Annotated in this window: 51 protein-coding genes (2 of these 51 cut by a window edge); 38 read left to right on the plus strand and 13 right to left on the minus strand. The window is 42.3% G+C overall.

The genetic code is table 11. The features are described from left to right. The 6 genes from ACESZG_RS09760 to ACESZG_RS09785 form a co-directional block, all read left to right on the plus strand. Nucleotides 1-1,154: the 3' portion of an NRAMP family divalent metal transporter gene (locus tag ACESZG_RS09760; protein WP_008707553.1), read on the plus strand. The gene continues 49 nt to the left of window position 1, outside the view; only the last 1,154 of its 1,203 coding nucleotides appear in the window; its start codon lies beyond the left edge, outside the window; the stop codon is at nucleotides 1,152-1,154. 153 nt (nucleotides 1,155-1,307) lie between these two features. Next, the gene (gene pxpB, locus ACESZG_RS09765) at nucleotides 1,308-2,033 is read left to right on the plus strand and encodes a 5-oxoprolinase subunit PxpB (protein WP_020993687.1); all 726 of its coding nucleotides are present in this window, start codon (nucleotides 1,308-1,310) and stop codon (nucleotides 2,031-2,033) included. Between the two features lies 1 nt (nucleotide 2,034). Beyond that, nucleotides 2,035-3,042 (plus strand): biotin-dependent carboxyltransferase family protein, encoded by a 1,008-nt coding sequence (locus ACESZG_RS09770; protein WP_020993688.1) that lies wholly within the window; start codon nucleotides 2,035-2,037, stop codon nucleotides 3,040-3,042. A 42-nt stretch (nucleotides 3,043-3,084) separates the two neighbouring features. Continuing rightward, entirely contained in the window at nucleotides 3,085-3,522 is a 438-nt protein-coding gene (gene accB, locus ACESZG_RS09775) for an acetyl-CoA carboxylase biotin carboxyl carrier protein (protein WP_022380575.1), read from the plus strand. A gap of 18 nt (nucleotides 3,523-3,540) precedes the next feature. Continuing rightward, nucleotides 3,541-4,890, plus strand: coding sequence for an acetyl-CoA carboxylase biotin carboxylase subunit (gene accC, locus ACESZG_RS09780; RefSeq protein ID WP_008707547.1), 1,350 nt, complete (start codon nucleotides 3,541-3,543; stop codon nucleotides 4,888-4,890). Between the two features lie 86 nt (nucleotides 4,891-4,976). Then, nucleotides 4,977-5,747, plus strand: coding sequence for a LamB/YcsF family protein (locus ACESZG_RS09785; RefSeq protein ID WP_373218055.1), 771 nt, complete (start codon nucleotides 4,977-4,979; stop codon nucleotides 5,745-5,747). Between the two features lie 106 nt (nucleotides 5,748-5,853). On the opposite strand, the gene ACESZG_RS09790 is transcribed toward ACESZG_RS09785, so the two are convergent. Next, on the minus strand, nucleotides 5,854-6,480 hold the full coding sequence (locus tag ACESZG_RS09790; protein ID WP_008707544.1) for an AAA family ATPase: 627 nt from the start codon (nucleotides 6,478-6,480) through the stop codon (nucleotides 5,854-5,856). Nucleotides 6,481-6,631: 151 nt separating this feature from the next. On the opposite strand from ACESZG_RS09790, the gene ACESZG_RS09795 reads away from it, so the two are divergent. Further along, on the plus strand, nucleotides 6,632-7,633 hold the full coding sequence (locus ACESZG_RS09795) for a TAXI family TRAP transporter solute-binding subunit (RefSeq protein WP_008707541.1): 1,002 nt from the start codon (nucleotides 6,632-6,634) through the stop codon (nucleotides 7,631-7,633). A gap of 5 nt (nucleotides 7,634-7,638) precedes the next feature. Then, nucleotides 7,639-9,606, plus strand: coding sequence for a TRAP transporter permease (locus ACESZG_RS09800; RefSeq protein ID WP_008707539.1), 1,968 nt, complete (start codon nucleotides 7,639-7,641; stop codon nucleotides 9,604-9,606). Between the two features lie 60 nt (nucleotides 9,607-9,666). On the opposite strand, the gene rfbD is transcribed toward ACESZG_RS09800, so the two are convergent. The 4 genes from rfbD to ACESZG_RS09820 form a co-directional block, all read right to left on the minus strand. Further along, nucleotides 9,667-10,608 carry a dTDP-4-dehydrorhamnose reductase gene (rfbD, locus tag ACESZG_RS09805; RefSeq protein ID WP_025577224.1) on the minus strand — a complete coding sequence of 314 codons (942 nt, stop codon included), beginning with the start codon at nucleotides 10,606-10,608 and terminating at the stop codon, nucleotides 9,667-9,669. 3 nt (nucleotides 10,609-10,611) lie between these two features. Beyond that, nucleotides 10,612-11,640: a dTDP-glucose 4,6-dehydratase gene (gene rfbB / locus ACESZG_RS09810; RefSeq protein WP_025577226.1), complete on the minus strand. Its 1,029-nt coding sequence runs from the start codon at nucleotides 11,638-11,640 to the stop codon at nucleotides 10,612-10,614. Nucleotides 11,641-11,816: 176 nt separating this feature from the next. Then, complete coding sequence (gene rfbA / locus ACESZG_RS09815) at nucleotides 11,817-12,713, minus strand: glucose-1-phosphate thymidylyltransferase RfbA (protein ID WP_022380581.1); 897 nt, start codon at nucleotides 12,711-12,713, stop codon at nucleotides 11,817-11,819. 231 nt (nucleotides 12,714-12,944) lie between these two features. After that, nucleotides 12,945-14,126 (minus strand): methyltransferase domain-containing protein, encoded by a 1,182-nt coding sequence (locus ACESZG_RS09820; protein WP_161276217.1) that lies wholly within the window; start codon nucleotides 14,124-14,126, stop codon nucleotides 12,945-12,947. A gap of 509 nt (nucleotides 14,127-14,635) precedes the next feature. Here ACESZG_RS09820 and ACESZG_RS09825 point away from each other — a divergent pair. The 4 genes from ACESZG_RS09825 to ACESZG_RS09840 all read left to right on the plus strand — a co-directional run bounded on the left by ACESZG_RS09825 (nucleotide 14,636) and on the right by ACESZG_RS09840 (nucleotide 19,021). Further along, nucleotides 14,636-15,391, plus strand: a complete 756-nt coding sequence (locus tag ACESZG_RS09825; RefSeq protein WP_020993689.1) for a DUF3825 domain-containing protein — start codon at nucleotides 14,636-14,638, stop codon at nucleotides 15,389-15,391. Nucleotides 15,392-15,538: 147 nt separating this feature from the next. Next, complete coding sequence (locus ACESZG_RS09830; RefSeq protein ID WP_373218059.1) at nucleotides 15,539-16,561, plus strand: acyltransferase; 1,023 nt, start codon at nucleotides 15,539-15,541, stop codon at nucleotides 16,559-16,561. Nucleotides 16,562-16,792: 231 nt separating this feature from the next. Continuing rightward, entirely contained in the window at nucleotides 16,793-17,533 is a 741-nt protein-coding gene (locus ACESZG_RS09835; protein ID WP_008707524.1) for a hypothetical protein, read from the plus strand. A 150-nt stretch (nucleotides 17,534-17,683) separates the two neighbouring features. Beyond that, nucleotides 17,684-19,021, plus strand: coding sequence for an MATE family efflux transporter (locus ACESZG_RS09840; protein WP_373218061.1), 1,338 nt, complete (start codon nucleotides 17,684-17,686; stop codon nucleotides 19,019-19,021). A gap of 23 nt (nucleotides 19,022-19,044) precedes the next feature. Here ACESZG_RS09840 and ACESZG_RS09845 read toward each other — a convergent pair whose 3' ends face one another. Then, the gene (locus ACESZG_RS09845; protein ID WP_173697829.1) at nucleotides 19,045-20,745 is read right to left on the minus strand and encodes a hypothetical protein; all 1,701 of its coding nucleotides are present in this window, start codon (nucleotides 20,743-20,745) and stop codon (nucleotides 19,045-19,047) included. 459 nt (nucleotides 20,746-21,204) lie between these two features. Between ACESZG_RS09845 and ACESZG_RS09850 the strand changes: the two genes are divergently transcribed. Beyond that, on the plus strand, nucleotides 21,205-22,440 hold the full coding sequence (locus tag ACESZG_RS09850; protein ID WP_173697830.1) for an O-acetylhomoserine aminocarboxypropyltransferase/cysteine synthase family protein: 1,236 nt from the start codon (nucleotides 21,205-21,207) through the stop codon (nucleotides 22,438-22,440). 245 nt (nucleotides 22,441-22,685) lie between these two features. On the opposite strand, the gene ACESZG_RS09855 is transcribed toward ACESZG_RS09850, so the two are convergent. Then, a complete protein-coding gene (locus ACESZG_RS09855; RefSeq protein WP_020993690.1) occupies nucleotides 22,686-23,477 on the minus strand; it encodes an ABC transporter permease in 792 nt (263 codons plus the stop codon). Nucleotides 23,478-23,493: 16 nt separating this feature from the next. After that, nucleotides 23,494-24,237, minus strand: coding sequence for an ABC transporter ATP-binding protein (locus tag ACESZG_RS09860; protein ID WP_373218064.1), 744 nt, complete (start codon nucleotides 24,235-24,237; stop codon nucleotides 23,494-23,496). Between the two features lie 263 nt (nucleotides 24,238-24,500). Between ACESZG_RS09860 and ACESZG_RS09865 the strand changes: the two genes are divergently transcribed. The 11 genes from ACESZG_RS09865 to ACESZG_RS09915 all read left to right on the plus strand — a co-directional run bounded on the left by ACESZG_RS09865 (nucleotide 24,501) and on the right by ACESZG_RS09915 (nucleotide 36,785). Continuing rightward, complete coding sequence (locus tag ACESZG_RS09865; RefSeq protein ID WP_008707518.1) at nucleotides 24,501-25,532, plus strand: lysylphosphatidylglycerol synthase transmembrane domain-containing protein; 1,032 nt, start codon at nucleotides 24,501-24,503, stop codon at nucleotides 25,530-25,532. An 11-nt stretch (nucleotides 25,533-25,543) separates the two neighbouring features. Then, a complete protein-coding gene (locus ACESZG_RS09870) occupies nucleotides 25,544-26,164 on the plus strand; it encodes a phosphatidylcholine/phosphatidylserine synthase (RefSeq protein WP_118341815.1) in 621 nt (206 codons plus the stop codon). 546 nt (nucleotides 26,165-26,710) lie between these two features. Beyond that, the gene (locus ACESZG_RS09875; protein ID WP_119251515.1) at nucleotides 26,711-27,625 is read left to right on the plus strand and encodes a phosphatidylserine decarboxylase; all 915 of its coding nucleotides are present in this window, start codon (nucleotides 26,711-26,713) and stop codon (nucleotides 27,623-27,625) included. Nucleotides 27,626-27,694: 69 nt separating this feature from the next. After that, the gene (locus ACESZG_RS09880; protein WP_118330344.1) at nucleotides 27,695-28,324 is read left to right on the plus strand and encodes an epoxyqueuosine reductase QueH; all 630 of its coding nucleotides are present in this window, start codon (nucleotides 27,695-27,697) and stop codon (nucleotides 28,322-28,324) included. Nucleotides 28,325-28,689: 365 nt separating this feature from the next. Further along, the gene (gene argH / locus ACESZG_RS09885; protein ID WP_008707514.1) at nucleotides 28,690-30,069 is read left to right on the plus strand and encodes an argininosuccinate lyase; all 1,380 of its coding nucleotides are present in this window, start codon (nucleotides 28,690-28,692) and stop codon (nucleotides 30,067-30,069) included. A 136-nt stretch (nucleotides 30,070-30,205) separates the two neighbouring features. Further along, a complete protein-coding gene (asd, locus tag ACESZG_RS09890) occupies nucleotides 30,206-31,291 on the plus strand; it encodes an aspartate-semialdehyde dehydrogenase (protein ID WP_008707510.1) in 1,086 nt (361 codons plus the stop codon). Between the two features lie 64 nt (nucleotides 31,292-31,355). After that, nucleotides 31,356-31,592: a DUF3343 domain-containing protein gene (locus ACESZG_RS09895; protein ID WP_008707504.1), complete on the plus strand. Its 237-nt coding sequence runs from the start codon at nucleotides 31,356-31,358 to the stop codon at nucleotides 31,590-31,592. Between the two features lie 246 nt (nucleotides 31,593-31,838). Then, entirely contained in the window at nucleotides 31,839-32,876 is a 1,038-nt protein-coding gene (gene selD, locus ACESZG_RS09900; protein ID WP_173683707.1) for a selenide, water dikinase SelD, read from the plus strand. A gap of 240 nt (nucleotides 32,877-33,116) precedes the next feature. Further along, nucleotides 33,117-33,872 carry a formate/nitrite transporter family protein gene (locus tag ACESZG_RS09905; protein WP_373218067.1) on the plus strand — a complete coding sequence of 252 codons (756 nt, stop codon included), beginning with the start codon at nucleotides 33,117-33,119 and terminating at the stop codon, nucleotides 33,870-33,872. 1 nt (nucleotide 33,873) lies between these two features. Beyond that, nucleotides 33,874-36,054, plus strand: a complete 2,181-nt coding sequence (locus ACESZG_RS09910) for a DNA topoisomerase (RefSeq protein WP_373218069.1) — start codon at nucleotides 33,874-33,876, stop codon at nucleotides 36,052-36,054. Nucleotides 36,055-36,116: 62 nt separating this feature from the next. Next, nucleotides 36,117-36,785, plus strand: a complete 669-nt coding sequence (locus ACESZG_RS09915) for a UDP-N-acetylglucosamine pyrophosphorylase (RefSeq protein WP_025577253.1) — start codon at nucleotides 36,117-36,119, stop codon at nucleotides 36,783-36,785. A gap of 177 nt (nucleotides 36,786-36,962) precedes the next feature. Here the strand turns inward: ACESZG_RS09915 and ACESZG_RS09920 are convergent, their stop codons facing one another. Then, a complete protein-coding gene (locus tag ACESZG_RS09920; RefSeq protein WP_373218071.1) occupies nucleotides 36,963-37,703 on the minus strand; it encodes a TraX family protein in 741 nt (246 codons plus the stop codon). 252 nt (nucleotides 37,704-37,955) lie between these two features. On the opposite strand from ACESZG_RS09920, the gene ACESZG_RS09925 reads away from it, so the two are divergent. The 6 genes from ACESZG_RS09925 (at nucleotide 37,956) to ACESZG_RS09950 (ending at nucleotide 46,361) form a co-directional block, all read left to right on the plus strand. After that, complete coding sequence (locus tag ACESZG_RS09925) at nucleotides 37,956-38,648, plus strand: iron-sulfur cluster assembly scaffold protein (protein ID WP_008707498.1); 693 nt, start codon at nucleotides 37,956-37,958, stop codon at nucleotides 38,646-38,648. Between the two features lie 18 nt (nucleotides 38,649-38,666). Continuing rightward, complete coding sequence (locus tag ACESZG_RS09930) at nucleotides 38,667-39,677, plus strand: GGGtGRT protein (RefSeq protein ID WP_008707497.1); 1,011 nt, start codon at nucleotides 38,667-38,669, stop codon at nucleotides 39,675-39,677. 366 nt (nucleotides 39,678-40,043) lie between these two features. Beyond that, nucleotides 40,044-40,358 (plus strand): BhlA/UviB family holin-like peptide, encoded by a 315-nt coding sequence (locus ACESZG_RS09935; protein ID WP_081703169.1) that lies wholly within the window; start codon nucleotides 40,044-40,046, stop codon nucleotides 40,356-40,358. A gap of 110 nt (nucleotides 40,359-40,468) precedes the next feature. Further along, nucleotides 40,469-42,259, plus strand: coding sequence for a hypothetical protein (locus ACESZG_RS09940; protein WP_025577261.1), 1,791 nt, complete (start codon nucleotides 40,469-40,471; stop codon nucleotides 42,257-42,259). Nucleotides 42,260-42,450: 191 nt separating this feature from the next. Beyond that, on the plus strand, nucleotides 42,451-43,959 hold the full coding sequence (locus tag ACESZG_RS09945) for a hypothetical protein (RefSeq protein ID WP_343099858.1): 1,509 nt from the start codon (nucleotides 42,451-42,453) through the stop codon (nucleotides 43,957-43,959). Between the two features lie 896 nt (nucleotides 43,960-44,855). After that, the gene (locus ACESZG_RS09950) at nucleotides 44,856-46,361 is read left to right on the plus strand and encodes a hypothetical protein (RefSeq protein WP_019161169.1); all 1,506 of its coding nucleotides are present in this window, start codon (nucleotides 44,856-44,858) and stop codon (nucleotides 46,359-46,361) included. Between the two features lie 403 nt (nucleotides 46,362-46,764). Here ACESZG_RS09950 and ACESZG_RS09955 read toward each other — a convergent pair whose 3' ends face one another. Beyond that, nucleotides 46,765-46,974 (minus strand): hypothetical protein, encoded by a 210-nt coding sequence (locus tag ACESZG_RS09955; RefSeq protein WP_019161171.1) that lies wholly within the window; start codon nucleotides 46,972-46,974, stop codon nucleotides 46,765-46,767. 170 nt (nucleotides 46,975-47,144) lie between these two features. Here ACESZG_RS09955 and ACESZG_RS09960 point away from each other — a divergent pair, with 170 nt between their 5' ends. Further along, complete coding sequence (locus ACESZG_RS09960) at nucleotides 47,145-47,282, plus strand: hypothetical protein (RefSeq protein ID WP_019161172.1); 138 nt, start codon at nucleotides 47,145-47,147, stop codon at nucleotides 47,280-47,282. Nucleotides 47,283-47,376: 94 nt separating this feature from the next. Beyond that, nucleotides 47,377-47,817 carry an RNA polymerase sigma factor gene (locus ACESZG_RS09965; protein ID WP_227567412.1) on the plus strand — a complete coding sequence of 147 codons (441 nt, stop codon included), beginning with the start codon at nucleotides 47,377-47,379 and terminating at the stop codon, nucleotides 47,815-47,817. A gap of 340 nt (nucleotides 47,818-48,157) precedes the next feature. Here the strand turns inward: ACESZG_RS09965 and ACESZG_RS09970 are convergent, their stop codons facing one another. Continuing rightward, the gene (locus ACESZG_RS09970) at nucleotides 48,158-49,465 is read right to left on the minus strand and encodes an IS4 family transposase (protein ID WP_118136687.1); all 1,308 of its coding nucleotides are present in this window, start codon (nucleotides 49,463-49,465) and stop codon (nucleotides 48,158-48,160) included. A gap of 115 nt (nucleotides 49,466-49,580) precedes the next feature. Here ACESZG_RS09970 and ACESZG_RS09975 point away from each other — a divergent pair, with 115 nt between their 5' ends. The 5 genes from ACESZG_RS09975 (at nucleotide 49,581) to ACESZG_RS09995 (ending at nucleotide 53,052) form a co-directional block, all read left to right on the plus strand. After that, nucleotides 49,581-50,177 carry a hypothetical protein gene (locus tag ACESZG_RS09975; protein ID WP_019161174.1) on the plus strand — a complete coding sequence of 199 codons (597 nt, stop codon included), beginning with the start codon at nucleotides 49,581-49,583 and terminating at the stop codon, nucleotides 50,175-50,177. 45 nt (nucleotides 50,178-50,222) lie between these two features. Beyond that, complete coding sequence (locus ACESZG_RS09980; RefSeq protein WP_019161175.1) at nucleotides 50,223-50,882, plus strand: hypothetical protein; 660 nt, start codon at nucleotides 50,223-50,225, stop codon at nucleotides 50,880-50,882. Nucleotides 50,883-51,219: 337 nt separating this feature from the next. Continuing rightward, a complete protein-coding gene (locus ACESZG_RS09985) occupies nucleotides 51,220-52,032 on the plus strand; it encodes a PD-(D/E)XK nuclease family transposase (RefSeq protein WP_019161176.1) in 813 nt (270 codons plus the stop codon). 15 nt (nucleotides 52,033-52,047) lie between these two features. After that, nucleotides 52,048-52,305 carry a substrate-binding domain-containing protein gene (locus tag ACESZG_RS09990; RefSeq protein WP_226839487.1) on the plus strand — a complete coding sequence of 86 codons (258 nt, stop codon included), beginning with the start codon at nucleotides 52,048-52,050 and terminating at the stop codon, nucleotides 52,303-52,305. 87 nt (nucleotides 52,306-52,392) lie between these two features. Further along, nucleotides 52,393-53,052, plus strand: a complete 660-nt coding sequence (locus tag ACESZG_RS09995; RefSeq protein ID WP_118569735.1) for a trimeric intracellular cation channel family protein — start codon at nucleotides 52,393-52,395, stop codon at nucleotides 53,050-53,052. A gap of 62 nt (nucleotides 53,053-53,114) precedes the next feature. Here the strand turns inward: ACESZG_RS09995 and ACESZG_RS10000 are convergent, their stop codons facing one another. Beyond that, the gene (locus ACESZG_RS10000; protein ID WP_373218076.1) at nucleotides 53,115-54,827 is read right to left on the minus strand and encodes an ammonium transporter; all 1,713 of its coding nucleotides are present in this window, start codon (nucleotides 54,825-54,827) and stop codon (nucleotides 53,115-53,117) included. A gap of 298 nt (nucleotides 54,828-55,125) precedes the next feature. Further along, a complete protein-coding gene (locus tag ACESZG_RS10005; RefSeq protein WP_195982052.1) occupies nucleotides 55,126-57,225 on the minus strand; it encodes a glutamine synthetase III in 2,100 nt (699 codons plus the stop codon). A 405-nt stretch (nucleotides 57,226-57,630) separates the two neighbouring features. On the opposite strand from ACESZG_RS10005, the gene purF reads away from it, so the two are divergent. After that, nucleotides 57,631-57,671, plus strand: the start of a protein-coding gene (purF, locus tag ACESZG_RS10010) for an amidophosphoribosyltransferase (RefSeq protein WP_022381205.1). It continues 1,381 nt past the right edge of the window; the window shows 41 of its 1,422 coding nt (coding positions 1-41); it begins with the start codon at nucleotides 57,631-57,633; the stop codon falls past the right edge of the window.

A 57,671-nucleotide genomic window follows, 5' to 3' on the forward strand; every position in this document is an offset into this window, starting at 1 on the left:
TGATGGCCACATCTGCAATCGGACCAGGATTCCTGACACAGACAGCAACCTTTACCGGACAGTATCAGGAAAGTTTTGGATTTGTTATCCTGGTTTCCGTAATCCTTGCAGCCATTGCACAGCTGAATATCTGGCGTGTGCTTTGTGTGACCGGACTTCGTGGTCAGGATGTTTCCAATAAGGTACTTCCGGGACTGGGATATCTGGTATCGATACTGATCGTATTCGGTGGTCTGGTATTTAATATCGGAAACGTAGGTGGCGGAGCACTTGGTTTTAACACATTGCTTGGAATACCTACCAAAGTTGGTTACATACTGGCAGGTCTTTTGGCAATCCTGGTATTTGTGCTGAAAAATGCCAAAAGTGCCATGGATACTATTACCAAGGTACTGGGTGCCATTATGATTATCGTAATCTTTGTTGTGATCATTGTGGTAAAACCACCGGTAGGAAGTGCATTGAAGAATACATTTGTACCGGAAGCCGGTGCCACAAATCTGATTCCTGCAATCCTTACACTTTTGGGAGGTACTGTTGGAGGATATATCACTTTCTCCGGCGCACATCGTCTGATTGATGCAGGAATTACAGGCGAGAAGAACCTGAAAGAGATCAACAAGAGTTCTGTTATGGGTATGATCATTGCTACGATTGTTCGTATTTTCCTGTTTCTGGCTGTTCTGGGCGTTGTTGTCAAGGGCGTAACACTGGATGCTGCAAATCCTGCAGCAGACGCCTTCAAGCAGGGGGCTGGTGAAATCGGATACCGTTTTGCAGGTCTGGTTCTTCTGTGCGCAGCAATCACATCCATTATCGGTGCAGCTTATACTTCAGTTTCCTTCCTGAAGACTTTCAGCAAGTCTATCGAGGAAAATGAAAATAAAGTGATCATCGGATTTATCATTATTTCTACAGCCATTATGTTTATCCTTGGAAATCCGGCAGTACTTCTTGTACTTGCAGGTGCTGTGAATGGTCTGATCCTTCCGATCACCCTGGCAATCTGTCTGATCGCTGCACATAAGAAATCTATTATGGGAGAGAATTATCATCATCCGGTAGTACTTACCATTCTTGGAGTGATCGTGGTAATTCTTACAGCATACCTCGGTGTGACTACATTTGTATCTAAGATCGGTACATTGTTATAATTGAGGAAAATGTATCCGGTTTTCAGACTGGAGAGTATGTCAAAAAGGTGTGATCGTCCAGGTTACACCTTTTTGGTTCATTAACAGCCATGTGATGCAGAAAGAAGCAGATAAAAAGACATGGCGAAAAGATTAAGAAAAGAGGAGCAGATTATGCCGGACATTAGAATTTTAACAGAAGGTGATTCTTCTGTTCTGGTTGAATTTGGCAAAGAGATCAGTCCGGAGATCAACCGGAAGATCACTGCCACTGTACAGCTTATGAAAGAACAGCATATAGAGGGAGTTGTAGATATGATCCCTGCGTTCTGTTCTTTGCTGGTTAATTATGACCCGCGTGTGATTTCCTACGATGACCTGAAAAAAAGACTGGAAATTCTGTTAAAGATGGAAGTTACAGCAGGTGAAGGATGCAGAAAAGTTTATGAGATCCCTGTATGCTATGGAGGAGAATATGGTCCGGATATTGAGAATATTGCAGAACATGCCGGACTTTCCGTAGAGGAAGTAATAAAGATTCATTCTTCCAGAGATTACCTGATCTATATGCTTGGTTTTCTTCCGGGCTTTTGTTATCTGGGCGGGCTGGATGAAAGGATCCATACACCCCGTCTTGCAAATCCCAGAATCAAGATCAATGCAGGAAGTGTGGGAATCGGTGGTTCCCAGACAGGGATTTATCCTCTGGATTCTCCGGGAGGATGGCAGCTGATGGGAATGACACCTGTAAAAACCTATGATCCGGACCGTGAAATCCCGATTCTGGTAGAGGCAGGAGATTATATCCGTTTTGTACCGATCGATGAAGATGAGTACAAACGGATCAGAGAATTAGTAGAACGTGGCGAATACCAGTGCACCGTTCATGAGGAGGCATAAAATGGGAATTCGTATATTAAAAGGCGGAATGATGACAACGGTTCAGGATCTGGGGCGTTATGGATATCAGAGTCAGGGATTCAGTGTGGCAGGAGTCATGGATGTCCGTTCATTCAAAATAGCCAATCTTCTTCTGGATAATCCGGAGAATGAGGCAGTATTGGAGATAACGCTGATAGGCCCAACCCTTGAATTTACATCAGCTACTATCATTGCAATCACAGGCGGAGATTTCCAGCCAACCATTAATGGAGAGCCGGCTCCCATGTATACAGCCCTGTATATGAATAAGGGAGATGTACTGAAATTTGGAAGCGCCAGAACGGGAAGCAGAGGTTATATTGCTTTTTCCAGTTATCTGGATATTCCGGTAGTGATGGGAAGCCGATGCACCAATTTAAAGAGTGGTCTGGGCGGATTTAAGGGAAGAAAACTGGAAGCGGACGATTATATCGGATTTCGTATTAAGAGACGTTATCTGCCGTTTTTCCTTTCCCGAAAGCTTGATATGGATGAGTTTGATCAGACAGAAGCAACACTGCGGGTAGTAATGGGACCGCAGGATGGTATGTTCAGCAAACAGGGCATCAAGACTTTCCTGGGCAGTGAGTATACAGTGACAAATGAATTTGACCGTATGGGCTGCAGGCTGGAGGGACCGTTTATTGCTCCTAAGAAGACTTCGGATATTATTTCCGACGGAATCGCATTTGGGGCTATACAGGTACCTTCCCATGGTAAACCTATCATTTTGCTGGCTGACCGTCAGACAACGGGCGGTTATGGGAAAATTGCCACAGTGGCATCTGTGGATATTCCCAAGCTGGTACAGAGAAAAACAGATGATAAGATACATTTCAAGGCAATTACCGTACAGGAGGCTCAGGCTCTTTATGTTGAGGAAATGAAAGAACTTGACGGACTGAGAAAGATCATTCATCAGCCATGTAAAGAGGTTCTGGATTGCCGTCTGGTGGCAAAGAGACTGCGCAAGCTGTTTGAAGAATAACCGTAAAAAATAATATAAAATAGACAGAAAGGATAATGTTCGATGGATTTAGAGAAGATTGAAGGACTGGTAAAGATTATTGAGGATTCATCCCTTAATGAATTCACATATAAGGACAAGGATGTAAAGATTACAATGAGTAAGCTGGATCATCCTCCTGTAGTTGCAGCGGGAGTTCCTGTGGCTGCATCTGCACCTGTGAATACAATTGTGGAAAAAGCAGAGGAAGAAGAGGAGGAAAGTCTGTTTATCACTTCTCCTATCGTAGGAACCTTCTATTCTGCAGCTGCTCCGGATGTACCTGCTTTTGTAAAGGTGGGAGATCAGGTAAAAGCAGGACAGACGGTGTGTATTCTGGAAGCTATGAAGCTTATGAATGAGATCCAGAGTGACTATGACTGTGAGATTGAAGCAGTTCTGGTAAGTAATGAACAGAAAGTAGAATATGGACAGCCTCTGTTCCGTGTTAAGAGACTGTAGGATAAGGAGGCTTTCATATTGTTTAATAAAATTTTGATCGCCAACCGTGGGGAGATTGCAGTTCGGATCATACGTGCCTGCAGGAATCTGGGGATCCGAAGTGTAGCTGTTTATTCAAAAGAAGATGCTAAGAGCCTTCATGTACAGCTGGCAGACCAGCGTATCTGTATCGGAGAAGGTCCTGCCAGAAACAGCTACCTGAACATGGACCGGATCATTGCTGCAGCAGAAAATATGGGAGCAGATGCTATCCATCCCGGTTTTGGCTTTCTTTCAGAAAACAGTGAGTTTGTCCGCAAATGCAAAGAAAACGGAATTACCTTTATCGGACCGGATGCGGATGTGATCGATAAGATGGGAAATAAATCCCATGCCCGTAAAACCATGATGGATGCCGGGGTACCGGTTGTACCGGGAACAAAGGAACCTGTATACGATGCAGAAACAGGTAAAAAACTGGCTGAAGAGATTGGATATCCGGTTATGATCAAGGCTTCCTCAGGCGGTGGTGGCAAGGGAATGCGTGTGGCTGCAAATGAGGATGAATTTGAATTTCAGTTTAATATGGCACAGAGAGAATCAGCCAATGCTTTTGGGGATGATACCATGTACATTGAACGTTTTGTAGAAAATCCCCGCCATGTGGAGATTCAGATCATGGCAGACAGTCATGGAAACGTGGTGGCACTGGGAGAACGTGACTGTTCGGTACAGAGAAATCATCAGAAGCTGATCGAGGAATCCCCGTCCCCTGCCATTGATGAAGAAACCCGCAGGAAAATGAATGAATATGCAGTTCTTGCTGCGAAAACAGTAGGTTATACCAATGCAGGAACTATTGAATTTATCGTAGACCCCAAAGGCAACTTCTATTTCATGGAAATGAATACCAGAATCCAGGTGGAGCATGGAGTAACAGAGATGGTTACAGGCACAGATCTGATCATTGAGCAGATTCGTGTGGCTATGGGAGAGGAGTTAAGCTTTAAACAGGAAGATATCCGGATTAAAGGACATGCTATTGAATGCCGTATCAACGCAGAGATTCCTGAGAAAAATTTCATGCCAAGTCCCGGAGTAGTACAGCATATGCATCTTCCGGCAGGCAACGGAGTCCGGGTGGATACTGCCCTTTATACAGGCTATAAGATTCCGTCAGAGTATGATTCCATGATTGCGAAGGTAATCGTTCATGCACCTGACAGAGAGGCTGCCCTGCAGAAAATGCGCTCTGCGCTGGATGAGATGGTGGTCATGGGTGTGGAGACAAACCTTGATTTCCAGTATCAGATTATGAAGAATCAGGTATTCTGCGACGGAAAGGCAGATACGGGATTTATTGAGAATGTACTGAAAATTAAGGGATAAGATTGTAGGTAAGGATCCTGTATACGGATTGAGGGAGTGATTTTTCAAACACGCTCTGGGAAATAAATAGAAAAGAGGTAAGGTAAATGTATACAGTAGATTTAAACAGTGATCTGGGAGAAAGTTTTGGAAACTATAAAATCGGTAATGATGATAAGGTCATTCCGCTGATCTCTTCTGCAAATGTAGCCTGCGGTTATCATGCTTCAGATCCGGTAGTTATGGGAAATACGCTGGCAATGGCAAAGGAAGCGGGAATTCGTATAGGAGCACATCCGGGTTTTCCTGATCTGATGGGCTTCGGAAGAAGAAATCTGAGTGTTTCCCCTGCAGAGGCAAAAGCATATGTGCTTTATCAGCTGGGTGCACTGGATGCATTCTGCAGAGTAACCGGTGTAAAAATGCAGCATGTAAAGCCTCATGGAGCCTTATATAATATGGCTGCAGAGGACTATGCCCTTTCTACTGCGATCTGTGAGGCAATCAAAGAATTTGACAGCAGTCTGATCATACTTGCTCTTTCCGGCGGACAGCTGGCAAAGGCTGCTCAGGATATGGGCCTGCGTACAGCTATGGAGGTTTTTGCAGACCGCGCCTATGAAGAAGATGGTACTCTGGTAAACAGACGTAAGGAAGGTGCTGTGATCACTGATGAAAATGAGGCTATTGTCAGGGTGATCCGTATGGTCAAAGAGAAAAAGATTACTGCAATTACAGGAAAAGATATTGATATTCAGGCAGATTCTGTCTGCGTTCATGGAGACGGAGCCAAGGCTCTGGCGTTTGTGGAAAAAATCAGAGAGGCTTTTGTAAAAGAAGGAATCCAGATCAGTTCTCTGGATGAGTTTGTAAAATAAAAGAAATTTAGAAACAACTATTAAAAGGACTGAAGTAAAGAGGCTGTGGCACAGATTTTCTGATTGCCACAGCCTTGTTGCTGTTTTACAGCTTGCAGCGGTCCTTCTACTGATGCTTCAGATTCAACCCCTGCTGTTTTGCAAGTGAAGTGATAATCTCAATACAGTTATCGTATCCAAGGGTTCCGGTATCCAGACACAGGTCATAATCGTGATAAGTGCCAAGCTCATGTTTTGTATAGGTTTTGAAATAGGTTTCACGCAGGTTGTCCATTTTGGTGAGATATTTCCTGGGATCTTCCTTTCCGTTTAAGCCTAATTTCTGAATATGTTCTGTGCGGAGATTCACATCTGCATGAAGGAAAATATCCAGACTGGGAATACCGGCATTTCGCAGGATAAGATTGGAACAGCGGCCGATAATAATACAGTCCTGTTCTGCTGCGAACTGAAGGATCAGCTCTTTCTGAGCCTGGTAAATAGCATCATGGGAACTGAAATAACCTGCAGAGTTATTCAGAATGTTGTCCAGAAGTCTGGCGCTGCGGCTCAGATTTTCACCCTCACGATCAATATCCTCCTGGGAATATCCGCTTCTGGCAGCAGCCTGTTTTGCAAAATCCCGATCGTAATATGGGATACCAAGCCTTTCTGAAACTACTCTTGCAATACTGTGTCCCCCGGCACCAAACTCCCGGCTGATTGTGATGACAGGGTATTTTCTTTCGGACATAATAGATACCTCCATTGGGTTGTTATTTATTTTGTTATCCATGTTTTTCTTTTATTGTAACGTTTTTTGTAAGATTGTTCAATAAAGATTATCATTTTTTGAAAAAATATGTTATAATTCAAAATATTATGTACCTGAAGGAGATGGATTTATGAGAAACAAAGAGCTTTTCAGAGGCAGGAGAAAAGCTGGCAGGATTGTTGGCCTTGTTTTGACTCTTGCACTTGCAGTCAGCCTTCTGAGCGGCTGCGGACAAAGTAAAGAACGTCTGACGTTCGGTACCGGCGGTACGGCGGGAACGTATTATTCCTACGGTGGTGTACTGGCCCAGTATATTACCAATAATACAAATGTAAAGGTTACAGCGGTTTCTACAGGTGGTTCCAAAGCGAACCTGCAGTCAGTACAGGACGGAGATTTTCAGCTTGGATTTGTCCAGTCAGATGTAATGGCCTATGCATGGGACGGTGTAAGAGCATTTGAACAGGACGGTGCAACCCATGATTTCAGGACTCTGGGCGGCCTGTATGCAGAGACTGTCCAGCTGTTTACCATGGATCCTGACATTAAGACAGTGGAAGATCTGAAGGGCAAGAGCGTATCTATCGGTGCGGCAAACTCCGGTGTATATTTCAATGCTCTGGATGTTTTAAATGCAGGCGGCATTACCCTGGATGATATCCATCCCCAGTATCTGTCTTTTGAGGACAGCAAGGAATCTTTGAAGGATGGAAAAATTGATGCTGCGTTTATTGTTGCAGGTGCACCTACAACAGCTATCACAGAGCTTGCAACTACCAATGGTGTCTATATGATCAATATTGATGGCGCGATCAGGGATTCGATCCTGAGTGACTGTCCATATTATACATCCTACCAGATTCCGGCAGGAACCTATCCGGGACAGGATGAGCCTGTAGAAACCATCACAGTCAAGGCGACGATCGTAGTGTCCGAATCTCTGGATGAGGATACAGTTTATGATATGACTGCGGCAATTTTTGACCATGCAGACGAGATTTCTGCTGAGAATGCAAAAGGAGCGGAGCTTTCTCTGGAAAACGCTACTTCCGGTATGACCATTCCTTTCCATAAGGGTGCGGCGCGTTATTATGCAGAGCATGGAATTACAGTGGATACGAAAGGGGAATAGTCAGGATGAAAGAAAATAAGATAAAAAAAGCAAACACATCCCCGGAAGGGCAGGCTGGTTCTGAGAACATGAGCACAGCAGATGTAGATGCAGTAATGAAGAAATACGACCGCGAATCCAATATTCGTGTGTGGACCGGCAAATATAAGCTGGCTGTACGCGGCCTGCTGGTTGCCTTTTCTCTGTGGTGTATCTATGTTACCTTATTTGCAACCTTCCTGGAGGAAATCCGACTGACTTCTTTTCTGGGGCTGATCATTCTTATCGGATTTCTTACCTATCCGGCGAAAAAAGGAGATATCAGAGAAAACTACATGCCGATTGGCGATATTATTTTTATGATCGCAGGCACAGGTGCTTTTCTGTATTTTACTTTTTCTGCAAATCAGATCATCAATCAGGGTACCAGATTTGCCCCTTATCAGATTGTGATCGGTATTATCGGTATTGCTGCACTGATCGAGCTTACCAGACGATGCGTGGGCCTGCCGATCCTGTTTGTGGCAGGTTTTTTCCTGATCTATGCACTGGCTGTAGGGCTTACCAATCCGGCATTTTTGGGAAGAGTGAAATTCCTGGTGCGGAATCTTTTCTACACAAAAGAGGGTATTTTCTCCACACCTGTAAATGTATGCTCTAAATATATTGTGGTATTTATTATTTTCGGTGCGTTTCTGGAGAGAACAGGAATCTCCAACTTCTTTATTCAGCTGGCTAACTGCATTGCAGGAAAATATGCAGGTGGACCGGCAAAGGTAGCGGTTATCAGTTCTGCACTCTGCGGAATGGTATCCGGTTCTTCTGTAGGTAACACAGTAACAACCGGTTCTGTTACAATCCCGATGATGAAGGACACAGGCTACAAACCGGAATTTGCCGGAGCAGTAGAAGCTGCTTCTTCCACAGGTGGACAGATCATGCCTCCGATCATGGGAGCTGCCGCATTCCTTATGGCAGATTTTGTGGGTGTACCGTACTCCAACATTATTGTCAGGGCGATTCTGCCGGCATTGTTGTACTTTACAGGAATCTTTATTTCTGTACATCTGGAAGCAAAGAAATTAGGACTTTCCGGAATTCCGAAGGAAAAACTTCCGGTATTTAAGCTTCTGATCCGTAAAATCTATCTGTTATTACCTCTGGTCATGCTGGTAATCTGGGTGTCCGGAAACTATATGACCATGCAGAAGGCTGCCAGCTATGCAATCGTTCTTTCTGTTATCGTAAGTCTTTTTGACAAAGAAAACAGAATCAGTGTTACCAAATGTATTGATGCGCTGGAAGCAGGAGGAAGAGGTGTTATCTCCGTAGCAGTAGCCTGCGGTGTTGCAGGAATCATTTCCGGTTCCATCACCATGACAGGACTTGCCAATGACCTGATCAACGGAATCATCAGTGTTGCAAACGGAAAACTGATCATTGCACTGCTTCTGACTATGCTGTGCTGTATCGTACTTGGTATGGGTGTACCTACCACTGCCAATTACTGTATCATGGCAGCAACCTGTGCTCCGATCCTGGTACGTATGGGAGTACCTACACTGGCAGCTCATTTCTTTGTATTTTACTTTGGTATTGTTGCAGATATCACACCGCCGGTAGCGCTGGCTGCCTACGCAGGTTCAGCCATAGCGAAGGCCAATCCGATGAAGACTGCATTTACAGCCTCTAAGCTGGCTATCGCAGTATTTATCGTACCTTATGTATTCTGCTTCAATCCGGCAATGCTGCTGATCGATACCACACCGCTTAAGGTTGTTCAGATCTTTATCACCTCACTGATCGGTGTGTTTGGATTGTCCTCCTCACTGGAAGGCTTCCTGTCAGTGAAAATGTCTGTACCGGTTCGTGTCTTAATGGCAGCAGGTGGACTGATGCTGATCGATCCGTCACTGATGACTGATGTTGTGGGAATACTTCTGATCGTGGGATGCTGCGTATGGCAGACAGCGCAGAAGAAGAAAACTGCATAGAGAAGAATAAAAAAACCGGCAAAACACCTGTCATTTGGGTGTCCTGCCGGATTTTTTTATTTAGAAATCCAGTTCTTTCAGATACCGTCCAAGTGCATCCTGCCAGGTGGGGAGTGGTGTGAAACCATTGGCTGTCAGTTTGCTCTTATCCAGGCGGCTGTTAAACGGTCTGGCTGCTTTGGAAGCGCCATACTCTGCAGTTGTGACGGAGTTGACTGTCATGTTTTCCGGGAGATATTCCGGGTGTCCCATGGCAGCGGCCTGACGGAAGATTTCTTTTGTGAAATCATACCAGCTGATATATCCGCCCTCATTGGTTGCATGATAATAACCGTATTTTTCAGTTTCGATCATATCTACCAGAAGTCTTGCCAGGTCGTAGGTATAAGTAGGTGTACCGATCTGGTCATTGACTACGGAGAGAGTATCATGAGTTTTTCCGAGGTTGATCATGGTTTTGATAAAGTTCTTGCCGTTTTTGCCGAATACCCATGCAATACGGACGATAAAGAACTTATCAACTGTGCCGGATACGGCAAGTTCACCGTCCAGCTTTGTCTGTCCATAGACATTTAATGGTTTATAGTCCTTGCAGTCAGGCTCCCATGGAGTGGTTCCCTGACCATCGAATACATAATCAGTGGACAGATACAGCATCTTGATGTCAAGCTCTTTGCACACATCAGCAATATTCTGAGTTCCGGTTACATTTACCAGACGGACCTTCGGCTGATTCTCTTCATCTTCGGCAGCATCTACAGCTGTCCATGCAGCACAGTGGATCACAGCATCAACATTTGCTTCTTTAATGACTTTTTCTACAGAAGCTTTGTCAGTGATATCCATCTGAACATAAGGCATTGTGGTAACTGCAGTGCCATCAGCGATTCCGCTGTAGGAAGGAGCAATGTCGCTTCCCACACCTTCATAGCCGCGTTTCGCAAGTTCGTTCATAACATCATGTCCAAGCTGACCGCCTACACCTGTTACAAAAATTCTCATAAATTATGCCTCCCCGCGGTTTGCGTACATTTTTTCATAGTAGTTCTGGTATTCACCGGAGATGATCGTTTCCCACCATTCTTTGTTATCCAGATACCATTTGATGGTCTTCTTGATACCGTCTGCAAATTTTGTTTCCGGTAACCAGCCAAGTTCGTTGTGGATTTTGGTCGGATCAATAGCATAGCGCATATCATGACCTTTACGGTCTGCTACATATGTGATCAGACTTTCCGGTTTGCCAAGCTCTTTACAGATGATCTTAACGATATCAATGTTTGTCATTTCGTTGTGACCACCTACATTATAAACTTCGCCTACACGTCCTTTGTGGATGATCAGGTCGATTGCGCGGCAATGATCTTCTACATAGAGCCAGTCACGAACGTTTTCGCCTGTTCCGTATACCGGAAGTGGTTTGTCATTTAATGCATTGGCGATCATTAACGGAATCAGTTTTTCCGGGAAATGATATGGTCCGTAGTTGTTGGAGCAGCGGCTGATAGATACAGGCAGCCCGTAGGTTCTGTGGTAAGCCAGTACCAGAAGGTCTGCAGAAGCCTTGGAAGAGCTGTAAGGGCTGCTTGTGTGGATCGGAGTTTCCTCTGTGAAGAACAGGTCAGGTCTGTCTAATGGAAGATCTCCGTAAACTTCATCAGTAGATACCTGATGATAACGTTTGATACCGTATTTGCGGCATGCATCCATGAGAACAGCAGTACCGATAATATTTGTGGTAAGGAAAACTTCCGGGTTTTCGATGGAGCGGTCAACGTGACTCTCTGCAGCGAAGTTTACAACCATATCAGGGTGTTCTTCCTCAAAAAGTTTGTAAACTGCTTCGCGGTCGGTGATGCTTTCTTTTACGAAACGGAAATTTGGGTTGTCCATGACAGGTGCAAGAGTGGAAAGGTTTCCTGCATAGGTCAGACAGTCCAGACAGATGATGCGGTAATCCGGGTATTTTTTTAACATGTGAAAAATAAAGTTGCTTCCGATAAATCCGGCACCGCCGGTTACGATAATGTTCATAGTGATTCTCCTTAAAAAATATATAATATGAATATCTGTAAGATTCTGTTATAGAGTCAGGCAGATAAAATTATCCGCCTTGCTGCATGGCGGGTGATATATCAAATAACGGTTTGAAAATTTGATATATCACTCACTTGACTGCGAATTCGCTTGTACAGGTCTAAAAGCTTCGGTTAGTGCAATACATCCAGATATTTACCGTCCAGAACGTCTTTTAAGTACTGACCATACTGATTTTTCTTCAGTATTTCATAAACCTTCAGCACATCTTCCTTTGTAATCCAGCCATTGAGATATGCAATCTCTTCCAGGCAACCGATTTTGCGGTGCTGGTGGCTTTCCATTGTTTTTACAAAGTTGGTAGCTTCCACAAGGCTCTCGTGTGTACCTGTATCCAGCCATGTGAATCCCTGTCCGAGAAGCTCTACGTTTAATTCGCCCTTTTCCAGATAGATGCGGTTCAGATCTGTGATCTCAAGTTCGCCTCTGGCACTTGGTTTCAGATTTTTTGCATACTCTACGACGCGATTGTCATAGAAGTATAAACCTGTGACACAGTAGTTGCTCTTCGGGTGCTCCGGTTTCTCTTCAATTGAGATAGCCTTGCCTTCATGGTCAAATTCTACAATACCGAATCTCTCCGGATCATCTACATAGTATCCGAAAACAGTTGCACCCTCGCCGGATTCTGCGTTCTTTACAGCAGCTTTCAGTCTTTTCTTCAGTCCATGTCCTGCGAAGATATTATCGCCGAGAACCATGGCAACAGTATCATCACCGATAAATTCTTCGCCGATGATAAATGCCTGAGCAAGTCCGTCCGGACTTGGCTGTACTGCATAGGTGAGATGGACACCGAACTGATGTCCGTCACCAAGAAGTTCCTCAAAACGAGGAGTATCCTGCGGAGTAGAGATGATCAGGATATCGCGGATCCCTGCATTCATCAGTACAGACATGGGATAGTAGATCATTGGTTTATCATAGATTGGCAGAAGCTGTTTGGATGTTACCATTGTAAGCGGATAAAGGCGTGTGCCGGAACCGCCTGCTAAAATAATACCTTTCATGTGTATTCTCCTTTGCTATTTGGCAGTATGCGGTCGGAGCGATATTTTGTCAGCTATCTATCTGTGTAAATGTGTAAATGATAAGCAAAACATCAGGCGACTGCGATACTAATCAACGGGTTTCTGGATTGTCAGTCTGAGTTACGATATCATCCTGACTCTGGTGATTGTATTATAAAAGGTGACCTTAGGTCACCTTCAAGTACTTTTTACAAAAAAGTTAAATTTTGGTTATTTTTCACAAAGAAAAATGCCGGCATCCTTGGTAATAAAGAACCCATCCTTTGTCTTTCGCGATACAAATCCACGGAAATCTTTGTATTTGTCCAGAAGATACTGATTCTGATTTCCATGGCAGGAGAGGATATAGGAAATCAGCGGTTCTGCATCGGGGACAAGAAGAGAGTCCTCATAGCTTTCCCAGAAAATACGGGAAAAATACGGTGCCAGGATATCTGCTCCGTTTTCTCTGCCAAAACGCTCATAGAGTCTGTCTGCGGAGAGAACGATCCGGTCGTCAAAATCCCGGACCAGTCTGCTGACTTCCTGCATGTGTTTTTTTCCATAGGTACTGCAGATCAGTTTTCCGCCTGGAGTGAGCACACGTTGAATTTCGCTGCATACAGCAGAGATATCTTCACAGTAAAAAAGAACATGGTTTGCAATGACCAGATCAAAGCTTCTGTCTTCATGAGGAATTCTTGCACAGTCAAATGCCTCGAAGGAAAAACGGCTGTCTTTGCGTCCGATAGCACGTCTGGCATCACGAAGCATTCCGGATGAAAGGTCAGAAAGAGTAACGGAAACTTTACCGGGGAGGCTGGAAATATTCTGTGTCCACAGAACACCGTCGCCGCATCCAAGTTCAAGGATACGCATCCCCGGATGAATCTGACACTGCTCATAAACCCATGGAAACCATCCCTGTTTATTCTGGGAATAAAGGCTGTGCAGATTAATGCGTGAGGAAATGTTGGAGGCGTTCTGGTATTGATTTTTCATGCTTTTCTCCATGCCTGTCAGGTGGATCAGGTCAAGCATCTGATTCCAGTCTATGGCATGATGGGAGCGGATCGCATCTGTGGTATCCTGGATTGCCTTTTCCACCAGCTGCATTTGTTCGATACGGTCACGTACCAGCTTTAGCTGGATGTTCAGGGAATTTTCCATAAAATGATAGTCTGAGTCGTCAATGGTCATTTCCCGTATGTCATCCAGGGAGAAACCCAGATATTTCAGAAGCAGGATCTGGGAAAGTCTTGCAAAATCCTCATCTGTATAAAAACGTGCGCCGGATTCTGTTACATAGGAGGGTTTGAGGATATTCTGTTTGTCATAATAGCGGATAGTGCGGAGTGTTACATGTGCCATCCGTGCAAATTCTCCGGAAGAGTAATAGCCGTCTTTTTTCATGGAAAACCTTCTTTAAGAAAAATATTCTTGCCCACAAATGCGGATAGAAACAGTTGTTCAGCCCGCATTTGCGTATTGCTGATATGTGTAGAGTATAACACAGCTGACCGGCAGGCTACAAGCATCAGGTATTACCGGATGGATAATATACTGTCTGAATGTACCACTATCCCGCGAGGTGTTTTGGCATCAATATGCCAAAATCCCGAGACATACAAGCCAAAATTCCATTGCCGCAGGCAATCTGGAATGAATTTTGGCTAAGTTACTGTGAACGGAGTGAACAGTAACTTTTGAATTGTAAGTCAGATGGTGATTTTTGACATTTTTTGGAGGATGCTAATCCTTGTCTTTTGACAGAAATTATGGTATGTTAAATAATAACAATCAAAACTGATTTTCATACAAATCATAATCTGGCAGTTCTGCCATATTTTTTCCAAAATACAATAAATATTAAGAGAGAACAGTAATGACAATATGAAAGGTGCAGGGACAGGAGGAGCCTGATGATTAATTTATTTGATTTTACTTATTGCGGAGACTATAATCGGCAGATTCAGAATCTGGCAAGGATGGTGCCGGAGAAGTGGAGCTTTTCGGATACAGATGATAATGGAATTCTGAAAGGATACCTGGAACATACATTTAAACGCCTTTATGAAGAACAGAAGGTGTGGGAGAAAAAGAATTATGCCATATTTAATACAGGACTCTTTAATTACTATTATCAGCCGATATATGCGTATTTTATTCCCAATCTGGTCCCGGACAGGCAGCCCTGGTTTCTGGATGGCTTTTACACAGAATACTATTTGTTAAAAGAAGGAATCACCTGTCTGCCGGAAAAGGCATGCTATGTGGAAAATCCGTCAGATCTTGTGTTTGATACAAAACTTCCGGTAATTCCACAGTACGAGCATATTTTCGGGGATGAGGAAAATGCTGCCCGTCTTCCAAAGGAAGTACGTGACAGCAGCATGAAAATGCAGCTGTTTGACGGTGCACTGAAACAGACAAAAAGAATGCTTGAGGCAGATTACAGGACTGCGATTCCACAGTATTATAATCACTCAATCCAACTGCTACTCCCGATCTGTCTCCGCCATCCGGGAAAACCCGATCTTGCACTGGCGTGTATGAAAACATCGGACGGAAGCAAATATCTGGGGCGTACCTGCCTGACTCTCAGAATGGCCTATCATAATGCCAGGCTCCTTGCAAGGGTGGACCGAAGCTGGCTGATGACTTCTGTATCTGCCTGAGGTTTGACATGTGTAGTTCGCTTTGATATATTATAGCAGCGAAGCGGATGATTTTACCTGTCTGACTGAAATGATGTCAGGTCAGACATTTACGGATTGTTCTGCTGCTATAGATGAAACAACAGAAAAAGGTGGGTGAGAAATCAAATGCGAAATAAAAGTCTGGATGCTGTAAAGGCCATTGCTGCGTGCCTGGTGGTATGCATCCATGTAAGCTTTCCGGGACAGGCCGGGCAGCTTGTAAAAGTACTGGCAAGATGTGCGGTGCCGTTTTTCTTTATGGTATCCGGGTATTTCTGTTATTATCAAAATTGCAATGCCTCAAAAAGAATATTGTCTAAAATCCTGCATATCATGAAGCTTTTTGCAGTTTCAGTTGTGTTTTATTTTATCTGGGAATGTTTTATGAAAGCCTGGAATGGGGAGAGAGTATGGACATGGATAAAAGGGCTTGTGAGTACAGAGTATCTGAAGGAATTTTTCGTGTACAACAGTACTTCTCCGGTAAGAGCACATTTATGGTTTCTTCCTGCATTAATTTACTGTTATCTGCTTGCTCTCCTGATTGAAAAATGGAGAATGCGTAAGGCTGCATATTGTATGGCACCTGTATTGCTGGCAATACTTTTATGGAGAGCGGAGTTTTGTGCCTTTTTTGATAGATTTTATCACACTATGGAATACAGAAACTTTCTGTTTACAGGAATGAGCTTTTTCCTTACAGGTCAGATGATCCATGAATATCAGGATAAGATAGTATGCAAACGTCTGGAGCAATGGATGCAATGGGGATTGAAAGCAGGGATGAGTTTCGGTGTGGCACTCAGCATGATGGAATATGCTTTCCGGGGAGCAGGAGAAATTTACACAGGAAATTGTGTTGCAGTGATCTGTCTGTTTCTGTGGCTTATTTTATATGGAAGGGAAATAAATTTTCCCTCTGTACTGGTGGAAACCGGAAGAAAATATGCTTTCCTGATCTATCTTCTTCATCCGGCGATGTCAGACCTTTTGAAAAAATGTTCAGAAGGTCTGGGAGTCAGCAACTGTCAGATTTATTTTTGGCTGCGACCGGTTTTGGTATATATGCTGACAGTGGTGACAGTTTCCGGCATATCTGCGGTCTCTGCGTATGCAAGGCAAAATATTTTGCAGAATAATCATGTATAGTCAGGGTATGAAAATCCGGAATGAATTTTGGTTGCGTTACTGAGAATGGAATGAATAGTAACATAGTAACGTTATCTTCAGGAACCGCGGGAATTATAACTGTTCACATAATGGAAAATGTGATATAGTAATCAGTAAATCTTATGAACGTAACCGTTCGGTGTTTCACAGAATGGAGGATTGCTGAACAGTTACCGAAAATCATTATGCAGAAAATACAAAGGAGAGAGAATGGCAGATAAAAATCAGGACAAGAACCAGAGTAAGAACAGAGCAGAACAGGCAGAAGAGCACGATGAAAGCGTGCTGAATCCGGAGATTAAGAATGAATCGGATTTGTCAAAGAAGGAAAGACGTCTGATTGAGAAAGAAAAATTAAAGGGAATGGGGCCAAAGAAAAAGCTGGAATATATCTGGATGTATTATAAACCGGCTATTTTCGGAGTGATCGCAGTGATTGCTCTTATATTCGGAATAAAGGATTACTATGAACAGTCCAAAATAAAAACAGTTCTGTCCATGACAGTGGTAAATTCAATGGCAAATGATACGGAAACTCCTGAGCAGAAAATCAAAGAAACACTTGGGTACAAAGATGATCCCTATAGCAAAGTAGAGATAGGCGTGAATCTTACTACGGACTCTGAAATGGCAGAATTTGATTATAATGCACAGATGGCTTATGTGGCACAGATTCAGGCAGGTTCCATTGATATTATGGTTATGCCGGAGAAGCTTTATCAGACTTTGAAGAAGAATGAGCCATTTGCAGATTTGAAGGAATTGATGGGTGAGGAAGCTTTTGAGAAGTTTGGAATGCAGACAGATACTACGCACATTTCCATTACTGACAGTGAGCTTGAACAGGAATTAGGTGTAATCTACGATCCTGTATGCATTGCAGTGCCGTATTCAGCACCGAATCAGGAGAACGCAGTAAAATGGATAAAAAGTCTTGACAGCAGGAAATAAATTATGATATGTTAATCACACCAAAACTGGTGTGGATTTTTCAGTCTTGTGACAAACATGAACTCTTTTCGCCGCACGATTATCATACAGCAATGTAGAGATAATTGTGTGGCGTTTTTTGTTGCAATGAAACAGAGAAAGGAAAAAAGAATGAACAATACTTTTATGAAGAAAAAACCGATTCTGCCGCTTCTGGCATCTATGGCAATGCCTATGGTACTGTCTATGCTGGTGAATTCACTGTACAACATCGTAGACAGCTTTTTTGTGGCAAAGATCAGTGAGCAGGCGATGACAGCTCTGTCTCTGGTATTTCCTGTACAGAACTTTATTAATGCAGTTGCCATTGGTTTCGGTGTGGGAATCAATGCACAGATTTCTTTTCAGCTGGGAGCAAAAAATATTAAAAATGCGAATATAGCAGCTACCCATGGTATGCTCTTTAATATTATCCATGGAATTATTTTTACAGTAATCTGTATTCCGTTTATGCCTGTATTTCTCGGTATGTTTACAAAAGAGCAGGAAGTGATCTCGCCTGGTGTGCAGTATTCAACTATTGCATTTGCATTTTCCACAGTGATCATGATCAGCCTGTCCTTCGAAAAGATTTTTCAGGCTGTGGGCAGAATGAAACTGACAATGATCAGCCTGATGATCGGTTGTATTTCCAATATTATCCTGGATCCGCTGCTGATTTTCGGAGTGGGGATTTTTCCGGAAATGGGGATCAGAGGTGCAGCACTGGCAACTGGTCTTGGCCAGGTATTTACAGTTATTGTATATCTGATCGCATATAAGAAGTGTAGTATTCCGGTGGAGATCAGCAGGAAATATCTGGAACTTAACAGGAACCTGGACGGGAAGCTGTATATGGTAGGGATTCCCGCAATCCTGAATATTGCCCTGCCGTCAGTTCTGATCTCTTTCCTGAATCAGATATTATCGGCTTTTTCCGGAAGCTATGTAGTGGTTCTGGGAATCTATTATAAGCTTCAGACTTTTTTATATCTGCCTGCAAGCGGCATTGTCCAGGGAATGCGCCCGTTGATAGGATATAATTACGGAGCAGGAGAAATAAAGAGGGTAAAGAAACTTTTTGGGATTTCTGTGCTTCTGAATGGTATGATCATGCTGGTAGGAACGATCATCTGCTTTACAGCATCAGAGACATTGATGGGAATGTTTACTGAGAACCCGGAAACTGTAAGACTTGGCACTGCAGCATTACAGATTATCAGTATCGGGTTTATCCCATCTGCCATCTCTGTTACAGCTTCCGGTGCATTAGAAGGACTGAGCAAAGGTGCTCAGTCCCTGGTGATTTCGTTATTAAGATATATTATAGTGATCATTCCGGCAGCTTATCTGCTGTGCTATTTTGCCGGGGCAGATGCTGTGTGGAATGCGTTCTGGATCTGTGAATTTATAACAGCAGTAGTAGTAGGTATCGGGATAAAGTATTACTGGAACCGTCTGCTGCAGTAGACGATAGTGATAAAGCTGCTAAGTCAGGCTGCGCCTGCTTCAGCAGACTCAGCATCAGACTCTGCTTCTGAGGCATTTTCATCAGTAACATCTTCGGCATCGGAATTGCTTCCGCCGCTGAGAACATAAGTGATGACTTCGTCCGGAACGCCTGCATTGGACAGATTATCCATAAGTGTAGTGAGGTCGAGTGTAGCTGCGTAGGCACTCATATCATCTTCATTGGTTACGTCATAAACATCTCCCAGAGCCGTAAGGTCCGGAATTTCAACAGATTCGCCTGCACCGGAAGTAACAGTGAAGCTTCCGAGAGTGCTTCCTGCACTTTCAACGGACAGTGCAACAGAACCAGAATCTTTTGCTGAATTTAAATCTAATACAAGTGCAAAGTTCTCGAGCATAGAAAGAGAAGAATCTGTATCTTCTGAAGAATCAGCAGGGAAGGTGATAGTATAGTTACCGTTTAAGTAACCTTCTTTTGCAGATTCGGTGTCGTAGTCCTTTACTTCGATAACAGCTGCGGTTGTATCATCCTGAGAAATTTTATAGGTTCCGTTTAATTTACCGCCATCAATCTGACCGGATCCGGACAGGGAGAGTGTGCCGGAATCATCTGTTTCAATGGAGAGAAGATAGCCAAAGTCTGAGCCGTCCCTGGTCATCTGCCAGTTCAGAACAGGAGTTATTTTATCACCTTCCTGAAACTCAATTTTACGTCCTGCAATTCTGCCGGTCTCATCAACCCAGATTCTGGTGTTGAGATGAGAATCATCGGAATCACCGGTATCTGCATCTTTCAGAAAATCAAGACCGTCTTCTACAGCTTTGGTAAAGCTTTCATGCAGGTCCTCGTTACTTGAGAGTTTCTTTGTCCAGGTATCGAGGATGTTCTCAATATCACTGTCTGATTTTGCTTCTTCCAGGATTGCAGTTGCAGTTTTTACAGCGTCTTCGGCTGAAATCTGGCCTTCATATACTGTACAGTCCTGACTGATATCACCTGCTGTCAGAGTTTCCTGACTGCTTTCGCCTTCTGTTACATTGTCAAAAAGCATAGATCCGTATTTATCCAGAAGTGTTTCTACTACAGAAGCTTCTGGAGCTGCTGCTGACAGATCAGACATCATGGAAACAGTCAGGCTGAGACTATCAGAATAAGCGGAAGCGAAATTGTCTGTCGGAATATCTGCATCTGAATCATCAGGGGTTAATTCTTCAAGATCATTTTCAATATTGGCAGCCTGTTGGTCTGCGGCTTCTTCCAGATTGGTCTTGAAATATTTATCAGAGAGTTCAGGGATGCGCATATAAATATCCTGGCTGTCCGGATCAAGATAATATTCCAGAGTACAGATTTTATTATCATTAAGAAGGACCTTCATCAGAATACCTTCTTTTCCTTCTGTAAAAGAGATATCATTGGAAAGTGTGACATTGTCCAGCCAGGAGACATCAAATGGTGCGACAAACCCCAGCAGTGAGCGTCCGGAATCTTCAAATTTCAGAATCATGTCACTCTGCATTCCTGACATCAGAGACTGGCTTTCTTCTATAGATGTAGCGTAAGAAGATGCCATTTCTGTGACCTTTTTTGCCCATGCATCTTTTTCAATGGAAGCGTAGCTGTCTGCTGCAAATGCTGTAGATGGAATTGCAGCAGTACCAAGAAGTGCTGCAGTACAGATAGCGGTTGTTTTTCTTAACCATTTTTTCCTTGTTTTCATAAAGGGCCTCCTTCCGTTCTGTTATGAATCTTATGTAGTGGAATTACATTTCAGGACATTCATTTTCAGATATGTCGTTTGACTGAAATAATAATCTATAGCAGTCCTTGTAAATGATTTTTCAAATACGCTCTATATTAAGATGCATTATTTTAGAGGATTGCTATATATCAATTTTACCAGATAAAGATAGAAAAAGCTATGTTTTTTCGACAATATGGAAAAAGATGTTGATTTTAGACTAAATTATTTCTATAGAAAAATAACAAAATATAGACAAAAACTATATGTATATATAAATAATTGATATAAGAAAATTTATTGACAGATTTATATGAAAAATATATACTACTATTCATATCAAAACACTATGGAATTACTAAAAACAGGGAAACGATATATCACAGAAAACATACCGTTAGTCCGGAGATTATTATATTTTACAAGGGGAATATGCTCATGGAATTTCAGACTAAATTATTACACGGAAAAGCAGTAGACAATTATGCGAATGGTTCAACAGTGCCGCCTATCAGCCTGGCAAATGCTTTTGCATATGAATCTTCAGAACAGTTGGAAAAAGTATTCCAGAATCGGGCACCGGGATTTGCATATACCAGGATTGCGAATCCGACAGTAGATGCGTTTGAGCGAAGAGTAAATGAATTAGAAGGCGGGATTGGAGGTGTAGCCTGTTCCTCCGGAATGTCAGCGGTTACATTATCATTACTTAATATCCTGCAGGCAGGGGATGAGGTAATCGCAGGAAGTGCATTGTTCGGAGGTACACTGGATCTGCTTCATGATCTGGAGGCATTCGGAATCAAAGTACATTTTATACCGAGGGTAGAGATGGCGCTGATCGAGCCGTTTCTTACAGATAAGACCAGAGCAGTGTTTGGTGAAATAGTAGGAAATCCCGCACTGAATGTAATGGATGTCCGGGAAACAGCAGATTTTCTTCATGGAAAAGGAGTACCGCTGATTGTAGACAGCACAACTTCGACTCCGTATCTGATTAATCCGATTCAGTATGGTGCGGATGTAGTGGTGCATTCTACTTCTAAATATATAAATGGAAGTGGAGATGCCATCAGTGGAATTATCATTGACAGCGGAAACTTTTCCTGGAGTCCGGAACGTTATCCGGGAATGAAGGAATATAAGAAATACGGAAAGTTTGCTTATCTTGTGAAACTGAGGAACGGAATCTGGCGAAACATGGGCGGCTGTCTGGCTCCGATGAACGCTTATCTGAATATTATCGGAATGGAGACACTTGGTCTTCGTATGGAGCGGGTCTGTAATAACGCTTTCCGGCTTGCTCAGGCACTGGAGAAGCTGGAAGGTGTATCTGTCAACTATCCGCTGCTGGAGTCCAGTCCATATCATGAACTGGCAGAAAAACAGCTTAGTGGAAAGGGCGGAGCGATTCTGACTATCCGTGCAGGTTCCAAAGAACGGGCGTATAAGCTGATCAATCATCTGAAATATGTAAAGATTGCAACCAATATCGGTGATGTGAGAACTCTGGTAATTCATCCGGCGTCTACAATTTATATCCACAGTACGCCGGAGGCAATGGAAGAGGCTGGAGTGTACGACGACACGATCCGTATCAGTGTGGGTATCGAAGATATAAAAGATCTGATACAGGATTTCACAGAGGCAGTGGAGAGCCTTGGAGAAGAATAATTCATAATATACACATTATCAGGCGCTTTGGTCGGAACATGATAGTAACCGGACAGAGGCGCTGGTTTAAAAACAGAATAACTGACAGACAGTCAGAGATAAGAGAAGCCCCGGAAGTTCAGGAGTGTCCAGTTAAGTGGAACTCGATGATCTTCCGGGTTTCTTTTTGCAGCAAAATTTTTTCAGATATTGAATCTGTTTCCGAAACCGTTTCGTTATAAAAAATAGCGGTTAAAAATTAACAACTATCTGCGGGCGCGTTTTTCAATCAGTCCGAGGAGTCCGTACAGGATAATAGCGATGATGCACAGAATGATAATGGACATCAGTACCCAGGTAAGCTTAAAGGTCTGGCTGGAATAGATGATCAGGTAGCCAAGCCCTTTTCTGGCACCGATAAATTCGCCTATGATAACACCAACCAGACACAGACCAATATTAACTTTCATAACACTGAGCAGTAACGGCACAGAAGACGGAAGAATAATCTTCATAAGCTTTTCTTTCTTCCCACCGCCCAGCGTCTCAATCAGCTTCAGTTTTTCCGGGTCAGCTTCGCCAAAACCTGTATACAGATTCAAAATCGAACCAAAGATAGCAACCGACATACCGCAGACAATAATCGTCCGTTCGTTGGCACCAAGCCATACAATAAGCAAAGGTGCCAGAGCAGATTTCGGAAGGCTGTTCAATACTACGAGATAAGGCTCTGTGATCTTCGCAAGTCTGGGACAGGTCCACAGCAGAACTGCCATCCCTGCACCCAGAACAACAACGAACAGAAAACTGACCAGTGTTTCCGTAATTGTAACAGAGAGATGGGGAAAAATAGAGCCGTCTCTGCACATACTGCAGAAGCTGTGCCAGATCATTACCGGACTGCTGAAGATAAAAGAATCGATCAGTCCGGTCCTGGCGGAGATTTCCCACAACACCAGAAAGAAAAGAAGAATAAATATCCGCAAAAAAAGAACAAGTTTCTTTTCTCTTTTCTGATGTCGGATATACTGTTGCTGATGATATGAGATTTCAGACATCATGATTCAGCTCCTTTCAGATAAGATTGAAATAAGATTTAAATTCAGGCGCATTTCTGGAAGCCATAGGAGTACGGTTCTCCAGATCAAAACAAACTGGCACAATCTTACGAATGATGGCAGGCCTTGGAGAAAGAATGATAACCCGGTCTGCCATGCTGATCGCTTCTGAAATATCATGGGTGACAAGAATTGCAGTCTTTTTTTCCTGACGCAGGATTTTGCCGATATCATCACTTACGCTGAGTCTGGTTTGAGAGTCGAGTGCAGAGAACGGCTCATCCAGCAGAAGAAGTTCCGGTTTTAATGCCAGAGTACGGATCAGTGCAGCTCTCTGGCGCATTCCTCCGGACAATTCGGACGGATGTGCAGAGCGGAATTTGTCCAAACCGTAATCTGAGAGAAGCTGATTTACATAAGCAAGTTTTTCGGCAGTGAGTTCCCTGCGGATTTCCAGTCCGAGAAGAACATTTTTATAAATTGTCCGCCACTCCAGCAGATGATCCTTTTGCAGCATATATCCGATACGGCAGTCACCGGAAGTTACCGGCGTGCCGTCCAGAAGAATCTGTCCCTGTTCTGGCCGGAGCAGACCACAGATCAGATTCAGCAGCGTGGACTTTCCACAGCCTGACGGCCCGACGATGGCGAGAAATTCACCTGGCATCAGTTGAAAGGATATATGAGAAAGGGCAGGGGTTTCCCCTGATAAACTGTGGTAGGAGAGACTGACATCTGTAATATCCAGCAGTGGTTTCATACAGATACCTCCATATTCGGTGAATAGTAACGAATATTTTCATAATTTATGATATGCAGAAATGTCAGGGTATGATATAATAGATAGACTGTAGTATTTTTGCTGCTATAGTATTTGAGGGCAAATGTTCTGTAAGGAATACGTTACTGTTTACTATGTGTTTCATATCAGAAATATACATATATCAGACACTGTGACATACATGAATTGGGTATAGAAATCAGACGAATGCTGTAAAAAAATGTATAAGAAAGTGTAAGCAAATGAGAAACAAAAAGAAAGCAATATTTAACACCATTTTTCTGATCCTTATATTTTCCATTACCGTATATATGGTATTTAAGGGAGAGGATCTGGGAGAGATTATTCATACAGTACGGCAGGCAGATCCGGTTTACTTACTGGTCAGTGTGGTTTGTGTGGTACTGTTCATACTTGGCGAGTCTGTAATTATTTTCTATATGATGCGGACTCTCGGAGCAAAAGTAAAGATGGGGCATTGTGCTCTGTATTCTTTTGTGGGATTCTTTTTCAGCTGTATCACACCGTCTGCATCCGGCGGACAGCCAATGCAGATTTATTTTATGAAAAAGGACAAACTTCCGATTCCTGTCACTACGCTGGTCCTGATGATTGTCACAATTACTTATAAAGCGGTTCTGGTAGTGATCGGAATTGTAATCTGGATTTTTGGCAGAGGCTTTCTGGAAGGATATCTTGGCCAGTACATGTGGGTGTTTTACCTGGGTGTAGGTCTGAATATTTTCTGCGTTACTTTCATGATGATCCTTGTATTTGCACCTGGACTGGCGAAATGGATCATGGTAAAAGGTCTGAAACTTATTGAACATTTCCGTTTCCTTAAGCCAAAGACAACCCGGCTTGAGAAACTGGAAGCGTCTATGGACCAGTATCATGAAACTGCGGCTTTCTGGGCAAGTCACAAGCTGGTGATCCTGAAAGTGTTACTGATCACTATGGTGCAGAGGATTTTGTTATTTACAGTTACATACTGGGTATACCGTTCGCTGGGATTTCATGGATATTCCATTATAACCCTTACGATTTTGCAGTCTGTCATATCTGTCTCTGTTGATATGCTGCCTTTACCCGGAGGAATGGGAATCAGTGAGTCTCTTTATCTGGTGATGTTTGCACCGGTTTTCGGAGAAGCATTACTTCCTGCAATGCTGCTCAGCAGAGGAATTTCCTATTATGCACAGATGCTTATCAGTGCAGTGATGACCTGTGTGGCGTATTTCATAATAGGAAGAAAAGAACAAGAAGAAAAGTAGGGGGAGAAAATATGTTTTTAGGAATTTATGATTATACGGTAATATTGACTTATATAAGCCTGGGAATTTCCGTATTTGGAATTACCAGGGCTCTGGAGGGGGATTTTAAGGTTGCGATTTTCTGTCTGGCACTTTCCGGACTGTGTGATATGTTTGACGGAAAGATAGCCAGAACGAAGAAGAACCGTACGGATGATGAGAAGAATTTCGGGATTCAGATCGATTCCTTATGTGATGTGGTCTGCTTTGGTATTTTTCCGGCAATGATCTGTTACTGTCTGGGTGTGAATACACCGGCGGGGATTGGGGCGCTTATTTTTTACAGTGTGGCATCTGTCATCCGCCTTGCATATTTTAATGTTTCAGAAGCAAAGAGACAGAATGAGACTTCTGAGAACAGACAGTATTATCAGGGGCTTCCGATCACATCCATGGCGATCATCCTGCCGTTCCTTTATCTGATGAGAAGATATTGCGGACTCTATTTCCTGATCGTGATACATATTGCAGTGATTATCGTGGGACTGCTTTTTATTCTGGATATCAAGGTAAAAAAACCTCAGAATCCGGTACGTATCCTGCTGGTTGCAGTCGTGGCACTTGCACTTGCGAAGATGTTCCGTTTGATATAAAATAAATATAACTGTTGACTGGCCGCAGCGGTTCCCGGGAAACGGGGAGGCTGCGGTTATACTTTTGCTGCTGAGAACGGAGTGAACAGTAACACAAACTTTTTTATGGAGGGAAGATACGAGTCAACTCCCCATCACCTAAAGGTAATGGGCTTGTAACTGCCCAGTCGTAGTAACGGCTTACGCCTCCGACCTTTTATCCCCAATAGGTATTGCTACCTAAAGTGGCGCTACATCATAGGGTGGTTGACAGCACCCTTTACAGACAAGATATACTCATCTGTAACTGTATCAGGTACTAAACTTCCCATGCTATACAGCAAACATTCTTTTACGGGTAAGATTTTACGCAATACGCGAGTTTTGTATTGCAACCTCATATCTTGTCAATGCACAAAAGAGTGTCTTTGATGAGCAGCACATCTAACGGTTTTCTCTTTAAAAACTGCTACGGTTATTGTAGCATATTGGGTAACAATTTACAAGGCTCCTCCCACCGCCTAAAGGAAGTGGGTTTCTGCCTATGACAAAGGAAAGGATTTATTTATGAAGTATATTGACAGAAAAGGAAATATCACGATTGAAGAGAATGAGCAGGATAAATTCCTGCGGCATCTATATAATGACCGGGGTGGCAGACTCTGCCTGAAACTCCTGATCAGACCTTTCGTGTCAAAGGCAGCGGGAGTCCTGCTTAACACCAGACTTTCTGCCAGATTTGTACCGGATTTTGTAAAAAACAACAAGATTGACCTGAGCATTTACGAAAAACAGAACTTCTCTTCATGGAATGACTTCTTTATAAGGCGCATCCGAAAAGAAGAACGCCCGATCGATATGCGCGAAAACATCCTGATCAGCCCCTGTGACGGAAAACTTTCCGTACACAGGATCAGCTCAGACTCACGTTTCAGCATCAAAGATACAGAATATACAGCAGGACAGCTTCTGAAGAATAAGGCAATTGCTGAGAGATACACAGGCGGCTATGCGCTGATTTTCAGACTGACAGTAGATGACTATCATCATTACTGCTATGTGGCAGATGGAAGAAAATCCGCGAATGTAACTCTGCCAGGCGTTTTCCACACAGTGAATCCTGCAGCAAACGATGTATATCCCATCTACAAAGAAAATGCCAGAGAATACACTCTGCTGAAAACAAAACAATTCGGAACCATCCTCATGATGGAAGTAGGCGCCATGATGGTAGGAAAAATCACAAATCTCCATAAAAATCCTGCCACAGTAAAGAAAGGCCAGGAAAAAGGCAACTTCGAATTCGGAGGTTCCACAATAATCCTCCTCATCCAGCCGGGAAAAGTCCGTATTGATTATGATCTGATCGAGAATACAGAAGAGGGATATGAGACTATCGTAAAAATGGGCGAACGAATAGGAGAGTGCAGGAAGTTAAAAAATACAAAGAATCATTACGAAGGCACAATAGAGAATATCTGAACAGGTATTCGCATTTTATTAAAAGATAATAAAAAGCATTTGTGAAGATGCAGAAAGGATATAATAATACTGTTGAATAAACGAAACTATCAGAAAGAACTGGAAAAACTTATAGATCAGGCGCAAAAAGATAACAAGATCCCAAGCCTGTTTCTCCACAGCTGCTGTGCACCCTGCAGCAGTTACGTACTGGAATACCTGTCAAAATATTTCAACATCACAGTATTCTACTACAACCCAAACATCTACCCGGAAGAAGAATATCGCAAACGAGTCCATGAAATTACCCGTCTTGTAAACTCCATGGAATTTGAACACCCTGTCAAACTGATAGAGGGTCACTACGACCCACAGGAATTCTTCCAGATGGCAAAAGGCCTCGAAGACGTACCCGAAGGTGGCGAACGCTGCTTCAAATGCTACCGCCTCCGCATGGAAGAAGCAGCAAAACTGGCAGAAGAGGGCGGCTATGACTATTTTACCACCACCCTTTCCATCAGCCCTCTGAAAAACGCAGCCAAGATCAACGAAATCGGTGAAGAACTGGCAGAAATCTACCACGTCCAACACCTCCCATCCGACTTCAAGAAAAAAAACGGCTACAAACGTTCCATCGAACTATCCCACGAATACGACCTCTACCGTCAGAACTACTGCGGTTGCGTCTATTCCCGAAGAGAGGCTGAAAACAGAAAATAAAGCAGTAACCACAATTATGTAACATATAGCCAATACCCAGTGAAGAAAAAGAAGGTGTGTTGGGGCGCATTTGAGGGTTCTTGTAATTCTTGGTATTCGGGAATCTGCGTTATGAGCCGACCGTCTCACGTGTCTGAGCGAAGTTTGCAATGGAGCGAGTTTGAGAAGGCGGCTCATGGTTTTAGCAGATTCCCGAATGCCTTAGAATTACAGGGTTCCGAAACTAAGCCCCAACACACCTTCTTTTTCTTCACGTACCTTTTGAATGATTCCAAACTAACTACTTTGCAATACTGAAAAAATATGTTACACTAACACGTAAAAGCAATAATACCAAAAATAAAGAAGAAACGAGGAATAACACAATGGCACAGCTTTGGGGCGGACGTTTCACAAAAGAAACAGACAAACTTGTATATAACTTCAACGCATCCATCTCTTTTGACCAGAAATTCTATGAACAGGACATCAGAGGAAGCAAAGCACACGTAGCAATGCTCGCCAGACAGGGAATCCTGACAGCAGAAGAAAAAGACCAGATCGAAGCAGGTCTTGACGGAATCCTTGCAGATGTAAGATCCGGCAAACTCGAGATCACATCCGAATACGAAGATATCCACAGCTTTGTAGAAGCAAACCTTATCGACAGAATCGGTGATGCAGGCAAGAAACTTCACACAGGAAGAAGCCGTAACGATCAGGTAGCCCTTGACATGAAACTCTATGTAAGAGATGAGATTGACGAGACAGACGAACTGGTAAAGAAACTTCTCGAAGCACTTCAGAAGATCATGGAAGAGAATGTCCACACATACATGCCAGGCTTCACACACCTCCAGAAAGCGCAGCCGGTCACACTGGCTCACCACGTAGGTGCATACTTTGAAATGTTTGTACGTGACAGAAGCAGACTTGCAGATATCCGTAAGAGAATGAACACCTGTCCTCTGGGTGCAGGCGCACTGGCAGGAACCACCTACCCGCTTGACAGAGAATATACAGCACAGCTTCTCGGTTTCGACGGCCCGACCAGAAACAGCATGGACTCTGTATCAGACAGAGACTATGTGATTGAACTGCTGTCCGCATTCTCCACAATTATGATGCACATGAGCCGTTTCTGCGAAGAAATCATTATGTGGAACTCCAATGAATACCGCTTCGTAGAGATAGACGATGCCTACAGCACAGGCAGCAGTATCATGCCTCAGAAAAAGAACCCGGATATCGCAGAACTTGTAAGAGGAAAAACAGGTCGTGTATACGGAGCATTAACATCTATCCTTACAACCATGAAGGGAATCCCTCTTGCATACAACAAAGATATGCAGGAAGACAAAGAACTTACATTTGATGCCATTGACACTGTAAAAGGATGTCTTGCCCTCTTCACAGGCATGATCTCTACTATGCAGTTCAACAAACAGAATATGGAAGCAAGTGCAAAGAATGGCTTTACAAATGCTACAGACGCAGCCGATTATCTGGTAAATCATGGAGTACCTTTCCGCGATGCACACGGCATTGTAGGCCGTCTGGTGCTTACCTGTATTGATAAAGGGATTTCTCTGGATGAACTTCCTCTTGAAGAATATAAAGCCATCAGCCCGGTATTCGAAAACGATATTTACGAAGCGATCAGTATGAAAACCTGTGTGGAAAAACGTATGACCATCGGTGCACCGGGACCTGACGTGATGGAGAAAGTGATCGCTGAGAACAAAAAATATCTGGAAGAAAATTAAAAAAATGCTTGCAATTTATTTTGGTTTGTTATAGTATGTACAAGAAAGACAGATGTACGCAATATAAGGACACCTGGATAAAAATGTCCGCGCAAGGGTAGAGACGCGGGCAGAAGATAAAGAGGAGAAAGATATTATGAGTGAAAAGCTTAGAGTCGGTATTTTAGGTGCTACAGGTATGGTAGGTCAGAGATTTATCTCTCTGCTTGAGAATCATCCATGGTTTGAAGTTGTAACTGTAGCTGCAAGTCCGAGAAGTGCAGGAAAGACATACGAAGAGGCAGTTGGCGGAAGATGGAAAATGGATACTCCAATGCCGGAGGGTGTCAAGAATCTTGTTGTTATGAACGTAAACGAAGTAGAGAAGGTTGCTGCAACAGTTGATTTCGTATTCTCTGCTGTAGATATGTCAAAAGAAGAGATCAAGAAGATCGAGGAAGAATATGCTAAGACAGAGACACCGGTTGTTTCCAACAACAGTGCTCACAGATGGACACCGGATGTACCGATGGTAGTGCCGGAAATCAATCCGGAACACTTCGATGTAATCGAATCCCAGAAGAAACGTCTTGGAACAACACGCGGATTTATCGCTGTTAAACCAAACTGCTCTATCCAGAGTTATGCTCCTGTATTAACTGCATGGAAAGAGTTCGAGCCATATGAAGTAGTTGCTACTACATATCAGGCAATCTCCGGAGCAGGTAAGACATTTAAGGACTGGCCGGAAATGGTTGGAAACATCATCCCATACATCGGCGGCGAGGAAGAGAAGAGCGAGAAAGAGCCATTAAGAATCTGGGGTAAAGTAGAAGACGGTGTAATCAAACCTGCTACAGAACCGGTTATCACATGCCAGTGTATCCGTGTACCGGTACTGAACGGACATACAGCAGCTGTATTTGTTAAATTCCGTAAGAACCCTACTAAAGAGCAGCTTATCAAAGCATTAGTAGAGTTCAAGGGACTTCCACAGGAATTAGAACTTCCAAGTGCTCCGAAGCAGTTTATCCAGTATCTGGAAGAGGACAACCGTCCGCAGGTTACAGAGGATGTAAACTTCGAACATGGCATGGGCGTATCTGTAGGACGTCTTCGTGAAGACACCGTATATGACTGGAAATTCGTAGGACTTTCCCACAATACAGTCAGAGGTGCAGCAGGCGGAGCAGTTCTCTGTGCTGAAACCTTAAAAGCAAAAGGATATATCCAGGCGAAATAATTTATAGAAAATAATAAAAGAGGTGCCGGTAACGGTGCCTCTTTTTATGAGGACACGACGGATTATGAAAGAAAAAGTTCTGACAACAGTGGTGACTTTTGAAACTACCACTCAGGCAATTGCCATGGAAAGGGAATGTAAGAAAAACAAATTTACAGGCAGACTGATTCCTGTGCCAAGAGAAATATCAGCTTCCTGCGGCCTTGCGTGGAAATGCGGGGAACAGAACGAAGAAGAAACAGCTTCCTATATGAAGGAACAGGATCTGGAATATGAAAAGATTTATAGGATTCTTGCATAAAATGGAAAGATTTATAGGAATACCTGATATATGGTAAACGGTTCACATTTTGACGGATATGTGAAAACATGATACAATGATAGCACTGAATCTCTTGTTATAGAAGATATGTAACTATTCGGCAGTCTGTCGGCTGTGAAAGTACGTTACTGTTCACTCCGTTTACAGTAACGAAAGTATTGAACAGTTACGAGGAGATTCTGAATATGGAGATCAATTGGGGTGAACTGACTTATGGGAAAAGAAATGAAAAAGAGTGAAGTGCGTCTTACACAGCTTGCCAGTGCAGCCGGATGCGGTGCTAAGATTGGCCCGAAGGTTCTGGCACAGGTAGTAGGCAAACTTCCGAAATTTACAGATCCGATGCTTCTGGTAGGTCCGGAGACATCAGACGATGCAGCAGTATACAAGATTAACGATGAACTGGCAATGATCCATACAGTAGACTTTTTTCCGCCGGTAGTGGATGATCCGTATATGTACGGGCAGATCGCGGCAGCCAATGCACTGAGTGATGTCTATGCAATGGGCGGTGTTCCGAAACTGGCATTAAATGTGGTAGCATTTCCAAACTGCCTTGGTCCGGAAGTACTGGAGCAGATTCTGCGCGGCGGTGCAGATAAGGTCATGGAAGCCGGAGCAGTCCTTGCAGGCGGGCATACTATCAATGATAAAGAACCGAAATACGGACTCTGTGTAACTGGTTATGTGCATCCGGACAAAATGTGGAAAAATTACGGCGCAGAAGAAGGAGACATCCTTATTCTTACCAAACCGCTGGGCTGTGGAATCCTTAACACTGCCATTAAGGCAGAAATGGCGTCTCAGGAAGAAATTGAGAGAGTCCAGAAGATCATGGCGAAGCTGAACAAATATGCAGCAGAGATTGCATCTAAATACACGATCCACAGCTGTACCGACGTAACAGGATTCAGTCTTGCAGGCCACAGTCTGGAAATGGCAAAAGGCAGCCAGAAAACCCTGGTGATCCAGTCTGAGAAACTTCCGATCATTGAGGGTGTTGAAGAATATGCACAGATGGGGCTGATTCCTGAAGGTGCATACAGAAATCGTGACTTCGCAGGCGATGAAGTACGAAGCGAGATTAAGGAACTCTGGATGGAGGATCTGGTATTCGATCCGCAGACATCCGGCGGACTTCTGCTTGCAGTACCGGCAGAAGAAGCCGATGTTCTTGCAGAAGAACTTGCAGGTATGGATATCTTCGGCGGTGTTATCGGATATGTAACAGAATTGCAGGATAAAGCAGTTGTATTTGAATAAAAAAATCAGCTTTACTTTCAGACATGCTCTGCACGCCTGCGGAGATCTTTCTTGTCTTTTGCGCTCTGCCGAACTGTCTTGAATGCATTAGTTTATGGAATTGCTATAAAAATCTTCGAATATAATGGAACATAATTACAAATCTGATGAATATTCTTGAATTGTTTGACGATTTCGGTTGTGAAACAGATATTCAGGTGATATAATGTTCTCAATAAAATACATTGCGGAGGTGTAGTTATGAATTACGAAGATGTACAGAAAGTGTCAAACGCGGCGAAAGCCAAGAGTAACCTGGTGAATACCAACTTTTTCAAGTACTTTATACGTGCGGTCATGGCGGGATTTTTTATTGATGTGGCCATGATCTACAGTAATGTAGTTGGAAACGTATTCTCCAAGACCATGCCTGAATGGGGAAAATTTATGGGGGCATTAGTATTCTCCATTGCAGTACTCCTGATCAGCTTTGTAGGCGGCGAGCTTTTTACAGGAAATAATATGGTAATGGCGTTCGGAGCCTATGATAAACAGGTAAGTTGGAAAGAGGCCGGTAAGGTATGGGGAGTAAGCTACCTTGGAAACTTTGTCGGATGTGCAATTTTAGCATTGCTGTTTGTATGGGCCGGAGCATCCGGAACAGCAGATTATTTTGCAGGATTTATCGGAAACAAGCTGAGTATTCCGCTCGGACAGATGTTCTTCAGAGCAGTGCTCTGTAACTTCTTCGTCTGTCTTGGTGTGCTCTGTGGCATGAAATTAAAGAGTGATGCAGGAAGATTCCTGATGATCGTTATGTGTATCTCAGGATTCGTTGTAAGTGGATTTGAGCACTGCATCGCAAATATGGGAATCTTTGTTACAGCATACTGCCTGGTACCTGGATTATCCCTTGGAGCCATGTTAAAGAGCATGGTAGTAGTAACTTTAGGAAATATGGTGGGCGGTGCCCTGTTGCTGGCATGGCCGCTCAGAAAGATGAGTGCAGATAAATAATATGTCAAAAGCTTTATACATAGCCGAAAAGCCCAGTGTGGCACAGGAATTCGCAAAAGCTTTGAAGATCAACGGACAAAGACGGGATGGCTATCTGGAATCTCAGGACAGTGTGGTGACCTGGTGTGTGGGACACCTGGTCACCATGAGCTACCCGGAAAAATATGATATCAAATATAAAAGGTGGAGTTTAGATACCCTGCCTTTTTTGCCGCGCGAATTTAAATATGAAGTGATCCCCGGAGTGCAGAAGCAGTTTGAGATTGTCAAAGGACTGCTTAACCGTGAGGATGTGGACACCATCTATGTGTGCACTGACTCCGGACGGGAGGGAGAATACATCTACCGTCTGGTGGCACAGATGGCAGGTGTTCGTGGAAAAAAAGAAAAGAGAGTCTGGATCGACTCTCAGACAGAAGAAGAAATTATGAGAGGAATCAGAGAGGCAAAAGATCTGTCAGCATATGACAATCTTTCTGCTTCAGCCTATCTTCGGGCGAAAGAGGACTATCTCATGGGAATTAATTTTTCCCGTGTACTGACACTGCGTTATGGAAACAGTGTGTCAAATTATTTAAATACGAAATATCAGGCCATTTCCGTAGGACGGGTTATGACCTGTGTACTTGGAATGGTAGTGCGAAGAGAGCGCGAGATTCGTGTATTTGTGAAAACTCCGTTTTACCGCGTACTCAGCAGCATTGCCCTTGAGGGAGAAAACTTTGAGGGAGAGTGGAGAGCTGTGGAAGGCAGCAGATATTTCCAGACTCCTTATCTGTATAAAGAAAACGGATTTAAAGAGAAAGCCTATGCTGAAAAATTGATACAGGAGCTGTCTGCGAGTCAGCCGCTGCAATGTACAGTAGAGAAAATCGAGCGGAAAAAAGAGAACAGGAATCCGCCGCTTTTATTTAACCTGGCGGAGCTTCAGAATGTGTGCTCCAAGCTGTTCAAGATCAGCCCGGATGAGACATTAAAAATCGTACAGGAACTGTATGAAAAGAAACTGGTCACTTATCCCAGAACAGATGCCCGTGTATTGTCTACTGCGGCTGCGAAGGAAATTTATAAGAATATTTCCGGTCTGCGTAATTATGAACATACAGCGGAAATCGCACAGCACATTATTGAACAGGGAAATTACAAAAATCTGGCAAAGACCAGATATGTTAATGATAAGCAGATCACAGACCATTATGCAATCGTACCCACAGGCCAGGGCTTAAACGCATTGAGAAGTGTTTCTCTTACTGCGCAGCGTGTATATGAGACCATTGTCAGAAGGTTTGTATGTATTTTTTATCCTCCTGCAGTATATCAGAAGATCAGTCTTGTGACAAAGATGCAGGGTGAGAGTTTCTTCTCCTCGTTTAAAGTACTGTTGGAAGAAGGATACTTAAAAGTTGCTACAAATTCTTTTGCGAAGCGAAAAGCAGCAGATGCCATGAGTGGTGGAAACAGAGCCGGCGCAGCCGGTAATGAGGGAAGTGAAGAGGAAGATTCGGATACAGGAAAAAACGGCGGGAACAAAGCTGATGATTCGGCTGAGGATATGGCATGTGATACCAGACTTCTTGCCGCATTGCAGAACCTGAAAAAAGGTGATATACTCTCTGTGGACAGCCTGAGTATCAAAGAGGGCGAGACATCGCCGCCAAAGCGTTATAATTCCGGTTCTATGATTCTTGCAATGGAGAATGCAGGTCAGTTGATCGAGGACGAAGAGCTTCGTGCCCAGATTAAAAGCTGCGGAATCGGAACCAGTGCCACCAGAGCGGAAATTCTTAAGAAACTGTGCAATATTAAATATCTGGCACTCAATAAGAAAACCCAGGTGATCACTCCAACACTTCTTGGAGAGATGATCTTTGATGTGGTAAACTGTTCCATCAGACAGCTTCTGAACCCGGAACTGACTGCAAGCTGGGAAAAAGGACTCAATTATGTGGCAGAGGGCAGTATTACAGAACAGGAATATATGGACAAGTTGGAGCATTTTGTGCGCCTTCGCACCAGACAAGTGGAGGACAGCAATATCCAGCCATATCTGAGACAGTTCTTTGATGCTGCAGCAGTGAATTATAAGGATTCATCTGAAAAAAACAGTGCGAAAACAACGGGCAGATCAACGTCCGCAACGGGACGATCACGTACCTGCAGAAAGCCGTCTGCTTCAAAGTAGTATGCATTTGTGACAGATAAAAGAAAACATGTCATCATAGCGAGAGAAAAGAGGAAAATATTATGTTAAAAGATTTTACAATTGCAAACCTTCTGGATCTGAACGAAACAATCGCAAAGGATTTATTTGAAGGAAAAACATATCCATGGGAAGTATTACCGGAGATCGGAGATTTCATTCTGAAACTGGGACAGACCTTAAGTGAAGAAGAATACGACCACCCGTCAGAAGATGTATGGATCGCCAAGAGTGCCAAAGTGGCACCTACAGCCTGCATCAACGGTCCGGTCATCATAGGTAAAGAAGCAGAAGTACGCCACTGTGCATTTATACGCGGAAAAGCAATTATAGGTGAGGGTGCAGTAGTAGGTAATTCTACGGAATTAAAGAATGCGGTACTTTTCAACAAGGTACAGGTTCCGCACTACAATTATGTAGGCGATGCAGTTCTCGGCTACAAATCCCATATGGGTGCAGGTTCCATCTGTTCCAATGTAAAATCTGACAAGAAACTGGTAGTTGTAAAAGACGGTGACGAGAAGATTGAAACAGGTCTGAAGAAATTCGGCGCAATGCTTGGAGATAACGTAGAAGTGGGCTGCGGTTCTGTATTAAATCCCGGAACTGTGATCGGACGCTGCTGCAATATTTATCCACTTTCCTCAGTAAGAGGCTGCGTACCTGCAAATCACATTTATAAGTCAAAAACAGAAGTTGCAGAAAAGAAATGATTTAACCGAATCAAGTAGCGAAGGGGATTGCGAATATCCGTTTGACAAGGTATTTTTAGAAGATAATTCAAAGGATAGAAGAGGCAGGTTGTATGAAGGATATTATTTCAGTCATACAGCCTGCCCTTTTATATTTTTATGTCTGTCTGATATAGAAGATATTTGTTGTACCTGATATTACATATGAAATAAAAGTTTTCTCAGGATTACCAGAATGATAATGTGCACCGGATAAAACCAGTAAAAAACATATTTCAGAAATTTTCCTTTTACAAATCCACGTTCACCATTGTACATATTAATGGAAAGAAAAGCAAAGCAGGCTTTCCATTCATAGTAAAGCCAGCAGCTTCCGATGATCGCCTGGGCGGTTTTATCGTTGCGGAACCAGTACATGATCAGCAGGAATACAAATCCCCGCCATCCGTAATCTGCCTTCAGAAACACAGAGACAGTCAGCAGTGCCAGCACGCAGACAAGCTGCATTTTCTGATTATCCCAGAAGTATTCCAGGGCACAGAATGCCAGGTATCCCAGAAACAGGGTGAAAAATACATTCTGTTTTTCATATCTCCAGGTGTTGGTAAACATGAAGTTCCATGGAATCTCAGAGATACATGCAAATAGAAACAGATTCAGGCCATATTTCTTACGGTTATGTGTATGCAGAAATCCTTCCACTAACAGAAAACAGAAAATTGGAAAAGCGGCCCTGCCGATATCCCGGAAAATCCGATACCAGCTGTAATCCACGCCGCCGAAACTGAAAAGGGTTGCAGTTGTGGCAGGATAATTATACAGGATCATTAAGCCGGTATGGTCGATCAGCATCAGGATGATAGCGATTAATTTTAAAGTGCTCCCGCTCAGAACCTGAAATTTTGCAGGGAGAAAGGAAGCAGGTAACTTTGTTGTCATAATAGAAATCCCTTCATTAATAGAAATTAGAACTATTTTACCACAAAAAAATCAAAGATGGTTAAAAATTTTACAATTTATGACTGGACGAATCAGCACTTTTGTGAGAAAATAACACTAGGTTGTTAGGCATACTCCTCTGAAGTCATTCAGCAGACATCAGAGTTTTACCCTGTGCAGTTCATTCAGCAGTTCTGTACAGCGGCGAGTATAACAACATGAAGTTAATCTATACTTGAAAGGAGTTTTACAATGATTTATTCACGCGAAGTAGAAGAAATGTGCCCAGTTGCACAGGGCGTTCATCATGGCGCCGCTCCAATCCCAGAAGAAGCTAAATGGGTACAGGCAAAAGAAGTCAAAGATATTTCCGGTCTTACACACGGTGTTGGCTGGTGTGCACCACAGCAGGGTGCCTGCAAGCTTACATTAAATGTTAAAGAGGGTATCATCCAGGAAGCACTGGTTGAGACTATCGGATGTTCAGGTATGACTCACTCTGCAGCTATGGCTTCCGAGATTCTTCCGGGACTTACAGTTATGGAGGCACTGAACACTGACTTAGTTTGTGATGCGATTAATACAGCTATGAGAGAACTCTTCCTTCAGATCGTTTATGGACGTACACAGTCTGCATTCTCAGAAGAAGGACTTCCAGTAGGTGCTGGACTTGAAGACCTTGGTAAAGGACTTCGTTCTCAGGTTGGTACAATGTATGGAACTCTGAAAAAAGGACCTCGTTACCTTGAAATGGCAGAAGGTTATGTAACAGGTATTGCTCTTGATGCAGATGATGAGATCATCGGATATCAGTTCGTAAGCCTTGGAAAAATGACTGATTTCATCAAAAAAGGCGATGACCCGAATACTGCATGGGAAAAAGCAAAAGGTCAGTACGGCCGTGTTGCAGACGCTGTTAAAATTATCGACCCAAGAAAAGAATAATTTAGGAGGTAACAGGAAATGGCTTTATTTGAATCATATGAGAGACGAATTGACAAGATCAATTCTGTTTTAAACAGCTATGGCATTGCTTCTATTGAAGAAGCTGAGAAAATCACAAAAGACGCAGGTCTTAATGTATACGATCAGATCAAAGGCATTCAGCCGATCTGTTTCGAGAACGCTTGCTGGGCATATACAGTAGGTGCTGCAATCGCAATCAAAAAAGGATGTAAGAAAGCAGCAGACGCAGCAGCAGCTATCGGAGAAGGTCTTCAGGCATTCTGTATTCCTGGATCCGTTGCTGATACACGTAAAGTAGGTCTTGGACATGGTAACCTTGGCAAGATGCTTCTTGAAGAAGAAACAGAGTGCTTCTGCTTCCTGGCTGGACATGAGTCCTTCGCAGCAGCTGAAGGTGCTATCGGTATCGCTGAGAAAGCTAACAAAGTTCGTCAGAAACCATTACGTGTTATCCTGAACGGTCTTGGAAAAGATGCTGCTCAGATCATTTCCCGTATCAACGGCTTTACATATGTAGAGACAGAATACGATCCATACAAGAACGAAGTTAAAGAAGTATTCAGAAAAGCATACTCTGAAGGACTTCGTGCAAAAGTTAACTGCTACGGCGCTAACAGCGTTCCGGAAGGTGTTGCTATCATGTGGAAAGAAGACGTTGACGTTTCTATCACAGGTAACTCCACAAACCCGACACGTTTCCAGCATCCGGTTGCAGGTACATACAAGAAAGAACGTCTTGAAGCAGGTAAGAAATACTTCTCAGTTGCTTCCGGTGGTGGTACAGGACGTACACTTCACCCGGACAACATGGCAGCAGGTCCAGCTTCCTACGGTATGACAGATACATTAGGACGTATGCACTCTGATGCACAGTTCGCTGGTTCTTCTTCTGTACCGGCTCACGTAGAGATGATGGGTCTCATCGGCGCTGGTAACAACCCGATGGTTGGTATGACAGTTGCAGTAGCTGTTTCCATTGAGGAAGCTGCTAAGGCTGGAAAGTTCTAATCAAACCTTTTTAATCAAAGAGTCAACAAACCTAGAAAGTACCGTAGTTCCAAGGGCTGCGGTACTTTTCTTAGTTTAGATCAAAAAATGAGAAAGTAATTTGAGACACGGTGAGAAGCCTTGAAAATGACAACATAGGCAAACAGGTAGGTAACAAGTAGGCAACAGAGCGAAGGAAACAAAAAGAAGAGCCGATCACAGGAAAAGAAATGCCGCAACCACAAGGGTTACGGCATTTTTTCTATCTCATCTCTGAGTCACTCAATATCACGGATTGTATAGACCGCCTCGGTTACGTCTGTGATCTTGTGACCGGCAAGACGTTTCACAACGTACTCATCTACGCCCGCTTTTTTCGCCATCGTAATGAATGTTGTTCGGGGATCGTGCGGCCGATGTTCGGAACGAAGGTGCAGTGCGGCAACGACCTTGTTAAAACGCCCAGCGGATGCTGCATTATCTCAAGGGATATGGGCAGTATTGGCAGTATTTCTTTTGATCTACATTGTGAAATCAAATGAAAGATTTTCGGCAAGACAGGAAGAGCGGGAAAAACAGTATCAGGAATTACTGTCAGCATTAACAGAAAAATTTAATGTATTAAGTGTTATCGAGAGGGATATTACAGAGGTAAAAGAGTACATTATGGCAGATACAAAAGAAATCAATAAAAAAATATAAAAAGTAGTTTCCGAAAATAGAGAAAACGGGTTTTTATTTTATGTAAGCGCTTATGAAACAGACCAATAAAACTATAAGGGTCTGCAAAAAACAGAAGGAGGATATTTTATATGCCAGGAACATTTAATGGAAAAACACTTGTTATTTCAGCGACACCTACAGCAGGAGCAAAAATTGTGGATGCAGGAGCTGCGACGAATGTAGCGGGAATTACAATCAGCGGAGACACTATGTACAGTGTGAAAACAAGCGGAAAGGTAACAACCTTATATAAAACACCGGATTATTCAAACGCAGATGCACAGGCTGTGGCAGTTAAAACCGGTTTGGGATATTTTGCATTAGGGCTTAGCAAAATCGGCACAGAATTATTTATGCTTGCTGAAGATACAGCGGGATATGGAAATACTACAAAGATTGTAAAAATGGATACTGCCGGTAATGTTATTAAGGAGTTTGATATTGTAAGTGAATTTCAGTATGGAGCGCTTGGAATTGCACATACAGGTGCGGCAAATGAATTTTTCATTCTTGCACGAGGCTCCAACGATGCAGATAACGATACTCTGATTGTAAAAAAACTGAGATTGGAGAGTTCTAATAGTTATGAAGTAGTTCATGAATTTAAGGTTACAAACAGAGGATATGGATATACAAGCCGTATCCAGGATATTTATTACCATTTAGACTACGGTCTGTTTATTCTGACAAATGATGAATTGTCTGCCGGAAGAAACAGAATTGTACATGTGGATTACAGAAGTAATGTGAATTCATATATTCCAGACGGAGTTATTAATGTTGAGATGAAAGGGTATAAGCAGTATAATCTGGAATCTATTTGTATGAAAGCAGGTCATCTTGTACTGGCTGCAAATGTAATTACAGGAACCGGGAAAGCAGAGGACCGTTTTTCTGTCCTGAATGGAATTACTTATGAAAAAGGTACTTATAGTTTTAACTGCGCTCTTGCCAAGGGAATGAAAGTAGACAATAAGGAAATAGGAAATATTAAAACGACAAATTTTGGCGCGTTAGCATTTGATGGGGATGACAGAACTCAAAAGTTGTATGGTATAAAAGCCGGTACAAATGGAGAATATAAAGAACCGAGTAAGTGCGCAGCAGCCATTTGGGAATTTGAGGATTACACAAGCAGTACGAAGGGCGTAAAAAGACTGGCTAATAAGGTAGTACCGGGAGAGAAAAGATGTCTGTATCATGCCAATGGAATGGATATATACAATCATGAATTGTATGTTACCTGTGCGGAACCTAATGGAAAAGGTGAATATTCGGTTGTGAAGCTTACTATGGGCAGTACATCTGAAGAATGGCCCTATAATAGGTATACCTGGGAAAACCGGACAAACGCAATCAGCCATTACAAAGGCAATCAGTTTATTCTTCTTACCGAAACCGGTGCAGAGGGTGAAGAAGATAAAAAAATATATAAACTGTGTATTGTACACTTCTCAGCAGGAAAAGTTGTGGTTGATCAAACAAAATATTTTATGAATACCGGTTATGAAGTGCTTCAGGGAATCAATTACAGTGACAAATACGGATTATTTATTGTTACGACGAAAAAACTGGAATATTTTCCTAATGGTGATGTGCAAACCAGTGGAAGCAGGGTACTACACATTGATATGAGCAGAACTAAAACAATGAAATTTAAAGATGGCAAGAAATATCCTGTTTTAATTCCGGATTTTGCCTTTAACAATGAACTGGATGAATCAAAGTTCTTTAGTTTTGAAATGGAATCCGTAGCGATTGACAGAAATACAAACAATATGATTGTGTCGGTTAATGCGAACAGTCCGATTGCGGGCGATAATGGTAAACATCCGGGGGAAGACTACATCTACAGATTTTCTTCCATTGAATTTAAATAACGAAACTTATCTTCACAGAGATTGGGTTCCTGCAAAGGTAGAAAAAAGCGGCTTTTCAAGCCGCTTTTTCTGCATAGTTAAATATGTTAAATAAAAAAAGATTGTTGAAAAAATATTACATATATGATACAATTGTTAACATAAACGTAACATGATAACGAGGTATAATGATGGAAAGAAGGCAAAGTATTATGAGAAGGAGAGGCAAAACATTTTTATCGCTGTTTCTTTCTGCTGTGATCGTTACCGGTCAGCCGGTATTGGCAGCCGATTTTTCTGCTGGAGAGGAAACATTTATTTCGGAAACCACAGAGCAGGAAGGCGATGTATCGGAAGCTTCAGCTATTTTCGAGGATACTGTGGATTCAGACAGTGAAATGAGATATGAGAAATATGAGGCGACAGTTTCTAGTGAAATCCTTGATTTGGGACAGGCTGGAGTAAACGGCGGCGGTTGGGAAAGGCTAGAGATAAAAAATACAGGTACAGAGAGCTGGCAGATCAAATCCATTTCAGAATTGAATGATTTTAGACTTGAACATTTAGAGCATCCATTATTATATGAGGGAAGACTTCCGATGAAAGTTGGGAATAAGGTTAAGCCCGGAGAAGCTGTTGCAGTGGATATTTATGTAAAGCCAAATCTTTCTCAGGGGATTCATGAAGAAACTTTTGTCATGGAAACAGAAGAAGGAATTCAGGCAGAGTGCAGGATACGGGTTCTCGTTCGTGGGGAATCAGAGGAGGATTACGAGGTTAACTGTGTACCAAATAGTGGTACGAGATTTCTCACAATTACTCAGGAAGAGTACGATTCATGGGATGATGTAGAACCAGAGCCGGATATGTTGATGTGCCCATCACGGTTGATTACAATATGCAACAATGGGCAAAAACCTGTCACAGTTGATTTTGAGGATACGGAACATTTCAGGGCATGGTTCTATATTGACGAAGACACGGGAGTTGTTATGCCGGGGGAAAATACGATAATTCAGGTTTTTCCGAAAGCAGAAGAACAGGTAGCTACTGATATTTTTAAGGTTTCCATCACAGGAGGAATAGAATTATCTTATATAATTTCCCAGAATTGTCCTCATATTGCACCGCCTTATCCGGAAGGAGCAACGATAAAAGATGTGAAAGTACAGGGGTCAACTATTAAGGCAGTGGCTTATGACTGCGCAAACAGCGAAGGTTTCGATGCGGTTCTGACAAAGAAAAGCTGGGTTGACAGACCTGAGAATTATGTGAAGGTGGCGAAGAATCAGGATGCAAAGACCATCACCTTCACAAATGTAAAAAACGGCACGTATTATCTGGGAATCCATGCGTACAACAGGGATTATTATGATGGAAATGTGTCCGGGAAAAGGTTTGGGGCATGGAGTTATCCAGTAAAAGTAGTAGTAAAGAACGGAATTCCCACAGAGAGGGTGAAGATTAAAACTGTAAAAACAAGTAAAGGAGCTGTGGCTGTAACAGTTGGCGTACCAAAAGGATTTGCAAGAGCAGATATGGAACTGAGATCTACAGGCGGAACCACCGTATATAAACGGAACAATCGGACAACCTATACAAGGATTACAGGCGTGAAGCCCGGAACCTATACTCTGAGAGTCCGCCCATGGGCCAAAACTAACGGAAGGAAAGCTTACGGAGACTGGGTATCCTGGGGAAGAAGAATCAGGGTAAAATAAAAAGAAACAGGCAACTGCCCCTTGTTTAGAAAAGTTTAAATTGGTTTGAGAAAGAGAAAAGTAAATTCTGTAAAGTTGACTTTACAAAACCTGAAAAACAGAAAGAGAGCTACCAGACAGCAGAAGAAAAAAACAGAACGGACAAAAAAGACGGACTGATTACATAATAGGAAACTGAAAGTTTGAAACAAAGGGATAGTGGATAGAGAATAAATTTTGACATCACAAATAAGCCATCTTTAGGTGGCTGAAAAATTGAATATAAACGCAACACCTAATCAGGAAACTGACAAAGGATCGTCTTTGATAAAATAACCTCTTTGCTTAAGCAGATTAAGTGCCTGTGAAGTAGTTAACACTTTTTCTTTATTCACAGGACGGGAGTCAAGAAAACCTTCCGGTGTATATGGCTTTAAATCTGTGAGTATGTGCCAGATAGCGGTCAGGATCATACGGCAGCAATGACGGCTTTCTTGTGACCACGGCGTGCTTTGATGCGACGGTAACGGTCTGTAAATTCAGGATGTTTCTTATAGCACTCCCAAAAAATACTGCACATTCTTGACAACAGGTCTATGATAGAGTCAAGAGGTGATTATTATGTTGCATGATGAAACACGAAAACTGCTTATTGAAGCTTGGAATAAAACGCACAATGCAAAAGAAATCTACATCTACAGATTTTCTTCCATTGAATTTAAATAACGAAACTTATCTTTACAGAGATTGGGTTCCTGCAAAGGTAGAAAAAAGCGGCTTTTCAAGCCGCTTTTTCTGCATAGTTAAATATGTTAAATAAAAAAGATTGTTGAAAAAATATTACATATATGATACAATATGTTAACATAAACGTAACATGATAACGAGGTATAATGATGGAAAGAAGGCAAAGTATTATGAGAAGGAGAGGCAAAACATTTTTATCGCTGTTTCTTTCTGCTGTGATCGTTACCGGTCAGCCGGTATTGGCAGCCGATTTTTCTGCTGGAGAGGAAACATTTATTTCGGAAACCACAGAGCAGGAAGGCGATGTATCGGAAGCTTCAGCTATTTTCGAGGATACTGTGGATTCAGACAGTGAAATGAGATATGAGAAATATGAGGCGACAGTTTCTAGTGAAATCCTTGATTTGGGACAGACTGGAGTAAACGGCAGTGGTTGGGGGTGGGAAAGGCTGGAGATAAAAAATACAGGCACAGAGGCTTGGCATATCAAATCTATCTCAGAATTGAATGATTTTACACTTGAGCCGTTTGATTATCCGTTTCAGGGAAGGTTTCCAATGGAAGTTGGGAATAAGGTTAAGCCCGGAGAAGCTGTTGCAGCGGATATTTATGTAAAGAAAAATCTTTCTCCGGGAATTCATGAAGAAACCTTTGTCATGGAAACAGAAGAAGGCATTCAGGCGAAGTGTAGGATACGGGTTCTTATTCGCGGCGCATCTGATCAGGATTATGAGGTGAACTGCAGACCGAATAGCGGTACGAGATTTCTCACAATTACCCCTGAAGAATACGACTGGTGGGATAATACAGATCCGGATCCGGATATGTTTATGTGTCCAAAACGCAGTATATGGATATATAACAATGGAAAAAATCCTGTTACGGTTGATTTTGAGAATACGGAACATTTCTGGGCGTACCTTGATGATTATGAAACGGGGGTTATTATGCCCGGAGAAGGTACAACGGTTTATCTTCGTCCGAAAAAGGAAGAACAGGTAGCTACTGATATTTTTAAGGTTTCCATCACAGGAGGAATAGAATTATCTTATATAATTTCCCAGAATTGTCCTCATATTGCACCGCCTTATCCGGAAGGAGCAACGATAAAAGATGTGAAAGTACAGGGGTCAACTATTAAGGCAGCGGCTTATGACTGCGCAAACAGCGAAGGTTTCGATGCGGTTCTGACAAAGAAAAGCTGGGTTGACAGACCTGAGAATTATGTGAAGGTGGCGAAGAATCAGGATGCAAAGACCATCACCTTCACAAATGTAAAAAACGGCACGTATTATCTGGGAATCCATGCGTACAACAGGGATTATTATGATGGAAATGTGTCCGGGAAAAGGTTTGGGGCATGGAGTTATCCAGTAAAAGTAGTAGTAAAGAACGGAATTCCCACAGAGAGGGTGAAGATTAAAACTGTAAAAACAAGTAAAGGAGCTGTGTCTGTAACAGTTGGCGTACCAAAAGGATTTGCAAGAGCAGATATGGAACTGAGATCTACAGGCGGAACCACCGTATATAAACGGAACAATCGGACAACCTATACAAGGATTACAGGCGTGAAGCCCGGAACCTATACTCTGAGAGTCCGCCCATGGGCCAAAATTAACGGAAGGAAAGCTTACGGAGACTGGGTATCCTGGGGAAGAAGAATCAGGGTAAAATAAAAAGAAACAGACAACGGCCCCTTGTTTAGAAAAGTTTAAATTGGTTTGAGAAAGAGAAAAGTAAATTCTGTAAAGTTGACTTCACAAAACCTGAAAAACAGAAAGAGAGCTGCCAGACAGCAGAAGAAAAAACAGAACGGACAAAAAAGACGGATTGATTACATAATAGGAAACTGAAAACATGCGACAATCTGCAGGGATACCGGGGTTAGGCTGAAACACTATATCACGGAACCGTCTATGTAGTACAGCAAAATAGGCTGTCCTCATACCGAGGGTTTCCACTTCAGTAAGCCTGAGAAGTGTCAAACTGACACTTCCTCAAACATACTAAGGTCACAACTCTCATTGCATCCACAGTCACAACAAAAAATAGAGTATTCCCTTCAATGCGTGCGATATTTCACTTGTGATTGTGATCTCGTGTTTCCATACAGCCGCACGGACAAGAAATATATTCCTTTCCCTCTTTGATTTCAATAATTTCCCAGGTATGTTCATGAGAAGTGAAGGGTTTATCCAAACAGACATGTCCATGCACAGTTGAAATAGTTGCAACGATGGCCATTGTAGCAATGCACCCAATAATTAGGTTTTTTGATTTTGCTTGCATATATTTGTCTCCTTTCATTTAGTGAATACGTATAGGCGTTTGCGAAACGCCAAACACTGCATAAATACGGTGTTTTTTGTCGTTAAAATAAAATATCTCCTCAAGGTTTATGGTAAAATAGAATTGACTAGAAACTAATTAACCAATCCACCTAAAGGAGATATACCTACATGATAACATATAAACAGCTCACTTTGGCAGAAATTTTTGAATATAGAACGAAAATAAGTTTCTGCACCATTGGGGGAATACTACGAATTGTAGATGAAGATAAGAGCATGAAACAGAAATTTGAAGAGAAAGCGTAACCAAAGCATAAGAAATACGATGTTTATTATGAGAGCCTTTTTTGTTATGATATTTGCACAGGATGTTTGAAAGTACGAAATCGGAGAAAGCTGTATGGAAGATACTTATATTATAGACTTGTTCTGGAGAAGAGATGAAAATGCAATACAATTAGTTGATAAAAAGTATAATTCCACTTGTTATTCTATTGCGTGGAAGATTCTTATGAATAGGGAAGATTCCGAGGAGTGTGTAAATGATACATGGTTTGCGGCATGGCGGTATATCCCACCCCAAAGGCCGCCAAAACTGGTAGCTTTCTTAGGAAAAATTACAAGAGGATTCGCAATTGATATGTTAAGAAAAAAGCATGCGGCAAAACGGATGGATATGCATATTGCAAACATAACGGAAGAGGTAGAAAGTTTAAATACCGCTAGAACGCATATTTTAGATGAACATATGGAAGCTGAGGAACTGATAGAAATCATCAATCGTTTCCTGGGCGGTTTATCTGACAGGGACAGGGATATTTTGTCCAGAGATATTGGGTAATGGAATCCATTAAAAATATTGCCGCCAGACATAAGATGTCAGAAGGGGCAATTAAGCAGAATCTGCTGCGGAATAAAAGGAAACTGAAAAAGATATGTATAAATTTATCATACATATATTTTTATCAATGTCATTTAGATAAGCATTTCGTCTGATAAAAACAGTATATCACGTTATTTGACTTTAGAAAACATGGTTCAGTTAAGAAATATTATGTTCAATGGGAAGTCCTGTCTGCCCCCCCCAGATGACTACCTGTGAAGAACATAAAATACAATTTCGTATACCAAAAAGACAGATTGCATATCTGTCTGAAAAAGAAGTATAATAGTGATGATATTTAAGCCGCTCGATACATGAAATCCCTATTTCTCTTTGGACGGAGGCGGATAGGATATTTACGGTTGCTCCTGACTGGTGTCAGGTGCTTTTGTATGAGAAGCATGGTCTCAATTTCGTCACTGCTATGTTTTAAATATGCTCTGCATATGTTGACTGCGGTGGCGAAATTTATTTTGTAGATATGCTTTGTGTTATCTCGTGTTCTCACAACGGCCTGAGCTGTCACAAATTCGCAGAAGTTATATAGTATCATCCGGGCATTGAGTTCCTGAAGGATCCCGTCATACTTGCTGCTATGCCAGTTAACAAGACCTATGGTGTATTTCAGCTCACGAAAGCTTGTTTCCTCGCTCCAGCGCATTCTGTAAAGCTTTTTAATCTCTTCTAAGGGGAAGTCTTCTTCCGAAAGATTTGTGGCAATGCAGATGTAGGTCCCATTATCAAGAAGAATACGAACAATACGGAATTCGATATCATAATATGTACAGTTTTCATCCAGGAAATCCAGATCGGTAGTCTGCTGAAGAATGGTATACGTATTGGGATCCCCAAGAGTTTCTTTTGTATGGCGTCTGGTAAGAGTGGTTTTTATATGGGTATCGAACTGACTGTCAGGTAGATCATAAGCGGAAAGAATGCCGTTACTGTTGATGTCTTTCATGCGAATAATGAATTTCATATTCTTTTGAATAAGATGAGCAAAGACATTGAAGCTTTCATATCCCCGGTCTGCCATTAAAATTGCCGGCACAGAATCGGGATAACGGTCAGTTATGGTATTCAGTGCAGCACGTTCATGAAGCTTCTTTTTTCCCTGAACCAGAAAATCACAGTAAGTATGGTTCATGATATCGTAAAGAGCATTGACGTGAATCGCATTGTAACCCTTTTCGCCTTCATGGATAAAAGTTCTTTCATCCTCTGGGTCTCGTGCTATATTGACATCGGAACCATCACATGCTAAAAGGCGATAGCCGTGATAGGGCTGATCAGAAAGTTCCCTGCACTGTTCCACAAAAATATGGAACAGAAAGCTCCATCCTTCCGGTTGGAGTTTGAAATGCTGCTGGGTAAAAGAAGATTTTGCAGGGGCTGCAAGTGAATGCTCAAAGAAATCCAGGATTTCATTTGAAACAGATTTACTCTGCATTTGAACCATAAATTGAATATAATCATGGAAAGAAAGTTTACGATTTCCTGTGAAATCAGCTTCCGGGTTTTGGCAGAACATGAAATGAAGTTCATCCAGTTCAGCAATGCAGTTTTCGAGTGTTGTTTTTAAGTCAGCTAAAAAGTTTTGAGTCATAGGGTGCCTCCTTGAAATGTGTTTATATTCAAGGCTTACACAACATATATTGCTTATCCTGTCAAGTGTTTTTTGAAAAAAATGAGGATAAAAACTAAAGGAAGAGAGAAGAAAAATGCAGTTATATCAGTTTGAAAAAATATACTCTCAAATGGAAAAAGAGTTTGGAAAAATCAGAAAAGGTGATGAGGAAACTTACAGTATGCTTCTTTTGCCGATGGAAAGTAATGCGTTAAAAATCCATCGAAAGTTTCCCGCTTCAAACAGCAGAAGAATGAAAGAGGCAATTGCCCTTGTATTGTTTGATATTAAATCAAGATGTACCGGAGAAAGTTTTGACACGGGAAACTTTCGCAATGAGGATAATGAACGGCTTGAAACTGCCCTGCTTATGGCATTTGATCCATACACGAATAGTGAAATAAAGGAGCTGCTTATTTCCAGAGGGAGGCAGCATGAGTTAGATTTAAAGAAAATGCAACAATACTATAAGATTCCGGTAATGTGTCTGCTAAGGATTAAGGCTTCGATAGATACTTGGGAAAAGAATGCTGGAACGAATGGATACTTCGATTTTATAGAGGGATACATGGGAACATCCATTACGGGAGATGAAATGAAATATTCGGTGATGATGCAAGATTTGTACTATTTATCGTATAGCCGTCGTCTAAACAGAGTGTGTTCAAATATTCAACAACACTCTGTTTAAATTGTCACGCAGGCTTAACTAAATGACATTGAGGAATTATTATTTGTGTTAAAGATTTGGAAAAACACAATAATTCAGTTAATAAATCTGAAAATATGCAGTAATAGAAGAGAAAGAAATGACAAAATCATGAAAAAAGCTACACTATATTTACTGATGATTTCTTTGATAGGAATGCTGGAAGTGCCTGTACATGCGGCAGATGTGTATGCGGATGAATCAACGGAGTTATATTCTTTTGATGAAGGAGCAATGTGCGATGATGATTTCGCAACGGAGTGTCAAGCAGACGTGAGCGATAAAAAACTACAGCAAGATTTTGAATCGGCCATGAAAGATGGAATTGGTCTGGGACTGGATGATTTTTTAGAAACTTCATATTCTGGAAACAGCACTGGCTCAACGCAGTCAGACAGTGAGGCCGAAGTATTAGAGGCAGATTTTGAAGCTGCTATGCAGGATGACAACATAAAACTATCAGAAGCAGGAATTGAATCCATGAATTTGATTTCCACTAATGACGACAATATAGACGCAGAATATGCCGCTGAAATTAATGAGTGGGAATCAAAGCCAATTTTAACAAGGGCTGCTTCGACAGTGAGCAGGGTAGAGTATGGACAGCAGTGGAGAATATACAGAAAAAGTGACAATGCAACGATGGTACAGTGGGTTTTAAGGGGACTGTTCTTATATAATGGCTAGCCAGTGTAAACAGACATCTATGAACTGATATAATAATGCATCTAATACTTTTACGGTTACTTCAAAGTCACACTATCCATCCGGAATATATGCAGTGGGAAATTGCAAAGCGGTACAGAAAAAGGGTGGAAAATTGTATTCACATGTTCTCCGGATTGGGGTAACACCTACAGGAAAAGTAGTTAAGTAACAATGATGTTGGAAATGGCAGAAGTAAAAAATACCATTTAAGACCTGGAAGAGGATGCATGATTCTCTTACTGTTTTGTCGAAAAAATCTTATTGCATAAGTATAATGAAAGCATTTATAATAAGAATATGAAAAGAAAGTGAATGAATGCAGGTGTTGAATTTAGACGAGAAAAATACAGAACGCATGGACGCCATTAACAAGTTTACGTTAATGGATGATACGTTTATGACACAGGTGTTTTCCAGTGATTTAGAGTGTACTGAGGAACTCTTGAAGATCATTTTAAAAAGAGATGATCTGACGGTAACGAAATCTGTTACACAGTTGACGATTGGAAATTTGTTTGGACGATCTGTCAGATTAGATATATACGCTAATGATTCCGAAGGAAAACAGTACGATATCGAGGTCCAACAGGATGATAGTGGGGCAGTACCAGAACGTGCCAGATTAAACAGCTCATTATTTGATACCAGACTTACAACATCAGGAAGTAAATATACAGAGATGCCAGAGACATATATCATATTTATAACGTCTAATGATGTGTTGGTAGGTGGACTTCCGATTTATACAATAGAAAGAACAGTACAGGAAACAGGGAAACTGTTTAATGATAAAGCACATATTGTATATGTAAATGGCTCTTACAGAGGAGATGATGAGGTTGGCTGGCTAATGCATGATTTTAACTGTGTTAATTATCACGAAATGCATAATGCAAAAATAGCTGCGAGAGTAAGATATTTTAAAGAGGAACCGAAAGGAGTGGCTGATATGTGCAAGACGATGCAGGTAATTGTAGATAGAGAACGTGATGAGGCAGAAGTAAGCAGAAGTAAAAAAATCGCATGGAATATGTGGAAAAATGGAGAGCATGATCTTGATAAAATTGCAGAGACCACATTGCTGTCCGTTGAGCAGGTACGAGAGGCTATTACACAAAAGAAAGCGTAAAATCTATTACAGAGGATGTTGCAGTTCAGGGTTCTTCCGATACTGAAGCGGCTGTCTGATGATATTTCTATTGCAGGTTATGATGGAATTGATATTGCGAAAATTCTGGAGCCAAAGCTCACCACCCTTTGTCAGGACACAGCGGCAATTGGCAGGATAGCTGCGGAGAAGCTGATCGATCTGATTGAGAATCCCAAGACTACGTTGATTGATCGTTTCTCAGTAGACGGAGCTTTGTTTAAGGGAGCGTCTGTGAAGAAAATAAAAAAATAAGATGTCTAAAAAAGCAGGATCCTGCTTCACATAAGTTATAAAAAATGATATAATTTATGAACTAAAATGTAAAAGTCAGAGGTTAATATGGATTATCAGAGTATTATAACTTTTTTTATGGAAATGGCAGGTACGGTTGCTTTTGCTGCTTCCGGGGCAATGGTAGGTGTAGAACGGAATATGGACATTTTCGGTGTGAGCGTACTGGGTGTAGTTACAGCTGTAGGCGGAGGTATGATCCGGGATATTGTGCTGGGGATTATTCCACCTAATGTGTTTACAAATCCGGTATATGCCTTGGTGGCTACCATTACTTCCTGTGTGGTTTTTCTGGCTTTTTACTGGAAACGGCAGCTTTTGGAAGGGCATATGCGGCTTACCTATGACAGAGTCATGTTGGTGATGGACTCTATCGGTTTAGGAATTTTTACGGTAGTGGGAGTGAATACAGGAATTCGCAGTGGATATATGGATAATGTGTTTCTCCTGGTATTTCTGGGAACGATTACCGGAGTAGGGGGAGGCCTGATGCGTGATATGATGGCAGGAGTACCGCCTTATATTTTTGTAAAGCATATTTATGCATGCGCATCTATTGTAGGAGCGGTTGTATGTGTGTACATGAATCGTTTTGTAGGAAATGTGGAAGCTATGATGGTAGCCTGTTTCGTAATCATACTGATTCGGTATCTGGCAGCACATTATCGCTGGAATCTGCCCAGATTGCATAATGGTAGTGAACAATAAAAAGGAGTCCGGAATAAATCCGGGCTCCTGACCTTATAGCAGGATATTTATTGATTGCTTATTTATTTTGTATCCTGGAGAGCGAGATAACCTTCTTCGCCTGTACGGATCTTAACGACATTTTCAATGTCATATACAAATACTTTACCATCACCAATCTGACCGGTATGGAGGACTGCCTTGGCAGTTTCAATAACTTTCTGTACAGGTACGAGACTGACAACAATCTCAATCTTGATCTTAGGAAGAAGATTCATTTCCATCTCAACACCACGATAGTAGGATGGAGCACCTTTCTGTACACCGCATCCGAGAACGTTCGTAATAGTGATACCTGTAACACCGATCTCGTTCATTGCCTGCATAAATTCATCAAGCTTATTCTGACGGGTAATGATAACAACTTTTGTAAGTTTATGAACGCCTTCTTTCGGAAGTTCGGGAACTGATTCAGCAGGAGCAGAAGGTCTGGCTGTGACAACAGGAGCTTTTATGGAAGTTCCCATAGGAGTCGGAACGCCAGCCATTGCGAAACCGTCATAAGCACTTGCAAGACCATGTTCTTTGGAGTCAAGACCTGCGATCTCTTCTTCAGCTGAAACACGAAGTCCGATTGTATGTTTGATTACCTGGAAGATAATTGTCATAGTAACAACAACCCATGCGATTGTGATGATCATACCTGTGAACTGAACACCAAATCCATGGAAGCCGCCACCTGTAAGAAGTCCTTTCCAGTCTGTGCCTGATCCATCGGAGAAAAGACCAACTGCAAGAGTACCGAAAGCACCGTTTAAACCATGAACACCGACAGCACCAACAGGGTCATCGATTTTCAGGACTTTGTCAATAAATTCAATACCAAATACTACGATAAAACCGGAAGCAACACCGATGATCGCTGCAGATGTAGGAGAAACTGTATCACATCCTGCCGTGATTGCTACAAGTCCTGCAAGAGAACCGTTCAGAGACATGGAAACATCCGGTTTTTTGTAACGTACCCATGTGATGATCATAACAGTTACAGTTGCAACAGCTGCTGCAAGGTTAGTAGTAACGAAGATTTTACCTGCACTTACAATTGCATCGCCTTCCATGCTGACTGTGGAAGCGCCGTTAAATCCGAACCAGCAGAACCAGAGGATAAATACACCTAAAGCACCAACTGTAAGGTTGTGCCCTGGGATAGCTTTTGATTTGCCACCCTTTGTATATTTACCGATACGAGGTCCAAGGATGATGGCACCAATCAGAGCTGCCACACCACCTACCATATGTACTGCACAGGAACCTGCGAAATCATGAAATCCCATCTGGCTGATAAATCCACCGCCCCAGATCCAGTGTCCGGATACTGGATATACAACAAGACTGATCATAAGGCTGTAGATGCAATAGGAAAGGAACTTGGTACGTTCTGCCATTGCACCGGAAACAATTGTTGCGGATGTTGCACAGAATACTGTCTGGAAGATTAAGAATGCCCAGAAAGGAACTCCGTCAGGAAGCATTCCTGAACCATAGTGTGCTTCTGTTGCAATACCACCGATCTTTCCGATAAATCCATTACCTGCACCGAACATCAGACCGAAGCCGACCAGCCAGAAGACCGGGGTTCCGATACAGAAGTCCATCAGGTTTTTCATAATAATGTTACCTGCGTTTTTGGCTCGTGTGAAGCCTGTTTCTACCATTGCGAATCCGGCCTGCATAAAGAAGACCAGCGCGGCGCCGACCAGCACCCATATTGTGTTTACTGCGGAAAATTCCATAATAATATTCCTCCCTCATAAAAATTTCCTCATATTTTATAAAATGCAAAAAGCGCAATGTCTGGAAATGTAACCAGTTCATCGCGCTTTTGCGAATATAAAATCCATATTTATACTGTATTGTATAGCTGATGTAATAAAAAAGACATTTCGTGCGACCGTATGCAATACAGCTTAAAATCAAAATTATATGTAAAACAGGGGAACATCAAAATATCGTGTGATTAATGGATGAGGAAATCGATAATGAATTATGAAGTAGAGTTCATAAAGATATTCCCCTGTTATTACCTGTTAGTTAAACGGAAAACAGAAGCTTGTCATATGTAGGATATGGAAGCAGTGCATCCGGGATCAGAGTTTCTGCTGCGTCTACAGATTTTCTGAGTTCATCCATATCAGAAAGAACAACTGTCTGGTATGCTTTTGCATTAGCCAGAGGATCTTCTGTAGCAAGTGCTTTGGCAGTGTCTGCCCTTAAGGTCTCAAGACCTGTGGAAATCTCATCAGCAAGCTGTGACAGCTCTTTGATCAGTTTTCCTTCAGAAGCTGTGCTGACATCTGAAACAACTGATTTTTTAGCAACAGCAGTAGCTGCAACTTTGTCGATATATGCGAATACAGATGGAAGGAAATCCTTCTGTACCATTTCAACCATAGTATTGGACTCAATGTTAAGAATCTTGGAATAGGATTCCAGCCAGATCTCATAACGGGATTCAATTTCTTCTTTTGTGAAGATATGATATTTGGTAAAGAGTTCAATATTCTTGTCTGCGATCCACTGAGGAAGAGCATCCGGTGTGGATTTCAGGTTAAAGAGACCACGTTTTTCAGCTTCTTCAATCCATTCGTCTGTATAACCGTTTCCATTAAAGATAACACGTTTATGATCAATAATTGTCTTCTTGATCAGTTCGTGGATTGCATCCTCCATCTTGTCTTCCGGTACATCCTTTAACTGTTCTGCAAACTGGTGAACACACTCAGCAACAGCAGTGTTTAAGATAATGTTCGGGTTTGCAACAGAAGCTTCGGAACCAAGCATACGGAATTCGAATTTGTTACCTGTAAATGCGAATGGTGAAGTACGGTTTCTGTCTGTATTGTCTTTTACGAAATGTGGAAGTACTTTTGCACCGATATCCATCTGGACTGCGCGGCTTCCTGCAAAATATTCGTCATTTTCGATAGATTTTAATACTTCTGTCAGTTCATCACCGAGGAATACGGATACAACAGCAGGCGGAGCCTCGTTTGCACCAAGACGGTGATCATTTCCTGCACTTGCTACAGAAATACGAAGTACATCTGCGTATTCATCAACTGCTTTGATAACAGCTGTCAGGAAAATCAGGAACTGTGTATTTTCAGCAGGTGTTTTTCCCGGATCAAGGATATTTACACCGGTATCTGTAATCATAGACCAGTTGTTGTGTTTACCACTTCCGTTGATTCCCTCAAATGGTTTCTCGTGAAGAAGGCATACAAGTCCGTGCTTGTCGGCAACTTTCTTCATTACTTCCATTGTTAACTGGTTGTGGTCAACCGCAACGTTTGTTGTATCGAATACAGGAGCCAGCTCGTGCTGTGCAGGAGCAACTTCGTTATGTTTTGTTTTGGCAGGAATACCAAGTTTCCAGAGCTCTACATCCAGGTCATGCATATAAGCTGCAACACGAGGTTTCAGAGCACCGAAGTAATGATCTTCCATTTCCTGACCCTTAGGAGCAGGAGCACCGATCAATGTACGTCCGCAGAATACAAGGTCTTTTCTCTGCTTGTATAATTCCTTGTCTACCAGGAAGTATTCCTGTTCAGGACCTACAGTTGTATTTACGTGTTTGACATCTTTATTACCTATTATATGGAGAAGTTTTGTAGCTTCTTTATCAAGTGTCTGCATGGAACGAAGGAGAGGGGTCTTTTTATCAAGAGCTTCTCCGCTGTAGGAGCAGAATGCTGTAGGAATGTAAAGAGTTCCGTCTTTGATGAATGCCGGTGATGTCGGATCCCATGCTGTATATCCTCTTGCCTCGAATGTGGCACGAAGACCGCCTGACGGGAAACTGGAAGCATCCGGCTCACCTTTTACAAGTTCTTTACCTGAGAAATCCATGATCACCTGACCATCTCCTGTAGGAGAAATGAAACTGTCATGTTTCTCTGCAGTTACGTTTGTCATTGGCTGGAACCAGTGAGTATAATGAGTGGCGCCGTTCTCGGTAGCCCATTCTTTCATTGCAACAGCAACGGAGTTGGCAACATCAAGTTCAAGGTGTGTACCGCTCTCGATTGTTTTCTTTAATGCTTTGTACATGTCTTTTGGCAGTTTACTTCTCATTACTTTGTCGTTGAAGACCAGGCTGCCGTACAGTTCAGGGATATTCTGTGCCATATAGGTACTCTCCTTTCGGTTTGCAATATTTTCTGAATATGTGTAGTGCCGCTGCAGATCACCATTGTGACTGCCTGCGGTTTTCGTCTCATAGAAAATTCCTCATCGAACATTTTCTATGAAACGAAAGTTTTATAAAACGAAAAAAGCGCCCTGGATGAGATCTCTGTAGATCTTTCCAAAGCGCCTTTGCTTTATGTGCTGTACTATAAACGAAATGCAAACAGATGTCAAGCACTTTTTTTGAAAAAATTTTTGAGATATGGCAAAAAAAGGATAGGTTGACAAATTTGTTTCTATTATTATAATTTGATTTTGGAACCCGTCAAACATAAGAAAACAATGTCATCGGGTTTTGAAAGTAAAGTTAAAGTCAGACAAGAGAATACGATCGGAGGAAATCAGATGGCTGGAATAAAAGAAGAGTGCGGCGTCTTTGGAATTTA

This window comes from Blautia sp. Marseille-P2398, from assembly GCF_964240315.1.
Taxonomy (GTDB): Bacteria; Bacillota; Clostridia; order Lachnospirales; family Lachnospiraceae; genus Blautia_A; species Blautia_A wexlerae.

What these genes read in the sequence shown, in the direction of transcription:
- pxpB (WP_020993687.1), top strand. Translation starts at nt 1,308, where the DNA reads ATGCCGGACATTAGAATTTTAACAGAAGGTGATTCTTCTGTTCTGGTT.
- ACESZG_RS09770 (WP_020993688.1), top strand. Translation starts at nt 2,035, where the DNA reads ATGGGAATTCGTATATTAAAAGGCGGAATGATGACAACGGTTCAGGAT.
- accB (WP_022380575.1), top strand. Translation starts at nt 3,085, where the DNA reads ATGGATTTAGAGAAGATTGAAGGACTGGTAAAGATTATTGAGGATTCA.
- ACESZG_RS09785 (WP_373218055.1), top strand. Translation starts at nt 4,977, where the DNA reads ATGTATACAGTAGATTTAAACAGTGATCTGGGAGAAAGTTTTGGAAAC.
- ACESZG_RS09790 (WP_008707544.1), bottom strand. Translation starts at nt 6,480, where the DNA reads ATGTCCGAAAGAAAATACCCTGTCATCACAATCAGCCGGGAGTTTGGT.
- ACESZG_RS09795 (WP_008707541.1), top strand. Translation starts at nt 6,632, where the DNA reads ATGAGAAACAAAGAGCTTTTCAGAGGCAGGAGAAAAGCTGGCAGGATT.
- ACESZG_RS09800 (WP_008707539.1), top strand. Translation starts at nt 7,639, where the DNA reads ATGAAAGAAAATAAGATAAAAAAAGCAAACACATCCCCGGAAGGGCAG.
- rfbD (WP_025577224.1), bottom strand. Translation starts at nt 10,608, where the DNA reads ATGAGAATTTTTGTAACAGGTGTAGGCGGTCAGCTTGGACATGATGTT.
- rfbB (WP_025577226.1), bottom strand. Translation starts at nt 11,640, where the DNA reads ATGAACATTATCGTAACCGGCGGTGCCGGATTTATCGGAAGCAACTTT.
- rfbA (WP_022380581.1), bottom strand. Translation starts at nt 12,713, where the DNA reads ATGAAAGGTATTATTTTAGCAGGCGGTTCCGGCACACGCCTTTATCCG.
- ACESZG_RS09820 (WP_161276217.1), bottom strand. Translation starts at nt 14,126, where the DNA reads ATGAAAAAAGACGGCTATTACTCTTCCGGAGAATTTGCACGGATGGCA.
- ACESZG_RS09825 (WP_020993689.1), top strand. Translation starts at nt 14,636, where the DNA reads ATGATTAATTTATTTGATTTTACTTATTGCGGAGACTATAATCGGCAG.
- ACESZG_RS09830 (WP_373218059.1), top strand. Translation starts at nt 15,539, where the DNA reads ATGCGAAATAAAAGTCTGGATGCTGTAAAGGCCATTGCTGCGTGCCTG.
- ACESZG_RS09835 (WP_008707524.1), top strand. Translation starts at nt 16,793, where the DNA reads ATGGCAGATAAAAATCAGGACAAGAACCAGAGTAAGAACAGAGCAGAA.
- ACESZG_RS09840 (WP_373218061.1), top strand. Translation starts at nt 17,684, where the DNA reads ATGAACAATACTTTTATGAAGAAAAAACCGATTCTGCCGCTTCTGGCA.
- ACESZG_RS09845 (WP_173697829.1), bottom strand. Translation starts at nt 20,745, where the DNA reads ATGAAAACAAGGAAAAAATGGTTAAGAAAAACAACCGCTATCTGTACT.
- ACESZG_RS09850 (WP_173697830.1), top strand. Translation starts at nt 21,205, where the DNA reads ATGGAATTTCAGACTAAATTATTACACGGAAAAGCAGTAGACAATTAT.
- ACESZG_RS09855 (WP_020993690.1), bottom strand. Translation starts at nt 23,477, where the DNA reads ATGTCTGAAATCTCATATCATCAGCAACAGTATATCCGACATCAGAAA.
- ACESZG_RS09860 (WP_373218064.1), bottom strand. Translation starts at nt 24,237, where the DNA reads ATGAAACCACTGCTGGATATTACAGATGTCAGTCTCTCCTACCACAGT.
- ACESZG_RS09865 (WP_008707518.1), top strand. Translation starts at nt 24,501, where the DNA reads ATGAGAAACAAAAAGAAAGCAATATTTAACACCATTTTTCTGATCCTT.
- ACESZG_RS09870 (WP_118341815.1), top strand. Translation starts at nt 25,544, where the DNA reads ATGTTTTTAGGAATTTATGATTATACGGTAATATTGACTTATATAAGC.
- ACESZG_RS09875 (WP_119251515.1), top strand. Translation starts at nt 26,711, where the DNA reads ATGAAGTATATTGACAGAAAAGGAAATATCACGATTGAAGAGAATGAG.
- argH (WP_008707514.1), top strand. Translation starts at nt 28,690, where the DNA reads ATGGCACAGCTTTGGGGCGGACGTTTCACAAAAGAAACAGACAAACTT.
- asd (WP_008707510.1), top strand. Translation starts at nt 30,206, where the DNA reads ATGAGTGAAAAGCTTAGAGTCGGTATTTTAGGTGCTACAGGTATGGTA.
- ACESZG_RS09895 (WP_008707504.1), top strand. Translation starts at nt 31,356, where the DNA reads ATGAAAGAAAAAGTTCTGACAACAGTGGTGACTTTTGAAACTACCACT.
- selD (WP_173683707.1), top strand. Translation starts at nt 31,839, where the DNA reads ATGAAAAAGAGTGAAGTGCGTCTTACACAGCTTGCCAGTGCAGCCGGA.
- ACESZG_RS09905 (WP_373218067.1), top strand. Translation starts at nt 33,117, where the DNA reads ATGAATTACGAAGATGTACAGAAAGTGTCAAACGCGGCGAAAGCCAAG.
- ACESZG_RS09910 (WP_373218069.1), top strand. Translation starts at nt 33,874, where the DNA reads ATGTCAAAAGCTTTATACATAGCCGAAAAGCCCAGTGTGGCACAGGAA.
- ACESZG_RS09915 (WP_025577253.1), top strand. Translation starts at nt 36,117, where the DNA reads ATGTTAAAAGATTTTACAATTGCAAACCTTCTGGATCTGAACGAAACA.
- ACESZG_RS09920 (WP_373218071.1), bottom strand. Translation starts at nt 37,703, where the DNA reads ATGACAACAAAGTTACCTGCTTCCTTTCTCCCTGCAAAATTTCAGGTT.
- ACESZG_RS09925 (WP_008707498.1), top strand. Translation starts at nt 37,956, where the DNA reads ATGATTTATTCACGCGAAGTAGAAGAAATGTGCCCAGTTGCACAGGGC.
- ACESZG_RS09930 (WP_008707497.1), top strand. Translation starts at nt 38,667, where the DNA reads ATGGCTTTATTTGAATCATATGAGAGACGAATTGACAAGATCAATTCT.
- ACESZG_RS09935 (WP_081703169.1), top strand. Translation starts at nt 40,044, where the DNA reads ATGAATGTTGTTCGGGGATCGTGCGGCCGATGTTCGGAACGAAGGTGC.
- ACESZG_RS09940 (WP_025577261.1), top strand. Translation starts at nt 40,469, where the DNA reads ATGCCAGGAACATTTAATGGAAAAACACTTGTTATTTCAGCGACACCT.
- ACESZG_RS09945 (WP_343099858.1), top strand. Translation starts at nt 42,451, where the DNA reads ATGAGAAGGAGAGGCAAAACATTTTTATCGCTGTTTCTTTCTGCTGTG.
- ACESZG_RS09950 (WP_019161169.1), top strand. Translation starts at nt 44,856, where the DNA reads ATGAGAAGGAGAGGCAAAACATTTTTATCGCTGTTTCTTTCTGCTGTG.
- ACESZG_RS09955 (WP_019161171.1), bottom strand. Translation starts at nt 46,974, where the DNA reads ATGCAAGCAAAATCAAAAAACCTAATTATTGGGTGCATTGCTACAATG.
- ACESZG_RS09960 (WP_019161172.1), top strand. Translation starts at nt 47,145, where the DNA reads ATGATAACATATAAACAGCTCACTTTGGCAGAAATTTTTGAATATAGA.
- ACESZG_RS09965 (WP_227567412.1), top strand. Translation starts at nt 47,377, where the DNA reads ATGGAAGATACTTATATTATAGACTTGTTCTGGAGAAGAGATGAAAAT.
- ACESZG_RS09970 (WP_118136687.1), bottom strand. Translation starts at nt 49,465, where the DNA reads ATGACTCAAAACTTTTTAGCTGACTTAAAAACAACACTCGAAAACTGC.
- ACESZG_RS09975 (WP_019161174.1), top strand. Translation starts at nt 49,581, where the DNA reads ATGCAGTTATATCAGTTTGAAAAAATATACTCTCAAATGGAAAAAGAG.
- ACESZG_RS09985 (WP_019161176.1), top strand. Translation starts at nt 51,220, where the DNA reads ATGCAGGTGTTGAATTTAGACGAGAAAAATACAGAACGCATGGACGCC.
- ACESZG_RS09990 (WP_226839487.1), top strand. Translation starts at nt 52,048, where the DNA reads ATGTTGCAGTTCAGGGTTCTTCCGATACTGAAGCGGCTGTCTGATGAT.
- ACESZG_RS09995 (WP_118569735.1), top strand. Translation starts at nt 52,393, where the DNA reads ATGGATTATCAGAGTATTATAACTTTTTTTATGGAAATGGCAGGTACG.
- ACESZG_RS10000 (WP_373218076.1), bottom strand. Translation starts at nt 54,827, where the DNA reads ATGGAATTTTCCGCAGTAAACACAATATGGGTGCTGGTCGGCGCCGCG.
- ACESZG_RS10005 (WP_195982052.1), bottom strand. Translation starts at nt 57,225, where the DNA reads ATGGCACAGAATATCCCTGAACTGTACGGCAGCCTGGTCTTCAACGAC.